Raw genomic sequence first — 42,327 nt, 5'->3', positions numbered from 1 at the left:
GTGTGAGGCTGCGGGATCCACCTCGGACCCGGAATAGGGAAGAACTCAGACGGCGCGACCGGTTAGCGCGTTGACCCCCGGCCGATCCGGTCTAGCTTACCCGTCATAGGGCGCGGCGTTGTCCGCATCCGGGGAGTGACGATGAACATGCGGGTCGGGTCTTCGGTCGCCGTGGTCGGCGCAGGGTTGGGCGGCCTCGCGGCGGCCTGCGTGAGCGCCGCGCGCGGCCACACAGTCACCCTCTACGACAAGAACGACTGGCTCGGCGGCAAGGCCGCGGTGCTGCATGAGGGCGGATTCCGCTTCGACATGGGCCCGACCATCCTCACCGTGCCGAAGGTGCTGGAGCGCATCTTCCAGGAGGCCGGCCGCAATATCCACGACTATCTCGATCTCCGCCGCCTCGACCCGCAATGGCGCTGCTTCTTCGACGACGACACCCATCTCGACCTGATGGCCGACGTGCCCACCATGGCCGCCGACATGGAGCGTTTCGCGCCCAATACCGGCGCCGGCGAGGGCTACAAGAAGTTCCTCGAGATCTCCGAGCACCTGCACGACGTCTCGAACAAGTTCTTCTTCTGGAAGCCGGTGGAAGACCTGTTCGACACGATCAACATCCGCGCCAACATGAATCCCGGCACCCTGCGCGACGTGCTGTCCCTGCGCATGGGGTCGTCGGTGGCCGGCACCATCCGCTCGAAGGTCAAGGACGCGCGGCTCGCGCAGATGCTCGACCATTTCGTGCAATATGTCGGCTCGTCCCCCTACGGCGCGCCGGCCGTGCTCTGCGCCATCGCCCACATGCAGACGGCGGAAGGCGTCTGGTACCCGATGGGCGGCACCCGCGCGGTGGCCGAGGCGCTGACGAAGCTCGCCTCCGAACTCGGCGCCACCCTGCGGCCGGGCGACGAGGTCACCGGTCTCGCCATCGAGAAGGGCACGGTGAAGGGCGTGAAGACCGCCGCCGGCATCACCCCGTTCGACGCGGTGATCTCCAACATGGATTCGGTGCGCACCTACCGCGAACTCGTCGGCGGCGACGTCGGCAAGGCCTACGAGAAGAAGAGCTTCGAGCCGGCCTGTTCGGGCGTGGTGCTCTATCTCGGGCTGAACAAGCGCTACGAGCACCTGAACCACCACGATTTCGTCTTCTCCCGCGATCCCGAGGAGGAGTTCGACTACATCTACCGCAAGGGCGAGCCCGCCCCGGACCCGACCGCCTATCTCGCCGCGCCCTCTTCAACCGACCCGTCGGTGGCGCCCGAGGGCGGCGAAGCGCTCTATGTCCTCGTCCACACGCCCTACCTTCGGCCGCATCATGACTGGAAGAAAATGTTTCCGGCCTACCGGCAGGTGATCCTCGACAAGCTCAAGCGCACCGGCCACATGCCGGATCTGGAAGAGCGCATCGTCGTTGAGCGCCACCTCACCCCGCAGGACATCCACGAGCGCTACAAGGTGCTCAACGGGGCGATCTACGGCCTCGCCTCGCACGGCAAGTTCATGGGGGCGTTCAAGCCCGGCAACCGCTCGCGGCAGGTGCGCGGCCTCTACCTTGCGGGCGGCGCGGCCCATCCCGGGCCCGGCATGCCGATGGTGATGATGTCGGGCTGGATCGCCGCCGACGCGCTCGATTCCGATGCGCAGGGCGGAGACACCCGCGGCGAGGTGCGGCAGAGCGCGTGAGCCCGCCGGCTCCCCCCCCGCCGCGCCATTCGCCACCGATCTGGCGGTTCATGGTCTGGTACTTCGACCGGTTCCTGCGCCGCCACATGAACGCGCTCCGACTCGCCCGCTGGGGCGTCCCGGGGATCGCCAGTCATTCCGGTCCCATCGTCGTCTATCTGAACCACCCCGCCTGGTGGGATGCGGCCGTGGTGATCCTCCTCGCCGGCCGCCTGTTCCCGGACCGGACCAGCCACGCCCCGTTCGACGCGGCGGCGCTGGAGAAATACGCCGTCTTCTCCCGCATCGGCGCATTTCCGGTGGATCTGAACTCGGCCCGCGGCGCGGCGCAGTTCCTGAAACAGTCCCGCGCTATCCTGGGGGCACCGGGGCAGATGCTCTGGGTGACAGCGCAGGGACGCTTCGCCGACATCCGCACCCGGCCGCTGGACCTGCGCGGCGGCGTGGCGCGCCTGCCCGAACTCGCCCCCGACGCCCTGTTCGTGCCCCTGGCGCTGGAATACGCCTTCTGGGAAGAGCGCGGCGCGGAAGCCTTCGCCGCCTTCGGCACGCCGGTGCAGGGCGCCGATCTCCTCGCACTGCCCCGCCCGGAGCGGCTGGCGCGGATGGAGGCCGACCTGACCGCCACCCTCGACCGGCTCTCCGCCGACATCGTCGCCCGCGATCCCGACCGCTTCACGATCCTGACCTCCGGCGGCAAGGGCATCGGCGGCATCTATGACGGCTGGCGCCGGATGCGGTCCGTCCTCACCGGTCGCCGCTTCGACCCGGCCCACCGCTCCGAGGGAGACAGAGCCCCGTGACCTTCGTCCTGGCGCTCGTCGCCCTTGCCTTCGCCCTCCTCCCCGCCATCCTCGCCTGCGCGAACCTCATCGCCCTGCGCACGCCGGAGCCCGAGGCGGCGCAGGACGGGCTGGTCTCGATCCTGATCCCCGCCCGCGACGAGGAAGGCACCATCGTCGAGACGGTCAGGGCCGCGCTGGCGAGCACCGGCATCGCCGTGGAGGTGCTGGTGGGAGACGACCATTCCACCGACGCCACGGCCGGCCTCGTCCGCGCCCTGGCGGAGACCGACCCACGGCTCCGGCTCGTCCCGGTTCCTACCCTGCCCGAGGGCTGGACGGGGAAGAACCACGCCTGCGCCGCCCTCGCCGCCGAGGCGAGGGGCGGACACCTCCTCTTCATCGACGCGGACGTCACCCTCGCACCGAGTGCCGCGGCGGGGCTCGTCGCCCATGCCCGCGCCACGGGGGCCGCCCTGGTGAGCGCGGTGCCGCGCCAGATCATGCGCAGCCTCGGCGAACGGCTCACCGTGCCGATGATCAACTTCCTCCTCGTCGGCTACCTACCCGTGCCGATGATGCGCGCCTCGCTCCGCCCGGCGCTGGGCGCCGCCTGCGGCCAGCTCGTCCTCGTCGATCGCGTCGCCTATGGCGAGACCGGCGGCCACGGCGCCATCCGCGGGCGCTTGCATGACGGCGTGTTCCTGCCCCGGATCCTGCGCCATGCCGGCCATGGCACCGACCTCGTGGCCGGGCACGCGCTCGCCACCTGCCGAATGTACCGCAACCTCGCCGAATCCTGGGCCGGGTTCTCGAAGAATGCTCATGAGGGGATGGCGACGCCCCGCGCTCTCCCGGTCTGGACGCTGCTGCTCCTCGCGGGCCATGTCCTGCCGCTGCTGCTCGTGCTCGCCGCCGCCTTCGGCCTCGCGACACCCACGGCCGGGATCGTCGCGCTCGCCGCCCTCGTCGTGTCGCTCGCCACCCGCGCGGCGATCACCCTCATCACCCACGAGCCCGCCGCGACCATCCTCCTCCACCCGCTCGGGGTGGTGGTGGCGCTGGCGATCCAGTGGAACGTCCTGATGGCCCCCAAGCGCGCCGGAGCGGCGGTGTGGAAGGGGCGGAGCTATCCGGTGAAGGGGGCGTAGGCGAGGGCGGGTTTCGAAGCAGCGCCGTCGTCTCCCGTCCACCTTCCCGGGTAAGCGGCTGCGCGCACGATTCCCCTCCCCGCCATGCAAGGGTCGGCCCGGCATCACCACGACGAAGCGTCGACCGAACCGGAGACCGCTGGAGCGTGGAACGAAGTATACCAAGTGTTTGTTTTTTTTGACGTAAATGTCAAAAACTCTTAGTTTTATAATTTATGCAGATCGAATACTCGGGTCTACGCAGCGCGACATTGTCTACCCCGATAGGGATCCGATCATAGCCTGCCCGCGCCAGTCAAACAGCTCGGAATGCGATGGCTTCGATGGTCCCGCTTCTCGTCACCACCGGGACAGGCCCGTCCCGATTAATTTCCCCGGCTGTGGCGGATGAAACATCCTGCTCATTCGTGGGGCGCTATAGGGCAAGATTTCGCGAGATTCCAACAAATCTCCGCCTCTGCATGCATTATGGTGCTTGCCAGCACATCTGATATGCCAAATACTGAATACCAGCCGACGACTTCTGATCCCGACGATCACTTGCCGCGGCCGAGGGAGCCGATCCGCTGGGGTGCCTCGATCTCCAAGCCCTCAAGTATCCATGTCCATGATCAGGGAGAAAGCTCATGGCGACGTCCGTGACCGCGCCTATAACGGCGCAACCTTCAAAGCGATGGCTCCAACTCGTCCTCGGCGTGGCCTGTATGGTCGCGGCGGCGAACATTCAGTACGCCTGGACGCTGTTCGTCCCGGAAATTCAGAAGACCTTTGGCTGGGACCGCGCCGCGATCCAGGTGGCCTTCACGATCTTCGTCGTGGTGCAGACATGGCTGACCCCGATTGAAGGCTACTTCATCGACAAGTACGGCCCGAGCCGGGTCGTGATGTTCGGCGGTCTGATGACCGGCCTCGCCTGGGTCATCAACTCCTACGCCACCTCGCTCACGGGCTTCTATCTCGGCTCCGTGGCCGGCGGCATCGGCGTGGGTTGCGTCTACGCCACCTGCATCAACAACGCCCTGAAATGGTTCCCGGACAAGCGCGGCCTCGCGGTCGGCCTGACGGCAGGCGGCTACGGCGCCGGCTCGGCCCTCACGATCCTGCCGATCGCCAGCATGATCTCGCACGGCAGCTACGCCCAGGCCTTCTTCATCTTCGGCCTGATCCAGGGCGCGGTCATCATGCTGGCCGCCATCGGCCTGCGCTCCCCGGCCAAGGACCAGGTGATCTTCTCGACCAAGGTCCTGCAGAGCCGGCGCGACTACACCCTCGGGGAAGCCCTGCGCACGCCGGTCTTCTACGTCATGCTGCTCATGTTCACCTGCACGGTCACCGGCGGCCTGATGGCCGTGGCCCAGCTCGGCGTCATCGCGCAGGATCTCGGCGTGAAGGAGTTCCAGGTCAACCTGTACTTCTTCGCCATGGCGGCCCTGCCCTTCGCGCTGATGCTCGACCGGATCATGAACGGCATCTCGCGGCCGCTCTTCGGCTACATCTCCGACCGGATCGGGCGTGAGAAGACGATGTTCATCGCCTTCACCATGGAGGGCATCGGCATCGTCGCTCTCGGTTACTTCGGCTCGAACCCCTGGGCCTTCGTGATCCTGTCCGGCATCGTGTTCCTAGCCTGGGGCGAGGTCTACTCGCTGTTCAGCGCCACGGCCGCCGACACGTTCGGCTCCAAGCACATCGGCAAGATCTACGGCGTTCTCTACTGCGCCAAGGGTTTCGCCGCCCTGTTCGTCCCGCTCGGCAACATCCTGATGCAGGCCACGGGCACCTGGGCGACGGTGCTGTATACGGTGGCGATCATGGATCTCTTCGCCGCGTTCCTGGCCGTGGCCGTCCTCCGCCCGATGCTCAAGCGCCACCACGTCGCCAACGGCTCGGTCACTCCGGCCGGCGCCCTGGCCCACGCCTGATCGACCGCTCGCCCCGCCCGACCGGCGGGGCGAGCCCGGTTCGGCTGAAGGACCGGCCAATCGGCCCTTCAGCGACCGACCCCGGAGCGGGCCGCCTCTCCACGGACATGGCATCCCGCCCCGCCTGCGTGCCGGCCAGCGATGACCGCCGGGTCTACGCCACTTCTTTTTATCGCGCGCCCCGTTCGAGGAGCGCCATCTCCGCCCGTCCCGTGTTGCCACGCGCCGTCATGTCCGACCCTGCTCGGCGACCGCCGGAGTGCCCGAGATGAACATCGCCGCCATCCTCGCCCTCCAGAGCATCCCCTTCGCGGCCCTCGTGCTCGCCACGGCGGGCGCCAACCGCGACCTCTTCGCGGTGCTGTATGTCGCGGCCCTGGGCCTGACCCTATCCATCATCATCTTCGGCGACGGGCATCACACATTGCCGCTGATGCCCGGCATGTCCGGCGGAAACCATCGCTGAAGCCCCCCTCACGGCGGTGGGCAAGGCGGGGTGCCGGCGATGTACGCGTCTCCCGCCGGGACGACCCAGCAGCTCCGCGCCGAAAACATAGCCGTCATACGAAATGTAATATACCAAGCCTTATGGTGCAGTGCGATACAGGCTTCATTGCAGCTGCAAGAGAGGCTTGTTCCATGATCGCTCTGTTCATCCTCGGCCTCGCCGCCGTCGCCGTCGGCCCTGCTTTGGCCCTGCTCACGGACCACGCCGAATCCGCCCCGCTGGTCACCGGCACCACCTCCGCCGGCATGTTCGTCGCCATCAACGACAACGCCCAGGCATCCTACCGTCTGGCCGCCTGAGCCGAGACCGGTCGATCGGCCCCTCCCCCACGGATTCTCCCCGCCAGGCCCCGCCGCGGCGGGGTTTTCACGGTCCGGCGGGATGGCGATCGGACGCGCCTCAGCCGCCGGTCTCGGCCAGAATCCACGAGGCAGTGTCGGCATCGGCCCCGCTCGTGGCCAAGCGCAGGATGATCGGCGTCTCGTAGGGATGGCGCTGCTTGAGCGCGACGGCGAGGGAATCGGCGAGCCCCTCCCGCGTCTTGAGGATGGCAACGACCTCCTCGCCCCGCTCCACCGCCCCCTTCCAGGCATAGACCGACCGCATTCCCGGCAGGACGTTGACGCAGGCGGCGAGCCGCGCGCGCACCAGCTCCTCGCCGATGGCGAGGGCCGTCTCGGCATCGGGAAAGGTGGTGTAGACGAGAAGCGGACGCTCCATGCTATGGGTCTCCGGGTCAGCGGCCTGTTCCGAGGGGAATGAGGCGCGCGGCGAAGCCCGGCGTCAACACGAGCGGACGATCATCCATGGCGCGGCGCTTCCAGAGGATCGCCTTCATCGCGAGCCCCACCGCCGATGCGAGGAGCGCGGCGGACACGCTGATGCGGCGCTACGACAGCGTCGCCCCCGAGGAGGCCGACGTGATCGTGGCGCTCGGCGGCGACGGGCTGATGCTGCAGGCGCTCCACCGCTTCATGCTGGCCGGCACGCCGATCTACGGCATGAATCGCGGCACCGTCGGCTTCCTGATGAACGAGTACCGCGAGGACAACCTCCTCGAACGGCTGGAGAGCACCAAGCGCAGCACCATCCACCCGCTCATGATGGAGGCGGTGGATGTGGAGGGGCGCCGGCACACGGCGCGCGCCATCAACGAAGTCTACATGCTGCGCCAGACGCACCAGACCGCCAAGCTGAAGATCTCGGTGGACGGGCATGTGCGCCTGCCCGAGCTCATCGCCGACGGCGTGCTCTGCGCGACGCCCGCCGGCTCCACCGCCTACAACCTCTCGGTGGGCGGCCCGATCCTGCCCCTGAATTCGCGGCTCTTGGCGCTGACCCCGATCTCGGCCTTCCGCCCCCGGCGCTGGCACGGCGCCCTGCTGCCCGATCACGCCCGCATCCAGGTGGAGGTGCTCGACGCGGCGCATCGCCCGGTGGCGGCGGTGGCCGACCACACCGAATTCCGCCGGGTCTGCACCGTGGAGACCTGGCTCGATCTCAAGACCGACCTGACCCTCCTCCACGATCCCGGCCACAGCCTCGACGAGCGGATTCTGCGCGAACAGTTCGGCTGATTTGACGCTGCGCGACGTCTCGCGCCGGGCCCCGGATCGGGTTCCGCCGGCGCTCCACCCGTCCGGGGAAGGGGCTCAGCTTTTTCGGACCCCGTCAGTGCCGGCACCTTTTCCGGGCGCCTGGAGCGTCGGCGCAAGACGTGTCGCGTCAGCGGCGCAGATCCTCATCGACTGCAAGAACGGACACCTGCAACAGACTGTAGGGGCTATATTTTCCTCGCTCATCCAGCTTGACGCAGATCCACTCGTTTCGCCCGATACGCACCGACCGTGCTGCCCACCGAGGCCGCCATGATGCAGGCGATGGCAGCGCCCTGCAGGGGGGTCAGGCGTTCCCCGAGGATGAGGAAGCCGGCGAGCGCGCCGCAGACCGGCTCGAGGCTCAGCAGGATGCCGAAGGTCTGGCGCGGCAGACCCCGCAGGGCCACCATCTCCAGGGAATAGGGGATCGCGCTCGACAGGATCGCCACGGCGAGGCCGGCCATGACGAGGGAGGGCGAGAGCAGCGCCATGCCCGCCTGCGCGATGCCGAAGGGCAGGATCACCAGGGCCGCCACGCTCATGCCGAGGGCCACCGCCTGCCCGCCGGGCAGGTGCCCCGCTCTCTGGCCGACGAGGATGTAGAGCGCCCAGCATAGGGCGGCGCCGAGCGCACAGGCGACGCCGACGGGATCGAGGCCGGCGCTCGCCCGATCCAGGGGCAGCAGCAGGCACAGCCCCAGCAGGGCGAGCGCCACCCAGACGAGGTCGACGGCGCGCCGCGACGAGGCTACCGCCACGGTGAGCGGCCCGACGAACTCGATGGCGATGGCGAGCCCCAGCGGGATCGTGCGCAGGGAGAGATAGAACAGCAGGTTCATGCCGCCGAGCACGAGCCCGTAGAGCACCACCACGCCGGCATCCCGCCGGCCGAGGGTCCGGCGCCAGGGGCGCCACACGGCGAGCAGCAGCAGCGCCGCCAGGGTGACGCGGTAGGCCGAGGTGCCCTCCGCGCCGATGACCGGGAACAGCTGCTTGGCGAAGGAGGTGCCGATGACGAGGGAGAGGATCGACCCCACCAGGGCGGCCACGGGAGCGAGACCGGTAAGAACGGTTCTGGTGTCGGTGCCTGTCATGCCGCCCTCATAGCCGGATGAGGGTGAAGGGGCGACGGCCGGCGGAGACCGGTCGCACCCCGTCGGGTCAGGCTGCGAGGCGCATGCGGTCGCGATCGGCGCGGTAGCTGGCGATGAGGGCGCCGGGGATCGCGTCCAGGATCGCATCGGCCTCGTGGGTCGGCGACACGCCGGCATCGATCCGCACCGGGTCGGGCACGGCGCCGAATTCCGGCTGGGATACGACGATGGGCTGCACGTCGATCGTCACGAGGTCGTGGCCGGTCAGGTCGATGGGCGCGGCGGCGAGCGGGCGGACCTGCGCCCTCGCCTCGCGAACACTCGCCCTGAGCCCGTCGGACAGGGAATCGAGCACGGATTCGACCGATTCCCCTCCCTTGGCGGCGGCGGGCTGAATCGGGACGAACTCGATGGCGGGTACCGCCGGCCGGTCCGGCCGCTGGGAGACGAGCTGCTGCGCCAGGCGCCATTCCGCGTCGAGGATCTGCATCCGCGTCCGGGTCTCCCGCCTCGCCTTCTCCTCCATGGCCTTGGCGGCGATTCGAGCCTCCTCGCGAGCGGCCTCGGCCTCGTAGCGGGCGAGGAGGGCCATGACGCTCTGCGCCTCGGCGAGCGGCATGGTCTCGCAAGCGGTGAGCGCACGCTCGATCATCCGGCGCGACAGGGTGGCGTTACTGGGATCGGCCTGGAGACCGGCCTCGCGCCAGGCCGAGAGCGCGGCCGCGAAGGCGGGCAGCAGGACGGCTGGCAATCCGGCACGGCGATGAAGGGCAGCGAAGCCCGAGGCGGAGGGGTCAAGCATCAGCCCGGCCACGCGCTCTGCCTTCAGGCCGGTGAGATCGGACAGAGCCGCCTCCGCGAAGGCCATGCGACCCGACAGGATCGCCCGCAGGATCAGGCCGGCATTGAGCTGGCCCCGGATGCGGAGATGGCTCACGAGACGGGCGAGGTCCGCCCCGGCCGCATTGGCGCTCACCTCCAGGGTGCCGCGCTCCAGGGCCTCGCGGCTCGCCCGCTCGCCGCGCGCCGGGGTGAGCCAGCCCGAGGCGATGGCGAAGGCCGAGAGGGATGCCGCCACACGGGCGGTGACGGCCTGCCGCACCTCGAGGGGCAGGTCGGCCCGTGTCGTCAGCGCATCCCGCAGGCCGGCATCGTCGCCGTGCCGCTCCACCATGCGCAGCAGGCTGCCGGTGGTGATGCGGGCGCCCCGGTTGCGCACCAGGGCGGTGAGAGAGGGGACACCGCCGATCTCGGCCATGGCCCCGGACACTGCATGGGAGAGGCCGAGCCGGCCGGCGATGGCGGTGCGGGTGGTCTCGCATCCGACGGCGATGCCGTCGACGAGATCCGCATCGGTGAGGACGGACGAGCGCCGCAGGACCAGGGCGGCGATGTCGGGCTGGTCACCGGCCAGGGCCACGACCAGCGGCCGGGGCGCGGTGGCGCAACCGGCGCAGGCCTGCGCCAGGGCACGGCGCACGGCGGGGGCCGGGTCGTCGAGGAGCGCCAGGATCGCCGAGCGCGCCTCGCGCGCCGCCCCGGCATCGAGACCGCCATAGAGATAGGCCCGGGTCAGCGCCGCCGCGGCCTCCGCGCGGCGGTCGATGGAGGCGTCACGGGTCCAGGACAGGAATTGGCGGATGATCATTGACCGCTCCGGGTCGTGAAGAGTGAGAGATCGAGAGGTTTGGACGCGAAGGAGCCGGCCTGCCGCGTAGCGGCGGCGGTGAGTTCGGCGGGCCGGCGCGGCGGCAGCGGCGCGCCGACGAGGGCGGTGACCATGGCGGCGACGGGCGGTGCCGTCGCGGCGACCTTCGCAGGCTCCGTGAGGATGGCGGCGGTGACCGACGCCGTCTCGCCCGTCCCGTCCGAGCGCGGGAAATAGGTGGGCGCGCTGCGGATCGGCTGCGGCGAGGAGGCCGGCGGCGACGTGGCCCTGCCCTGCCACAGGCGGGCGACGCCCTCGGACATCGCCCCCTGGCGCTTGTCGGTCTGGAACAGCGCCCGCAGGCCGCCGCCGTCGATGGCCGCATAGGCGGAGACGGGATCGGTCGTGGAGGCCGGCTCGACGGCGGCGCCCGTCAGGGCCGTGGGGGCGGGCCGCGAGGCGGATTGGCTGGCAGACAGGAGTGCGTAGAGTTCGGCGGCGCCGCGGGGTCGTCCAGTCTTGTCGTAGAACAGGCTCCGGTTGGCGGCGGCCGCCTCCGGCATGTCGAGGGCGGCGGCGCGCGCCGGGCTCGCCTGGGCGGTGCCGATCAGGGTCGCCGCCCCCCGCGCCCCAAGGACATGGGCGGCGTAGAGGTCGCCGCCGGTGGGCTCGCGCCCGAGGGCGGCGGTGAGCGCCTCGCCGTTGCGCTGGGTCAGGGCGCCGGCCATGGTGGCGGCCACCGCCGGGTCACGGCGGAGATCGAGGATGGTCTGGCGGGTGGAGGCGTCCTGCACCGTGTAGGTGCCGTCGGGTCTGGCGGTGATGGCGTCGGCATAGGCCGAGAGGCCGAGCTTGGGCCCCGCATTCTTCATCGTCCCGAGCCAGGTCTGCTCGATGAACTGGAACAGGCCGGTGGCCGAGGACGTGGCGGCCTTGGCCGAGGGGTCGAGGGAGGATTCGCGCTTGGCCGTAGCGAGAAGGTAGTCGAACTCGGTGCCGGTGCTGCGCGCGCCGCTGCGGATCGCGTCGACCACGCCCGCCGAAGCCGATCCGGCGGACGTCCCCGTGGTCGCCCCACCCCGCGTGCCCGCGTCCCGGCCGAGGCCGGTCTCGCGCGTGCTGGCGGGGGGCGTGGTGAAGAGGAACATGGCCGTCCGGCTGGAGGCGGACCTGACGCTGTCGGCCTGAGCCTCAATCTGTTCCGATCATGGTAAATAAAGATTGAAGGATGCGCCGCCGACGCCGTCCCGAACCTGCATGATTCCAAGTCTCAGTGAGACTGACATGATCAGGCTCCCTGAGACCCGGCGGGCGGGCCTCGATGGGTCGAACTCATCGAGGCCCGGTAGAAGTTCAGGACGCTACAGGGTCCGCCACCCCGCGCCGCCCCCGGCGCAAGGCCACCAACATCGCGAGGCCGGCGCCGGCCATGGCAGCCCCGGCGAGGGGGACGGCCGGATAGCCGAGGCCCGCATCGATCACCCCCCCGCCGACGGCGGCACCGATGGCGTTGCCGAAGTTGAACGCACCGATGTTCATGGCCGAGGCCAGGTTGGGCGCCCCTTGCGCCTGCTCCATCACCCGCATCTGCAGGGGCGGCACCAGGGCGAAGCTGGCGACGCCCCAGAGGAAGATCAGGATGGCGGCCGGAACCTCCCAGCGCACGCCCCAGGCGAACAGGGCCAGCACAGCGACGAGCCCACCGAGGGAGGCGAAGAGCGTACCGTCCACCGAGCGGTCGGCGAAGCGCCCGCCGGCCCAGTTGCCCACGGTGAGTCCGATTCCGTAGAGAACCAGCATCGCCGTCACGAACGGCGTCGCAGCCCCGGTCTCGATCCGCAGGATCGGTACGATGTAGGTGAACACCGTGAACATCGCGCTCGACCCGAGCACGGTGAGGGCGAGGGCGGCGAGCACCGGCCCGCGCATGAGGACGCGAAGTTCGGCCCGCATGTCGCCGCCGGCCTCGGCCTCGAGGGGCGGCAGGGCCAGGCGCAGCGACAGCATGGCCACGGCGCCTATTGCCGCGATGCCCCAGAAGGCCGCACGCCAGCCGAGCATCTCCCCGATCCAGGCCGCCAGCGGCACGCCGCCGATGGTGGCGATGGTGAGCCCCGAGAACATCGCGGCCACGGCGGCGGCGCGACGCTCGGGCGGCACGATTCCCGCCGCCACCACCGCGCCGACCCCGAAGAACGCGCCATGGTTCAGGGACGTGACGAGACGGGTGACGACCAGCATCGCGTAGCTGTTGGCCATCGCCGAGAGGAGGTTGCCGAGGGTGAAGATGCCCATCAGCCCCACCAGCAGGCGGCGGCGCTGCATCCGGGCGAAGGCTAGCGTCATCAGCGGCGCGCCGATGAGCACGCCCATCGCATAGGCGCTGACGACGAGGCCCGCTGCCGGGATCGAGACCTGCAGGTCGTTGGCGATCAAGGGCAGCATGCCCATCGGCGTGAACTCGGTGACGCCGATGCCGAAGGCACCGGCCGACAGCGCCAGCAGGGGAAGGTTGAGTCTCATGATGAGTGCTTTCCGTCTGTTCCAGACCAGCACATGGCGGAGGCCGCATCTCCCTGGTAGTACCCTGACGGGACCAACATCCGTGCGTCGGAGGCATCAATGCTGCGCGACAGGGTCGACCGGGCCGGTGACATGGCCGTCTTCCTCGCCGTCGCCCAGGAGGGCAGCCTGTCGGCCGCCGCGCGCCGGTTCGGCCTGACGCCCTCGGCGGTGAGCCGGGTTGTGGCGCGGATCGAAGCCCGGCTCGGCGTCCGCCTCCTCGTGCGCACCACGCGCTCCCTGCGCCTCACCGCCGAGGGCGAGACCTACGGACGGGCGGCGCGGCGCATCCTGGCCGATCTCGACGAGACCGAAGCGCAGATCGCCGATCAGGGCAGCCCGCGCGGCCGGGTCCGCGTCAGCGCCTCGATGGCCCATGGCCGGCGGGTGGTGGTTCCCCTCATCGGCGATTTCGTCGCCCGCCATCCGGGGATCGTGGTGGAGATCGACCTCAGCGACGAGGTCGCGGACGTGATCGGCGGGCGGGCCGATCTCGCGATCCGGTTCGGGCCGCTGGCCGACAGCCCCCTCACCGCCCGGCGCCTTGGCGAGACCGGGCGGATGGTCGTGGCCTCGCCCGCCTATCTCGCCCGCGCCGGCACGCCTCGGGTTCCGGCGGATCTGGCCGGCCACAACTGCCTCGACTTCAACTTCCGCCGGATCGAGCCGGGCTGGCCGTTCCGTGAGGAGGGGCGCGACCACCTCCTCGCGGTGCGAGGCAACGTCGCGACAAACAACGGCGAGACCCTGGTGCAACTCGCCCTGCAGGGTATCGGCCTCACCCGCGTCGGCACCTTCCATATCTCGGAGGATCTCGCAGCGGGCCGCCTCGTGCCGCTTCTGGAGGCGTACAATCCCCAGGACCGCGAGGCGATCCATGCGGTGTTCGTCGGCGGCCCTGCCATGCCCGCCCGCATCCGTGTCCTGGTGGATTTCCTCGCCGAGAGAATGGGCCGGGACCGGGGTGAGGTGACATGAGAGGCTGCGGAGTTCCGTCCTGCCGCATCGGACGACCGAAGGGGTCGGCATGCGCGCATTCCTGACCGTTTCCGGAGATGCGCAGGCCATCGCGGCGGCGATGACGAGCGGCGCGCATGCGCTCATCGTGGATGTGGCGGGCCTCGCATCGCCAGTTCTCCCCTCCGAGCGAAGGGAAGGCGCCCCCCTGCTCTACCTCCGCTCGCACGATCCGGAACGTGATCTCCCGGCGATGATGGCGGCCGCGCCGCACGGCATCGTCCTGCCCCGATGCGAGGGTGCACGCGACGTCATGGAGCTTGCCGCACGGCTCGCTGTCGAGGAGGCGATGCAGGATCTTCGCGATGGGGCAACGCGCATCCTGGCCCTCGTCGCGATGGCGCGGGGGGCACTCGCTCTGCAGACCCTCGCGGGATCGAGCGACCGCCTCGACGGCATCGCCTGGGATGCCCGTGCCTTGAGGACCGATATCGGGGCATCCACCTTCCGGGCCCGGGACGGCGCACTGATTCCGCCCCTCGCCGAGACGCGCGCACTGGTCCGCCTCGCCGCCGCGGCGGCAGGCGTGGATGCCATCGATGCCGCCTGCGAACCGGGCGGCGACCTCGCTGGAGAGATCGAGGAGGCATGCCGCGATGGATTCGCGGGAAAGCTCGTCCTCGACCCGGATCAGGCCCTCATCGTCACGATGGCCAGCGCCGCTGGTCCGAGCGGTTGAGACGGGCTGCACGGCGCTGCGCGACAACCGCCCAGAGCGCCATGGGCCGAAGACGCTGTGTCCTCTCGCGCAGGCTCCGGTTTCTGTCCGTCGCGCGCGGCCACGGAAGCGCACGGGGGAGACGATTCTCGGCCGTGCGGGGCCGGCCTACTCGGCGTCGTCGCCATCCTGGTCGGCCGGCAGGGCCGGTGCCCCCATGGAGGCGGGCGACCACTGCGTCACCGGCGCGGCGAGGTCGTGGCTGACGGCGGTGGCGGCGGCCGGGCGCGGGGACCGATCGGCCAGCATCATCGAGGCACTCACCGAGATCAGGCCGGCGAGCGAACGGAGATCGTCCGGCTGGCGCGCATCGCGCGAGACCAGGGCTGCCTCGCGCTGGAGGCGCAGGTTGCAGGCCTTGGTCGGTAGACCGCCATCCGGCGTGCAGGCATCGTGCCGGGCGCAGGCCGCGTCGAGGGCGTCGATGGGCGGAAGTGGGGCGTTGTTGCCGGGCCCGCAGTAATTGCCATGGATCAGCATGGTCGGCGGGCGGTTCGTCGATTGTGCAAGAGCGGGAGTCGCAAGACCGGCGACGATGAGGAGCGGTGCAGTGAACTTAACGATCATGATACTCAGACCTTTGCGATCGCCCCCTCTGGCGGTTCGCAGAAAGGAGCCGTCAAACGACGGTTCGGGCCATTAAGCTGTGGAGCCTCGTCTTGGTTCCCTTTTTGGCACGGCGCACTCCCCGGCCGCCCTGCTTCATACCTGAGCTTGCGTCGATCGCTGGACGATGCCGAGACGAGGCTACTGACCCGCCCCGGGAGGGCGCTTCAACTCGAAACGTGCCTCGTCGGTGACGCTGAAATAGTCGAAATAGCCACCGCGCAGGAGCGGGTGCATCGCGCCGGTATCGACCCGGCCATCCTTGACGAAGGCATCGTCGACATAGATCGACACGACTTGGCCGATCACCAAGAAGTGACTGGCCTCACTGCCGTCGAGAGGCGTCAGCGGCACGGTCTGGAGCCACCGGCATTCCAGGGCCGCGGGGGATTCGGCCACCCGCGGCGGGCGCACCTTGCGCGACGGCACCGGCGTCAGACCGGCCGCAACGAACTCGCTGTCGCCCCGGGCGAGGGGAGCCGAGGTGGCATTCATGGCCTCGCGCAGCCCGTAGGTGGCGAAGTTGCAGACGAACTCCCCGCCCTCCTCCGCGAAGGTCATCGCGTCCTTGCGGCCTGAGGACGAGAACATCACCATGTCGGGGCCAGTGGCGACGGCGTTGAAGTAGGAATAGGGGGAGAGGTTGATCTGGCCCTGCTTGTTCATCGCGCTGATCCAGCCGATGGGCCGGGGCGCGACGAGGGCCTTCAGCGGGTTGTGCGGGAGGGTGCGGTTCTCGGAATCGTAATGCATGGCGCCGCTCAGACTCGTGTGACGATGTCGGACAGGACGGGTCTCGGGCGGTCGCTCGGGACATCGCGGGCACGACCGACATGAATGAAGCCGGCCAGTTTCTCGCGCGGGTCGAGACCGAGCGCGTCGAGGATGCGGCGGTCGTAGGCGAACCACTCGGTCAGCCAGGCGGTGGCGAAGCCCGCGGCATTGGCCGCGACGACGAGGTTCATGCAGACGGCGCCCGCCGACAGCACCTGCTCCCATTCCGGGATCTTGACGTGGGGGGCAGCACTGGAGACCACGGCGACCACCAGCGGGGCGTGGGCGAGGCGGTGGCGCTCCAGGTCGAGGCGCTTGGCATCGGCCTCGGGATGATCGGCGGCATAGGCCTCCCCGATGGTGTCGCCCACGCGCAGGCGGGCGTCGCCCTCGATCACCAGGAAGCGCCAGGGGTTGAGCTTGCCGTGGTCGGGCACGCGCGAGGCGATGGTGAGGATCGCATCGAGCTCCCCGGCGCTCGGACCCGGCCCGTCGAGATTGACCGGCGGAACGGAGCGGCGGACGCGCAGGAGATCGATTGTGTCGTTCCGCGACATGTCGGGTGTGGTGTCCATGGAACCTGTTCGGCGCGAGTGAGGGACGTGGAGGGCACCGCCGGGCGGCCGCTCCGAGGCGAAACGCTTCAACTATCGATGAGGGAGCTTCGGCCTTGGAGCCGCCACGGTCCGGATCCAAAGCGGGATGTCGCATTCGGCACGGGGATGGCCGACACGCGAAAACATGCCGTGCGGCCCGCAGCTTGGCAATCGCCGACATGCATGGCGGACCCGTGCAGGGTGGACCCAGGAAGGAGACAGCGGATGGGACCGGTAATGCGCGCGCTCGCGGTGACGGGAGCCATGGCGATGGCGGCGCTGCCGGCGCAGGCGCAGGAGCGCGGCCCGTTCGGCGGCCGCAACGGCCAGGCCCTGCCCTCCCCCTCGATCACGGGGCCGCAATTGCCGAGCCCCCCCGTCGAGGGCGAGGCGTCGCTCTCTCTCACCGCCCTGTTCGCGGGCAGCAACCAGCCGGTGCGCTCCGGCCTCGCCTGGCGCATCTACGAAGACCGGTCCGACGGGGTGCGGCCGAACATCGTCGCGCGCTCAGAGGCGGCGGATCCGAGCTTCACCCTGGCGCCCGGCGCCTATGTCGCCACCGTCACCTACGGCTTCGCCAGCGCCTCGAAGCGCATCACCATGGCGGGCGCGGCACTCAGCGACCGCCTGACGATCACCGCGGGTGCGCTCAAGCTCTCGGGTGCCATCGGCGACATGAAGATCACCCCCGCCGACCTCACCTTCTCGGTCTTCGTGCCCATCGGCACCAATTCGGAAGGGCGCCTCGTGCGCAGCGGCGTCAAGGCGGGCGAGCTGATCCGCCTACCGGAGGGGACCTACCATGTGGTCTCGAATTACGGGGAATCGAACGCGATCCAGCGCGCCGACCTCAAGGTGGAGAACGGCAAGGTCACCGACGCCACCCTCAACCACCGGGCCGCCACCGTCACCCTCAAGCTCGTGGCCGCCCCCGGCGCCGAGGCCTTCGCCGGCACCGCCTTCAGCGTGCTGACGCCGGGCGGCGACACGATCCGCGAGGCCATCGGTGCCTTTCCACAGGTGACCCTGGCCGAGGGCGACTACGTCCTCATCGCGCGCCACGACGGCCAGGTCTTCACGCGGGAGTTCAAGGTGGAGAGCGGGATGGACCGGGACATCGAAGTGGTGGCGAAGGCCTCGTGATGCGCGCCGTCTGCCTCTCCGTCGCCCTTCTCGCCGCCGCACCCGCCACGGCGCAGACCGTCATCGACGGGTCCGACGCCATGATCGGGGCGGAGATATCGGTGTCCGTGATGACGCTGGTGGGCAGGGGAGTCAGGAGCCCGGCCGAGGCGCGCTACGGCCGGCTGCGCCGGGGCAAGGCGGACGCCATCTGCGGCGAGGTCGACGTCACCAACCGGATGGGCGCCCATGTCGGTCCACGCCCCTTCGTCGCCGATCCGGAAGCGGGCTTCGCCGGCATCATGCCCGACGCCGCCGAGATCCGGCACCCGTCCAGCATGGCGCAGTACCAGGGTTTCCAACGCACGCTCGCGCTGCTGTCGGCGAATTGCGACGGATGATTTTTTCGTGGTTTTGTCCCGCGACCTCATCCTGAGAGTGTTGGACGGGAGGAACGGGGCGTCAGCCCCCCACCACCGTCAAGCCTGCCCCCGCGACGACCGTGAGCGCGACCACGATCCAGGGCGGGGCCGCCCCGATCGTCAGGAGCAGGAACGCGCCGGCCGCCACGGCGAAGTCGCGCGGGCCGAGGACGGCACCGGTCCAGAGGGGATCGTAGAGCGCGGCAGCGAGAATCCCCACCACCGCCGCATTGGCGCCGCGCATGGCCGCCTGCGCCAGGGGTCTTTCGCGGACGGCATCCCAAAAGGGCAATGCCCCATAGACCAGGAGCAGGCCCGGCAGGAACACCGCCACTAGGGCGATGGCGGCCCCGACCAGACCGTTCGGCTGCGGTCCGAGCGCCGCGCCGAGATAGGCCGCGAAGGTGAAGAGCGGCCCCGGCACCGCCTGCGCCGCGCCGTAACCGGCGAGGAACGCGTCCGGACCGATCCAGCCGGTCTCCACCAGGGCCGTGCGCAGGAGCGGCAGCATCACGTGGCCGCCGCCGAAGACGAGGGCGCCGGAGCGGTAGAACGCGTCGAACAGGGCGAACCCCTGCGAGGACAGGGATTTCGCGAGGATAGGCGGGACCGCGAGGAACAGGCCGAACAGGAAGAGGGCCACCGCGCCGGCCCGGCGCGAGACCGGGATGCCGAGATGCCCGCCCGCCGCCGCGGATGATCGGCGGCAGACCACCAACCCGGCCACGGCTCCGAGACCGATGCCGGCGACCTGACCGGTCGATCCGGTCAGTACCGTGGTCAAGGCGAGGGCGGCAAAGGCGATGGCCGCGCGGGTGGCATCGGGCGCGAGGGTGCGGCCCATGCCCCAGACCGCCTGCGCCACCACCGCCACGGCGACGAGCTTCAGCCCATGGACGATGCCCGATCCGACCGGGCCGCCGAGAGCGTCCGCCCCATAGGCGAAGGCCAGGAGGAGGAGCGCCGAGGGCAGGGTGAAGGCGGCCCAGGCGGCGAGCCCGCCGGCGAGCCCCCTGCCCCGCATCACCCCGAGGGAGAACCCGACCTGGCTTGAGGCCGGCCCCGGCAGGAACTGGCACAGGGCCACGAGGTCGGCATAGGCCGCCTCGTCGAGCCAGCGGCGGCGATGCACGAACTCGGCGCGAAAGTAGCCGAGATGGGCGATCGGGCCGCCGAAAGCGGTGAGGCCGAGCTTGAGGAAGGCGAGAAAGACTTCCCGCACGGCCCCCTCGCGGGAAGGCAGTGGTGTCGTCACGTCGGGGAACCTCGAAGGGGCGGATGGGTGGGATGGCTCCCGGCTCCTACCCCAGCCCGCCGGCCTCGACGATGAAGCGGGCGACCGTGTCGGCGCCGTGGCCCTCGCGCAAGGACGAGAACACGTAGGGCCGCGTGCCCCGCATGCGCCGGGTGTCGGCCTCCATCACCCCGAGATCGGCGCCGACCATCGGGGCGAGGTCGGTCTTGTTGACGATGAGGAGGTCGGAGCGGGTGATGCCGGGGCCGCCCTTGCGCGGGATCTTCTCGCCGCCAGCGACGTCGATGACGTAGAGGGTAAGGTCGGCGAGCTCCGGCGAGAAGGTCGCGGCGAGGTTGTCGCCGCCGGATTCGATCAGGATCAGGTCGAGCTTCGGGAAGCGGCGGCGCATCTCGGCCACCGCCGCGAGGTTGATCGAGGCATCCTCGCGGATGGCCGTATGCGGGCAGCCGCCGGTCTCGACACCCATGATCCGCTCCTCGGGCAGGGCGCCCGCCACGGTGAGGATGCGGGCATCCTCCTTGGTGTAGATGTCGTTGGTGATGGCGCAGATCTCGAAGCGATCGCGGAAGCGTTTGCAGAGCTGTTCCATCAGGGCGGTCTTGCCGGAACCGACGGGGCCGCCGATGCCGACGCGCAAGGGGCCGTTCAGTGAGGTCATGACGGGGTCTTTCACGAGCGGAAAATCCGAGAATACTGGGTCTCGTGCCGGGCCGAGCCGAGATCGAGGCGCAGGGTCGCGGTGCCGATCTCCTCGAGGCTCAGGAGCGGGATGGTCGCGGCCAGGGCCGCCACCCGGGGGGTGAGGGACGCGATCACCCGCGTGCCGGCGCTCTGGCCGATGGGCGCGCAGCGCAGCGCCGCCGAGACGAGGTTCTGCAGGAAGGCGAGGCCGAACCCGGCGAGCACCAGGGCGAGCGCCATGCGGTGGGCGCCGGCCGAAAGCCCCACCGCCACCGGATAGGCCACCTCGCCGGGCAACGCCTCGCTCAATCGGTCGAGATCAGGCAGGCCCCAGGCGGCGCGGGTGGCATCCATGAAGCTGCGGCCCTGCTGCGTCGTCTCGAGATGGAGTTCGCGCGTGGGCGCCAGGGCGACGGCGAGGTCGTTGACCACCACCAGTGCCGGGACGTCCCCCGCTGCCGCGGCGGCATGGGCATGGGCCAGAAGGATCAGGTCGGTGCGCACCGCACCCCGTTCGAGCACGTCGCCGAGCCACGCCAGCAGCGAGGCCTCGCCGCCGACATCGCCACATTCCACCGCCCATTCGAGCCCGTGCGAATAGGCATAGGCCCCAACGGGATAGCCCGGCGAGAGCCAGGCCATGAGCCGGACGGTGTCGATCATCGAGGGTTCGTCCCTCATCGCCCCAGGTCCCCTTCCCCGGACGCCCGCAGCGTCAGCGGAAGGTGATCCGGGGAAGGGAGCGGTGGAGAGAAGATCAGGCTCAACCGGACACCGCGTCGTGGCCGTGCGGATGATGGTGGTCGTGATCGTGGGCATGGCCATGCCCGTGATGGTGACCGGCGGCCTCGCCAGCATAGGCGCCGCCCTCGGGCCGGAACGGACGCTCCACCGGCTCGGCCGTCCCCCCTAAGCCCCGCACCATCTCGGCGAGCACATGGTCGTAGGCGATATGGACCGCGTCCGCGCCGATCTCGGCCGGGATGTGGCGGTTGCCGATGTGCCAGATCAGACGCTTGAGGGCGAGGTCGTCGGCGGCCCGGATCTCGAGCAGGCGCTCGGGCGCAGCCTCGACCCAGACGAGGCGCCCGTCCTGCAGCACCAGGGCATCGCCGTCGTCGAGGACCACCGGCTCGGGCAGGTCGAGCAGGAAGGACAGGCCGCCGACCCCGCGCATGACCATGCGCCGGCGGTGGCGGTCGCCATGGTCGAGGACGATACGGTCGACGATCTCGCCGGAGAGTGAGTCGCGGCGCAGGACGCGGGTGGCGCGGATCATGGGGCCGGGATCGCTTCTTTGGGCCGCTCGGTCATACCGGTCCTCGGCATCAAAGAGCCTCCGGCTCTACCGGACCCGGATAGAAGCCATCATCCATGATCTGCTGCAGCGAGTAAGGACAGGTTTCAGGGAAGCCACGCTCGCTCAAGCCCGTCTCCGCTGCCGCCCGGACGCATGCTAGGCGATAGGCCTTGGCGAGCACCACCTCGGGCCATGCCTTGAGGCTGGGACTGACATCGAGAAGGCCATCGATCTGGAGCCGTTGCTCGACGATGGAGGCGCGCCAGCCATATTTGCGCTTCTGCGGCTGAAACTCCCACTTCAGCAGATGCTGAATCAGGATGGCGAGCCGGTTGCGGATCTCGGATTTCTGCGACCCACCCAAGCTCTCGATCTCCTCGGCGAGGTGATTCAGGTCGACATCCTGCCAGCGACCCGCGCGCAGAAGGGCCGCTTGCGCCTGTGTCCAAAGATACAGATCGGTCTCGTGGAGATCCCGCCCCATGGGCGGCCTCACAGCAGCCTTTGCCATGGCATGTCCCCTGTCAGCGTCGCCATCCTACCTCAAAACAGGAAATACCGCTGCGCCATCGGCAGCACCTCGGCCGGCTCGCAGACCAGCAACTCACCATCGGCGCGCACGTCGTAGGTCTCCGCGTCGATCTCGATGGTCGGCGTGGCGTCGTTGAGGATCATGCTCTTCTTCGAGATGCCGCCGCGTACGTTCTCCACGGCGACGAACTGCTTCTGCGCGCCGAGCCGGTCGCGAAGGCCGTCCTCGATGGCGGCCTTCGAGACGAAGGTGAGCGCGGTGGCGAAGGGCGACCGCCCGATCGCCCCGAACATCGGGCGGTAATGCACCGGCTGGGGCGTGGGGATCGAGGCGTTGGGGTCGCCCATCGGCGCCGTGGCGATCATGCCGCCCTTGATGACGAGGTCAGGCTTCACCCCGAAGAAGGCCGGCGTCCACAGCACGAGATCGGCGAGCTTGCCCGCCTCCACCGAGCCGACATGGGCCGAGACGCCATGCGCGATGGCCGGGTTGATCGTGTATTTCGCGATGTAGCGGCGGGCGCGCAGGTTGTCGTTGCCGGAGGTATCGCCCGGCAGGCTCCCGCGCTGGCGCTTCATCTTGTCCGCCGTCTGCCAGGTGCGGATGACGACCTCGCCGACCCGGCCCATGGCCTGGCTGTCCGAGGACATCATCGAGAGCGCGCCGATATCGTGCAGGATGTCCTCGGCGGCGATGGTCTCCTTGCGGATACGGCTCTCGGCGAAGGCCAGATCCTCGGGGATCGCCGGGTCGAGGTGGTGGCAGACCATGAGCATGTCGAGATGCTCGTCGATGGTGTTCTTCGTGTACGGCCGTGTCGGGTTGGTGGAGGACGGGAGCACGTTCATCAGCCCCGCCACCTTCATGATGTCGGGGGCGTGCCCACCCCCCGCCCCTTCCGTGTGGAAGGCGTGGATGGTCCGCCCCGCGAAGGCGCGGATCGTGTCCTCGACGAAACCGGATTCGTTGAGCGTATCGGAATGGATCATCACCTGAACGTCGTGCAGGTCGGCCACCGTGAGGCAGGTGTCGATGGCCTGGGGCGTGGTGCCCCAATCCTCGTGGAGCTTCAGCGCGCAGGCCCCGGCGCGGACCATCTCGACGAGGCTCTCGGGCCGCGAGGCGTTGCCCTTGCCGGCGAAGGCGAGGTTCATCGGGAAGGAATCCGCCGCCTCGATCATCCGGGCGAGGTGCCAGGGGCCAGGAGTACAGGTGGTGGCGAAGGTGCCGTGCGCCGGGCCGGTGCCGCCGCCGAGCATCGTGGTGACGCCCGAGCACAGGGCCTCCTCGATCTGCTGCGGGCAGATGTAGTGGATGTGGCTGTCGAACCCGCCGGCCGTGAGGATCTTGCCTTCGCCGGCGATGACTTCGGTGCCGGGGCCGACGATGATGTCGACGCCCGGCTGGATGTCTGGGTTGCCGGCCTTGCCGAGCTTGAAGATGCGGCCCTTCACGATGCCGACATCGCATTTCACCACGCCCCAATGATCGAGAACCACGGCATTGGTGATGACGGTGTCCACCGCGCCATCGGCATTCGTCACCTGCGACTGCCCCATCCCGTCGCGGATGACCTTGCCGCCGCCGAACTTCACCTCCTCGCCATAGGTGGTGTGGTCGCGCTCCACCTCGATGACGAGGGAGGTGTCGGCGAGACGGATGCGGTCGCCTGTGGTGGGGCCGAACATGTCGGCATAGGCCGAGCGGGGGAGGCTCGCGGGGCGTGGGGTGTTGGACATGGACGTCGGTCGCCTCCGCTCAGGCAGTCAGTCGCGAGAAACCCGGCTCCATCGCCGCGTCTCCGTCGAAGGTCATCGTCGTAGTCGCGCCGGCCTGCCGGTTGAGGTGGCAGATCAGATAGTCGGGAAAGTCGGCCTTGCCGCGCCGCCACCCCTCGATGGCGGCGATGACGGCCCGCTCGTCGGTGAAGGCGATCCGCCGTGATCGCACCAAGACATCGAGCAGATCCAAGATGTCGGGTTTTCCGAAACTCTCGCGCCGCATCAGCGTCCAGACGAGTTCGACGAGCAACACCGGGTTGACCAGGGCGGGCTCGGTCACCCGGCTGTCGTGCATCAGGAACGCCGTCGCGATCGGCGATTGCGTAACATCGTCTTCGAGGATGTGACGGAGCAGAACGTTGGTGTCGATGCCGATCATCGCGGCGATTTCGTCCGCTCGTCTTCGGCGACGAGGTAATCCCCGATCGGATCGCCATCCGCATCCCGCGTGGCGCCGGCCGCGCGTGCCCGCCGGGCGATGACCTGTAGGGACGACAGGTCGTCGATGTCCTTCGCCAGGGTCGCGCGTCCATCCTCTCCGACGAGAAGAGACAGGCGATCGCCGGGGACCGCACCGATCGCCCGTCGGAACTCCGCCGGCAGGGTCACTTGTCCCTTAGATGTCATGGTCATCGCGAACCGCCGCATCCTGACCTCCTTACAATCCTCGAAACGCCTTTCCTGCATATCATAAGTAAGGAGCTACAGCGTCCCCATCACGTCGCCGCGGAACCCGTAGACCGTCCGCGCGCCGAGCAGCGGCACCAGGGAGACCTCCCGCGTGGCGCCCGGCTCGAACCGCACCGCCGTGCCGGGCGCGATGTCGAGGCGCTGGCCCCTCGCCTTCTCGCGCTCGAAGGTCAGGCCCGGATTCACCTCGTAGAAATGGTAGTGCGAGCCGACCTGGATCGGCCGGTCGCCCACATTGGCCACGGTGAGCAGGGTGCGCGGAGCGCCGTCGTTGAACACGATCTCGCCCGGAAGCGTCGTCACCGTGCCGGGCACGTCCAACGAGGGTGCGCCGCGAATCGGATGGTGGACGGTGACGAGCTTGGTGCCGTCGGGAAAGGTCGCCTCCACCTGGATGTCGTGGATCATCTCGGCGATGCCCTCCATCACTTGGTCGGCGGTGAGGACATGGGCGCCCGCCTGCATCAGTTCGGAGACCGAGCGGCCGTCCCGCGCGCCCTCCACCACGGCGTCGGTGATGAGGGCGATCGCTTCGGGATAGTTCAGCTTGACGCCGCGGGCGAGCCGGTTGCGGGCGACCTGGGCGGCCATGGCGACGAGGAGCTTGTCCTTTTCGCGCGGGGTCAGGAGCACGGGAAACCTCGGGTGTTGGTCGCAGGCGGCGGGACGCAGGCAAGGACCATGCGCGGGCCGGAGCGCATCGATACATCGAGAGTGTCGAGGTGCAAGCGGCGGCACCGTCATATCCTGGAAGACGCTCTCGATGAGACCCGTGGACTCGCCTCCCCCCGCGGCCGGACGTAGCGACCTCCTGTTGGAAAAGCTCTATCAGCCAAGCAGCACCATCCTCCGATTCAGCACCGCTGCCCCCCATGTCTCCAGGCTTGATTGTCTCCAGGCGGGATTGCCCGGGGCTTGCGCAAAGGGTGGGCTCCGGGTTCGAATGCGGCGAGCGGCTCTTCGCGCTCCAGACCATTCCCGAACCTTATCGGCAGGCCCCGTGACCTATCCCCGCGACCTCGTCGGCTACGGCCGCAACCCGCCCCATCCGCGCTGGCCGAACGGCGCGCGGATCGCGGTGCAGATCGTGCTCAACTACGAGGAGGGCGGCGAGAACTGCATCCTGCATGGGGATCCGGCCTCGGAGGCGTTCCTGTCGGAGATCGTCGGCGCCCAGGCGTGGCCGGGCCAGCGGCACATGAACATGGAATCGATGTTCGAATACGGCGCGCGCGCCGGGTTCTGGCGGATCTGGCGGCTGTTCCAGGCGCGGAACATCCCCGTCACCGTGTTCGGCGTCGCCACGGCGCTGGCCCGCCACCCCGACATCGCCGCGGCCATGAAGGAGGCCGATTGGGAGATCGCCTGCCACGGCCTGAAATGGATCGACTACCGCGATTTCACCCGCGAGGAGGAGAAGGCGCATATGGACGAAGCGATCCGCATCCACACGGAGATTACCGGCGAGCCGCCGCTGGGCTGGTACACCGGCCGCTCCTCGGTCCACACCCTCGATCTCGGGGTGGAGGCTGGCTTCACCTGGCTCGCCGATTCCTACGCCGACGACCTGCCCTACTGGATCGAGGAGCCGAGCGGACGGGGCCTCGTGGTGCCCTACACGCTGGACGCCAACGACATGCGCTGCGTCGCCCTGCAGGGGTTCAACACCGGCGACCACTTCTTCACCTACCTGCGCGACACGTTCGATGCCCTCTACGCGGAGGGCGAGACGGCGCCGAAGATGATGTCGGTGGGGCTGCATTGCCGCCTCGTCGGACGGCCGGGCCGGATCGGGGCGCTGGCCCGCTTCCTCGACCATATCGCCGCCCATGAGGACGTCTGGGTGGCACGACGGATCGACATCGCCCGGCACTGGATCGACCATCACCCGCCGAGGACATAGAACCCGACATCGACGAGGAGGGCTCAGTTGATCCCGACCGATGATCCTCCTCGGCGCGTTCGGCGGACGCCCGACGCCGCGCGGTCGTCCAGGATCAGGTAGCGGGAGGGAAAGATCGACGTGAGAACGAGCCTCGCAGACAAGCCCCCCGCCCGCCGCCGCCGCAAGGACGGCGAGGCGCGGCGCGAGGCGATCCTCGATGCGGGGCTGGAGATCTTCTCGGGGCTCGGCCTGCACGGGGCGAGCCTGGACCGGCTCGCCGAGCGGGCCGGGCTGTCGAAGGCCAACCTGCTCTATTACTTCCCCTCGAAGGAGGAGCTGTATCTGGCGGTGCTCCGCCGCGTCCTCGACGTCTGGCTCGACCCGCTGCAGGAACTCGACGCCGACAGCGATCCGGCCGAGGCGATCCAGGCCTATATCCGCGCCAAGCTCACCCTGTCGCGGGACGCGCCCCAGGCCTCGCGGCTGTTCTGCCTGGAGATCGTCCAGGGCGCACCGCTCCTGCGGGCCGAGCTCGAAGGCCCCTTGCGCGGGCTGGTGGAGAGCAAGGCGGCGATCCTGCGCGGCTGGATCGACCAGGGCCGCATCGGGGCCCACGACCCGCACCACCTGATCTTCTCGATCTGGGCGATCACCCAGCACTACGCCGATTTCGCGGTCCAGGTGGATGCGGTCACCGGTCGGAGCCTCGACGAATCCGACTTCTTCGAGAGCACCGTGGCGAGCACGCAGGCCCTGATCCTCACAGGATTGGGCCTGCGATAGGCACTGGGAAACGAGCCCCACCGGCGGGAATCCCGCCCGTCGGCCAGGCCCGGGAAAAGACCTACTTCTTCGAGGCGAGATACGCGATCACGTCATCGATCTTCTTGTCGTCGGGATAACCGGCGAACACCATCTTCGTCCCCGGCACCTTGGCCTTCGGGTTCTTCAGCCACTCGTGCAAGTTCGCCTCGTCCCAGGTGATGCCCGACGCCTTGAGCGGGGCCGAGTAGGAATACCCGTCGAGGGAGGCCGCCTTGCGCCCGACGACCCCCGTCAGGTCCGGGCCGACGCCGTTCTTGCCGAAGGCATGGCAGGCCTTGCAGGGCGCGAAGGCTTTCTCGCCAGCGGCGGCATCGCCTTCGGCATGGGCCGTCATCGGAAGCAGCATCGCGACGAGAGCACCGAGCATCGGGTACCGCATGGGGTTTCCTCTCCGTGGTTGTTTTGAATACCTCCAGATTACTTACCGCGTCGTCCCCGAAGGCAATGTCCGAGAGTGAGACCTCACGAGAACGTGTCACGGCGCGGGGAAGACCCGAGCGGGTTCGCGTATCCGCCGCGCGTTTCAGCAGAAGCCGCCTCCCGGCCGGGCAGATCGAAGAGAGTTTGAGCAAACGGCCGAAAAGGTCGATTTCGAGTTTGACCATATGGTCCAAACAGCTACCGTTCACCATCGGACGGGACGAGCAGGACACTCTCCGTTCGCAACCTTGACCGGGATTGGATCCCATCGTCCAATCTCCGCCAGAATAGCGAGGCGGTCATGAATGTCGGCGTCTTCATTCCCATCGGCAATAACGGCTGGCTCCTGTCGGAGAACGCGCCGCAATACAGGCCGAGCTTCGAGCTCAACAAGCAGGTGGTGCTGAAGGCCGAGGGCTACGGGTTCGATTTCGCCCTGTCGATGATCAAGCTGCGGGGCTTCGGCGGCAAGACCGAGTTCTGGGACCACAACCTCGAATCCTTCACGCTGATGGCGGGCCTCGCCGCCGTGACGAGCCGGATCAAGCTCTTCGCCACCGCCGCCACCCTGTGCATGCCCCCCGCCATCACCGCGCGGATGGCCTCCACCATCGATTCCATCTCCGGCGGCCGCTTCGGCCTCAACCTCGTCACCGGATGGCAGCGGCCGGAATACTCGCAGATGGGCCTGTGGCCCGGCGACGAGTACTTTTCGCGGCGCTACGAGTACCTCTCCGAATACGCCCAGGTGCTGCGCGACCTGTGGGAGACGGGCTCCTGCGACCTCAAGGGCGAGTTCTTCCAGATGGACGATTGCCGGCTCTCGCCCCGGCCGCAGGCGGACATGAAGATCATCTGCGCCGGCCAGTCGGCCGCCGGCATGGAATTCACGGCCAAATACGCCGATTACAATTTCTGCTTCGGCAAGGGCGTGAACACGCCCACCGCCTTCGCCCCCACGGTGGAGCGGCTGGAACTCGCCAAGGCCGCGACGGGCCGGGACGTCTCGTCCTACGTGCTGTTCATGATCATCGCCGCCGAGACCGACGAGGAGGCCCGCGCCACTTGGGAGCATTACAAGGCGGGGGCCGATGCCGAGGCCATCGCCTGGCTCGGAGTCCAGGGGGCGGCCGACACCAAATCCGGCTCGGACACCAACGTGCGCCAGATGGCCGACCCGACCTCGGCGGTGAACATCAACATGGGCACCCTGGTCGGCTCCTACGCGGAGGTGGCGCGGATGCTCGACGAGGTCGCCACGGTGCCGGGCACCGAAGGCGTGCTCTTGGTGTTCGACGATTTCCTCAAGGGGCTCGACGCCTACGGCACCCGCATCCAGCCGCTGATGCGATCGCGGGCGCATGTCACGGCCGATGCCGTGCCGATGGCGAAGGTGGCGTGATGGTCGCCGGCTATCACGACCCGGCCGGCCGCCATGGCGGCATCACCCTCCCCGCCCGGCCCGAGCCCATCGCCTTCGACGCGAAGGCCACCGCCCTCATCGTCGTCGACATGCAGAACGCCTACGCCACCAGGGGCGGCTATCTCGATCTCGCCGGGTTCGACGTCTCGGCGACCGGGCCGGTGATCGAGAAGATCGCGACGGCCGTCGCCGCCGCGCGAAAACACGGACTCAAGGTCATCTGGTTCCAGAACGGCTGGGACCCGGACTATGTCGAGGCCGGCGGGCCGGGCTCGCCGAACTGGCACAAGTCGAACGCCCTCAAGACCATGCGCAGCCGCCCCGACATGAACGAGCGGCTGCTCGCCAAGGGATCCTGGGACTACGCCCTGGTGGATGCGCTGAAGCCCGAGCCCGGTGACATCGTGCTTCCAAAACCGCGCTACAGCGGCTTCTACAACACCCAGCTCGACAGCCTGCTGCGCTCGGCCGGCATCCGCACCCTGGTCTTCACCGGCATCGCCACCAATGTCTGCGTGGAATCGACCCTGCGCGACGGATTCTTCCTCGAATATTTCGGCATCGTCCTCGCCGACGCGACGCATCAGGCGGGGCCGGACAGCCTCCAGGCGGGAGCGCTCGCCAATATCGAGACCTTCTTCGGCTGGGTCTCGGACGTGGCGAGTTTCGAGGCGGCGCTGGCCGAGCGGGACGCCGTGGTGGCGGAGTGACATCCTCCCTCCGCCCTCGACCTCATCCTGAAGTGCCCGCGTCAGCGTGCCTCGAAGGAGGCCTCCAGGCCCCTGGAAGCGAGCTGAAAGCCGCTTTCGAGGCCTCCGCTACGCTGCGGCACCTCAGGATGAGGTCACGGGCGGGCAAGACGACACAGACGACGAAGACGGCCATTTCGACGATCGAACGGGAGTACTGCGAACCATGCCCAAGACCGTGATCATTCCCCCCGGCACCGGCAAGCCGCTCGCCCCCTACGTGCCGGGCACCCTCGCCGACGGCGTGCTCTACGTCTCCGGCACCCTGCCGCTGGATGCCGACGCCAACGTCGTCCATGTGGGCGATGCGGGTGCGCAGACGAGACACGTGCTGGAGACGATCAAGGGCGTCGTCACGGCGGCCGGCGGCACCATGGACGACGTCACCTTCAACCACATCTTTCTGAAGGACTGGGCCGATTACGCCGCGATCAACGCGGTCTATGCCACCTACTTCCCCGGCGAGAAGCCGGCGCGCTACTGCATCCAGTGCGGCCTGGTGAAGCCCGACGCCCTCGTCGAGATCGCCTCCATCGCGCATCTGGGCAAGCCGTGAGCGCAGCCATCCACCACGAGGTCCACGGGGCCGGAGCGCGCACCGTCCTGCTCTCGCCCGGTCTCGGCGGCTCCTGCGGCTATTTCGCGCCGCAGATCCCGGCTCTGGCCGAGCGCTTCCGAGTGGTCGGCTACGACCATCGCGGCACCGGGCGTTCGCCCGATGCCCTGGATGAGGGCCACGACATCGCGGCGATGGCCCGCGACGCGCTTCGCGTGCTGGATGAGCTCGGCATCGCCACCGCCGACATCGTCGGCCATGCGCTGGGCGGCCTGATCGGTCTCGAGCTCGCGCGCACCCATCCCGACCGGGTCGGACGCCTCGTGGTCGTCAACGGCTGGGACAGGGCCGATCCGGCGACGAAGCGCTGCTTTGCCGCCCGCAAGGCGCTGCTGACCCATGCCGGACCGGACGCCTACGTGGCGGCGCAGGCCATCTTCCTCTACCCCGCCCCCTGGCTGTCCCTCAACGCCGGGCGGGTGGTGGCGGACGAGGCCCATGCCCTGGCGCATTTCCCCGGGCCTGAGAACACGTTCCGGCGGATTGCGGCGCTCGAAGCCTTCGATCTCAGCGATCGTCTCGCCGACATCCCGCACGAAACCCTGGTGATGGCGGCGGAAGACGACGTGCTGGTGCCCTATCTGTGTTCGGAACGGCTCGCGGCAGGCCTGCCCAACGCCAGGCTGGATCTGGCCAAGAGCGGCGGCCACGCCCATAGCGTGACGCAGGCGGAGGCGTTCAACCGCGCCCTCCTCGCCTTTCTCGACCGACCCTGAGCAGGTTCGCATTGGCAAGCCAACGCGTCACCTCGCTCAGGCCTTTGAAGTGTCGCAGGTTTTAAGGCGCAAAACCGGTGACCACTTTCGCTAAACCTGTTTCGAGGAAAGCCCCGGCCATGACCGAGACGACGATGCCCACGGTCGAAGCCGGCGCCTTCCGCGAGGCGATGTCGCATCTGGCCAGCTCGGTCCATCTCGTCACCAGCGACGGGCCGGGGGGACGGGCAGGCTTCACCGCCTCCTCCGTCTGCAGCGTCAGCGATGCACCGCCAACCCTCCTCGTCTGCATCAACCGCACCTCCTCGGCCTACGCGGCGGTGAGCGCCAACGCAGTCCTGTGCGTGAACACCCTGTCGGGCGAGCAGGCCGGCATCGCCGGGGCGTTCGGAGGCCGTACCCCCATGGACGAGCGCTTCGCGGCCGCGGCTTGGGGTGAACTCGCCACCGGGGCGCCGGTGCTGGAGGGGGCGCTCGCCGCCTTCGATTGCCGCATCGTCGCACGCCATGCCGTCGGCAGCCACGATGTGCTGTTCTGCGAGGTGGTGGATCTCTCGGAACCGGGTAGCGGACAGGGCCTCGTCTATGCCGGCCGGCGCTACCACACCTTGCCGGTATCATCCGCGTCCTTCCTGGTCGGGAGCTCATAGGCGGACGTTCCTGGCCGGGAGGATATTGATTTATCGACCGGGGTTGCTTACCGCATAGCCATTAAGCGGCGGCGGACTTGTCGTGCTCCACGGTATCGAATCGGATGACCGGACGATGCCTGGTGCGCCGAGCTTTCCAATTGCATCGTGCATTCGAAATACATGTTCAGCCCCTGGGGTCGATGCATCGGTGCGGGGCGAGACCGTAGACTCGGTGGTGTCGTTCCAGCGTTCTTCACCAATGGTGCCGTAGGGTCGAGCGTGCGATTTCGTGGGGAACCTGCTTGGCCCGGCACCATACGTTCCTCGAACGCCTGTTCGACCTGAAGCCCTATGCGTCGGCCTTCAGCACTGCCCTACTGGGCTGGCATCCCGCCCTGCGGCGGAGCACGGGTTACTTCCCGGATTTTGCCTGGCCGGCCGACCGCGCGCGGGTGATCAGCGACGAGACCCGGAGGCATCGCCTCTGCGCGCCCGGCTACGACGCGGCACGGGCCATCGTCCTGCGCCACAACGCCGATGTGATGAACGGGCTGGAGACGGCCTGCACGGGGGACACCACCCGTACGATGATCGCCGAGATCGGCGACGTCCTGATTCCCGGCCATACCGTGATCCCCGCCGATTACGACACGGGCCGCCAGATCTCCCTCGGCCAGCGGGGCCAGGCACGCTGGGCCTTCTGCCACCCCGCGCCGATCGGTCTCAGGAAGATCGTCCTGACGGAGCGCTGCCTCGCGATCCCACCCGTCTTCCATTTCGGCCATCTCCTCACCGACGTGCTGATGCCGATCTGCGAGGCGGTGCGCGTCGGCGCCATCGACAAGCGGGAGGAGACGGTGTTCGTCTCCGCCTCGCACCCGCCCCTGGTGACCGCCTTCCTCGATGGGCTGAAGGCGCTCGGCTATCCGATCCGGCAGCTCGTACTCAAGGCGACGGACCACGTGGTCGCGGAGCGCTATGTCTATGCCCGGAGCCATTGCCCCAATATCGAACGGATCTTCGGCGTTCCCCAGGCACTGGATACGGCACGGGCCATCTTCCGCGCGGCCTACCAGGGGCATCCGGTCACGCCGCCGGCCTCGAAGCTCTATCTCCGACGCCGCAACCAGCGCCTGCGCGTCGTGGAGGGCGAGGACGCGCTGGTCGAGCGGCTGGAACGCGCGGGCTTCCGCATCTTCGAGCCGGGATGGGGCAACCATGCCGAGCAGATGGCGGCGATATCGGGGGCCGACGTCGTGGCCGCCGTGCATGGCGCCGCCCTGGCCAACACGATCTTCTGCAAACCCGGCGCCACCGTCGTCGAGCTGATGGCCTCGACCTCCCGCAAGAGCACCGTGCTTCACTGGGCGAGCGAGGGCGGGGCCGGTTACGTGCCGATCCTGGGCGGCCCGGAGGGCACCCGGCAATCCTTCGCGATCGATCCCGCGGCAACGGCGGAGGCCATCCTCCGCGCCGTGGAGCCCGCACCGAGACTCCATGCCGGGGCCTGACGCATGACGATCCCGGCCACCTCGGCACGCGGCCTCGCGGGGCGGAACGCCCTCTGCGTGGCCGGCTACCTCCTGCTGCTGGTCTCCACCTATTTCATCGCCAAGAACCTCTCGGCCAAGCTGATGATCGCGGGGCTCGCCGCCATCGCCGTGAGCGATCCGACGCTTCTGCGCGAACGCCTGCCGCGCGCCCTGGAATGGGGGCTCGCCGCGCTCGCGGGTTTTGCCGCTTGGACGGTGCTCGGCCTTTTCGTCAACCGCGTCCCCCTGGGACCGGCGAGCGATGCGGTGGCGAATTTCGCGCTCCTGGCCGTCGCCCTTCTGGCGGGACGGCGCCTGATCGCCTGCTGCGGCCTCCGTTTCATCCTGGGCGCGCTCTTTACCGTGGCCAGCCTCAGCGCCCTCCTGACGCTCGTCCTGCATTTCGGCGGGGGCCTCTCCTTTGCGGACAGGCTCGTGCCGCTGGGCCGACCATCCAATTCCATCCCGGGAGCCGGGGGCCTCTGCATCGCCCTGATCGGTTTCGTCGCCCTTCTCGGCGACCGGTCACGTCCTGCCACACCCGCGACGATCGCCCTCGTCGCCCTGGCCTCACTGCCGATCGTCGTGGCCGTGGCCATGACCCAGAGCCGCGGCCCCATCCTCGCGACGGTCGTCGCCCTGGCGGCGACGCGGCTGCCGGGGCGTCCGGGTCGTTGGCGCCTCGCCGGCTGGCGCCTCTTCGCGGTGGCCCTCCTGGCCTGGAGCCTCACCACGGCGCTGATCGTGATCGAGCCCTGGCTGAGAGCGATGCTCTGCGTCGACCAGTCGAATTTCTGCCGCCCCTCCAGCCGCCAGCAGATCTGGACCTGGGTGTTCGAGCATATCTCGCAGCGGCCCCTGCTCGGTTTCACGCCCGTCTTCCGCTTTGCCGATTCGCTCTTCAACCACGCCCATAACGGCCTGTTCGGCACGGCGATGTATTTCGGCGTTCCGGCCTTGGTGGCCGCTCTGGCGATGGCCTTCGTCTATTGCCGTCACCTCGCGACCGTCGACGGAGGGCGCTCGACGTTCTGCGCCGCCGCGCTGATCTTCAGCTTCGGCTATATGGGATCGGACCTTCCCAACCCGTTCTCGTTCGTGAACATGCATTTCTTCTTCCTCTGGCTGCCCATCGCCTTCGCCTTGGCGGAGCGGTCGGAGGAGGCCGCGACCGGGTCGAGCTAAGCAGGTCTTTTATCGCAGAACCGGGGGGCACTTCTGCGAAACCCGCTCAGGACATCGTCCCGAAGCCTCGCGCCGCTCCATGGGATGCGGCTGCCACGCTCCTTGCATCACGCGATCTGCATCACGCGACCCCACCCGTCCGGAGACGACGCGATCATGGCAGCCGAACCCTATTTCCCCGTCTGGCGCGCCAGGGATGCGACGTCCGAGGCCACGGACGTCATGCCCGACGAGCGGCTGCCGGCGGGCCAGACCGTGCTCCTCGGCTTCCAGCACGTGGTGGCGATGTTCGGTGCCACCGCCCTGATGCCGATCCTGATGGGGTTCGACCCCAATCTGGCGATTTTCTTCTCCGGCATCGGCACGCTGATCTTCTTCCTCGCCACGGGAGGCCGGGTGCCGAGTTATCTCGGCTCGTCGGCGGCCTTCGTCGGGGTGGTGATCGCGGCCACGGGCTATGCCGGGGCGGGGCCGAACCCCAACATCGCCGTGGCGCTCGGCGGCATCGTCGCGGCAGGCCTGCTCTACGGCCTCGTCGGCGCCGTCATCGGCCTCGTCGGCTATGCCTGGGTGGAGCGGGTGATGCCCCCGGTGGTGACCGGCGCGGTGGTGGCCGCCATCGGCCTCAACCTCGCGCCGATCGCGACGCGGATCATCTCGGCCTCCGCCTTCGACACCTGGTTCGGCCTTCTGACGGTGGTCATCGTCAGCGTCATCACCATCTACGCGCCCGGCCTCGCCCGGCGCCTGCCGATCCTGATCGGCGCGGCCCTCGCCTACCTGCTCTATCTCCTCCTCGCCAACGGGTTCGGTCTCGCCAAGCCCATCGATTTCTCCGCCGTCATGGCCGCCCCCTGGATCGGCGTGCCGGGCTTCGTGGCGCCTGTCTTCGACCCCAAGGCGATCGCTCTCATCGCCCCGGTCTTCGTGGTGCTGATCGCCGAGAATCTCGGCCATATCAAAGCCATCGGCGCGATGACGAGCCGCAACCTCGACCCCTACATCGCCCGCGCCTTCCTCGGGGACGGCCTCGCCACCATGCTGTCGGGCGGGCTCGGCGGCACGGGGGTGACGACCTATGCGGAGAATATGGGGGTCATGGCCATGACCCAGATCTACTCGACCCTGGTCTTCGTGGTGGCCGGCTTCACCGCGATCCTGTTCGGCCTGTGCCCGAAATTCGGGGCGCTGATCCTGACCCTGCCGGTGCCGGTGATCGGCGGCCTGTCGGTGGTGGTGTTCGGGCTGATCGCGGCCACCGCCGGGCGGATCTGGGTGGAGAACCGGGTGGACTTCGCCAATGCCCGCAACCTCCTCACCGTGGGCGTCGCCGTGGTGCTGGGAGCGGGCGACCTCACCCTGAAGTTCGGCTCCTTCGCCTTCGGCGGCATCGGCACCGCCACCTTCGGCGCCATCCTGATTTATCACCTCCTCGGCATGACGAGGATCGGACGCGCGCGGGTGTGACGACGGCGCGCCCCTTCACAGGAGGGGCGCGGCCTATTCGGCCGCGAACAGGCCCGGCATCTCCGGCTCGACGCTTCCCGGCAGGATCGCCTTGGGGTCGCCCGGCCCGGTCTCGCAGCCGAGGACGGGCAGGGCGATGACGCGGTTGCCGCGAAAATCCGTGCGGCAGACGATGGTGCCCCGCGTCTCCACATAGGCGAGGAGCCGCCGGGCCCGACCTGGCGAGCGGCTGCCGATGGCCCGCGCCAGGGCCTCGTCGCCGGGGCAGGGCTCTCCGGCCAGGGCCGCGCGGGCGAGCAGCAGGAACAGGCCCTGGACCTCGTCGGGCAGGTTGGCGGCGGCGGCCTGCGCCTCGTCCCAGCGCCCGTCGCCATCGGCCGGGGAGGCCTGCCCGTCGAACCCGGCCCGCGCCACGCCGAGGCGGCGGCGGAAGGCGGCGAGGGTGAGGGATTCGCCGTCGAGCCCGCGCATGCGGCAGCGGACGAGAAAGTCCTGGTAGATCACGGCCACGGGCTGACGCCCGGCATCGGGATCGGCGGCGATGCCGCGCAGCACTTCGTCGAGTCCGGCGCGCAGATCCTCCTCGCTCAGGGGGGCGGGGGCCTCGACGGGCTCGGGCCGGTAGGCGCTGAGTTCGCGCAGGAGGTCGGCCGGGCTCGCGCGCGGCGTCGGCGGGGTGCGCGGTGCCGGGGCCCAGGAGGCCGGGCCATCCTCGGCCGAGCGGGTGAGAATGAGGGCGCGCAGATCCGCGTCGGCGGGGGCGGGAAGCGGCACGAGCTTGGGCGAGCCCGAGCGCGCCGAGGTGGAGACCGGACCGATGCGCAGGGCCAGCGGCCGGCGGCTCAACGCGGGGCCGAGGGCCACGAACTCGCCGCGGGAGAGATCGCGGAACCGCTCGGCGCCGCGGCGGTCGAGGCCGAGGAGATCGGCGGCGCGCGCCATGTCGATGTCGAGGAAGGTGCGGCCCATGAGGAAATTGGTGGCCTCGGCCGCCACGTTCTTGGCGAGCTTGGCGAGGCGCTGGGTGGCGATGATGCCGGCGAGCCCGCGCTTGCGGCCACGGCACATCAGGTTGGTCATGGCCCCGAGGGAGGCCTTGCGCGCCTCGTCGGAGACGTCGCCGGCGGCGGCGGGCGCGAAGATCTGCGCCTCGTCGACGACCACGAGGACCGGGTGCCAATGGCTGCGCTCGGCCTCGAACAGGCCGCCGAGGAAGGCGGCAGCGGCGCGCATCTGCGCCTCCATGTCGAGGCTCTCCAGGGTGAGGACCACGGAGACCCGATGGGCGCGCACCCGCGCCGCGATGGCCTGCAGATCGCCCTCGCCATGGGCGCCGTCCACGACCACATGGCCGTAGGCTTCGGCCAGGGTGACGAAATCGCCCTCGGGATCGATAATTACCTGCTGGACCGAGCCCGCGCTCTGCTCGAGCAGGCGGCGCAGGAGATGCGACTTGCCGGAGCCGGAATTGCCCTGGACCAGGAGCCGGGTAGCCAGCAGCTCCTCGAGATCGAGCCGGGCGGGCTCTTCGCCCGGGCCCATGCTCAGACCCATCTCGATCCCCACCGTCATTCCCGCTCCGCTGTCCCGCATCGCGCCCGCGACGAGACCGATCTTAGCACGGATGGACTCGAGGGTGCGGAGCGTGAGGCGATACGTCCACAGGCACGAGCCGGACAATCATGGGCAGGAAGACCTAGGGTATACTTCCTAAGCTAATAAGCTCAGGATAATTGTCTTATTACAGGGCATACCCCTGGCTTCGGGATGTGTCCAGAACCGCTTCGTCGAACATGACCATGGGGCATTGCATTTTCCTGCAAGCCGCCCTTGCCGCCCTGCCCCGCGCATCTAGATTCCGGTCTCATGAACCCAGTTCTCATCGTTGCCCTGGTCTGCGCCTCGACGGTCCAGGCCCCCGACTGCTCCCGCGAGACGGCCCTCGACGTCATCACGGGGCCTGCCCACACGCTTCAGGAATGCATGATGCAGGGGCCGATCCTGGCGGCCAATGCCGGCCACGGCAACAATACGGACACCTACGTGAAGACCCGCTGCGAGCCGCGGCGCTGATCCGTCCGGGAGCGAATCCCCCAGGAACGAATCCTCCATGAGCGACGACGTCAGCCCGGACCGAGCAGTGATGATCCGCCTGCGCGCCCGCCTCGCCGTGGTGGAGCGCGCGGCTTGGTTCGGCTTTGCCGAGGCCATGCGCCGGCAGCCGGAGGAGACGGAAGCCTATATCGCGGCCGAACGGGCCAAATGCGCCGCCGGGTTCGCCGGCCCGACATGGGCACGCGACCTCAGCGATGCCGAGCGAGCCCTCCTCGGGGCCGAGGTGGATGCGGGGCTGGCTCAGTTGGTCGAGGACGCCAAAGGGGAGTGAGCCTCCCGGGTTCCCCTCCCCACGCGGGTCGGGACGGCGGCGGATGCCGCGGCCCCCGCGCGTCTCCGGGCGCTGCTCATCGCAACCAGACTAGGTCGTCGGCCGATCTGCGACAAAACCGCAACATCTCGCCGATTTTGGGAGTGTTGCGGAATGGAATCTCGACTTCCCCCTGAAAAATCAGGATTGGTCCCCTGATCGACTGGGGAATCTCCATGGCCACCGTTCAGGTTGAAGACAACTACTTCGATATTGAAGCAATCCATGGTGCATGGTCCGCGGGTTTTCTCAGAAAGACGTCCTCCACCAAATATACGCTCTCGCGCAACGATGGTACCTCCTATGGAATGGAACTGGTCGGATCCGGCTTCCAATACACGAAAAGCGGAGACATCAAGGCCGGGACGATCAAGTCGATTAGTTTGATCCACGTCGACGGATCGACGCAATGGACGATGTCGGGACTTTCGCTCAGCGCGAATGCCTTTCGCATTGCACTGACCGATTCGAGTTTCGATGATAAGGGGCCGCTCCTCAAGCTGTTCGCCCCCATCGCACTGACCGTCTACGGTGCGTCTTTGGACGATAGGTTCTTCGGCGGCCAGAAGGCCGATACCTTTCTCGGCGGATTCGGCTCGGATACATTCGTGGGTGGCTCCGGCAAGGATGCGATCGACGGAGGGATCGGGGATTACGACGTCGTGGACTACGGTCGCGAGTCCGGCGGCAGGGCCATCAAGGTCGATCTCGAGAAGGGCACGGCGACCGATACCTACGGATTCGTGGATTCGATCAAGAACGTCGAGTTGATCATCGGTACGGACAAGGCCGATTCCTTCATGGGATCGAAGACGGCGTCCTACGAAGCGTTCAGCGGCGGTGCCGGCGCGGACATCATCAACGGCGGCGGCGGAACCCACAACACGGTCCGGTACGACATCGCGAAGTCGACGGGCGTGATCGTCGAACTGGCGGGCAATCCGGATGGGAGCGGCTTTGGACGCTTCCTCTCCCCGTCTGAGGACGACAGGCTGATCGGCATTCAAGACGTCGTGGGAACGACAAGCGACGATACGATCATCGGCTCCGATGACGACAACATCCTCTCCGGCCTCGCGGGCGCCGATCATCTCGACGGCGGACGAGGGATCGATACGGTGGATTACTCTCTCGAAACCGGATGGGGCAACGGCATCAGGGTGAACCTGGAGCAATCGTCCGGCTACGACTTGATGGGAAAAAAGGATGATCTGATTTCCATCGAAAACGTCACCGGATCGGAGTTGATAGATTTCATCACGGGCTCCCAGGTCAAGAATACGCTCCTCGGGCTCGACGGCAACGATACGCTTCGAGGTCTTGCGGGAAACGACCGCCTGTCGGGTGGCGATGGAGCCGACATTCTCTTCGGCGGTCTCGGCAAGGACATCCTGACGGGCGGTCTCGGCCACGACACCTTCGTCTTCGATAGCACGCCGAATGCCGTGTCGAACGTCGACCGGATCGTCGACTTTTCCGTGTCCGACGACAGGATCAGGCTCGATCACCCTGTCTTTGCCGCCCTCGCGGAGGGCCCTCTCACCTCCGACGCCTTCGTCATCGGCGCCAAGGCCACCGATGGCGGTGATCGGATCCTCTACAATTCCAAGACCGGCGCCGTGTCGTACGATGCCGACGGCAACGGTGGTGCGAGTGCGGTGCAGTTCGCCACGCTCAACGCGAACCTCAAGCTGACGGCGGACGATTTCTACATCCTGTAGGAGCACCAGGGGACACCTCCGGAGGCCTCACCCGCCCCACAGGTCGCGCCAGGCGGGCGGCATCGCCAAGCCCGGCAGGCCGGTCGCCGCGTGGACCCCGATGGCCACCGCGCGGGCGAGGGTGTCGGCCGCCGCCGCGCCGAGGCGGGCGAGGTCGGTGACGGGATCGGTGAGGGGAACCCGCCCGTTGGAGATTGCGAAGACCACGTCGCCGTCGAGCGGCGTGTGGACGGGGTGGATCGCCCGCGACAGGCCGTCCTGCGCCATCACCGCGAGGCGGCGGCACTGAGCTTTGGTGAGGATCGCGTCGGTGGCGACGACGGCAAGCGTCGTGCTGGTGCCGGGCGGGGCCTCGCGCGGCCAGGTGAAGGCGTCCGCCGGCATCGGATCGGGGAAGCCGAGGCCGCCGAACTCCCCCTCCCGCTCGAACGGCGCCGCCCAGAACCGGCGCCCCTCCCCCACCGTGACCCGGCCGAAGGCGTTGACAGCCACGAGCGCGCCGACCCGCGCGGGCGTGCCGCTCACCGAGGAGGAGGCCGAGCCGAGGCCGCCCTTGAGGTTGGCCGTGCGCGCGCCGTAGCCTGCCCCCACGGTGCCGAGGGGGAAATCCTGCGCCGCCGCGGCGGCGGCCTCGTAGCCGAGGTCGCGATAGGGCGAGAAGCGGCCCCAGTTCTTGTCGCCGCCGTTGAGGAGATCGAACAGGATCGCGCCGGGGACGATGGGGACGCGGATGTCGGCGATGGGAAACCCCCTCCCCGTCTCGGCGAGCCAAGCGACGACGCCGGCTCCCGCGTCGAGACCGAAGGTCGAGCCACCGGACAGGACCAGGGCGTCGATGCGCTCCACCGTGCGCTCGGGATCGAGGAGGTCGGTCTCCCGGGTCCCCGGCCCGCCGCCGCGCACGTCGACACCCGCCACCACGGCTGTGTCGAACAGGATCGCGGTGGTGCCGCTCGCCACGCGCGCATCCTGGGCGTGGCCCACGGTGATACCGGCGATATCGGTGATCAGGTTGCGCATCCCGGCCCTCCGAACCTCGCTCAGAACGATCGCATGCCGGGGCGGTCGGGGCCAGTGGCGGCGGGCTGCGGCGGCCCCTTCGCGTTGCGCGCCGCGCGGAAGGAATCGGCGGCATAGAGCGCCAGCGCCAGCCAGATCAGCACGAACAGGACCAGTCGATGCGGCTCCAGACGCTCGCCATAGACGAGGACGCTGAGGCCCAACAGGCAGGAGGGGGCGAGGTATTGCATCAGCCCGAGGGTGGAGAGGGTGAGGCGCTGGGCGGCGGCGGCGAACCAGATCAGCGGCAGAGCGGTGGTGGCGCCGGTGAGGAGCAGGAGGCCGAGGCGGACGGGATCGCCGCTCACCACGGAGGGGGCGGCGAGGCCGAGATAGAGTCCGGCGGCGGGCAGGAGCAGGAAGGTCTCGGCGGCAAAGCCCACCATGGCGTCGACGCCCACCACCTTGCGCACCAGCCCGTAGAGCGAAAAACTCGCGGCGAGAGTCAGGGACAGCCAGGGCAGGTGCCCGGCCAGGACCACCGCCAGGATCACGCCGGCGGCGGCGAGCCCCACCGCCACGGCCTGGACCGGCCGCAGCCGCTCGCCGAGGACGAGGGCGCCGAGCGCCACGCTCATCAGCGGATTGATGAAATAGCCCAGACTCGCATCCAGCATGTGCCCGGACTGGACCGCCACGAGGTAGAGCAGCCAGTTGACGGCGATGAGCCCGGCCGAGGCGACCAGGAGCGCATGGCGCCGTCTCAGGGGAAACGGGTTGCGCACCCGCCGGCGCAGGACCGCCAGCAGGCCGACCACGAGCACGCTCGACCAGACGATGCGGTGGGCCAGAATGCTGCCGGCCGGCACCGAATCGAGCAGCCGGAAATGCACCGGCACGACGATGCCCCAGCTCAGGTAGGCTCCGAGCGCGTAGATCAGCCCCACGACGTTCCTCCCGTCCCGCCTCGGGGATGGGACGGGGTTTACACCAAGATCCGAAGCGGGGCTCGGGCGCGAGATGGGGGGAAGCAATGCGTCGAGGGGCGGCGCAATTCGCTCCAGCCGTCAGGGGAAGGGTGGGTCTCGATCACCGCCGCGGCGGGGTGATCGGGTCGCCGCGCAGGAGCGCGTTCAGGCGCTCGGTGTCGAACCCGTCCGTGGCCTTCGGCTTGGCCGGCGCGGGCTTGAGGGAGGCCGTCTTCGTCACCGCCGGCTTGGCGGCGGAGGATGGGGAAGGCTTCGATCCGGTGGGCCTGGCTCCCGTCGGGCGGGGTGCGGC

General features: G+C 68.9%; 45 protein-coding genes and 1 pseudogene. 24 read left to right on the top strand and 22 right to left on the bottom strand.

Going from position 1 to position 42,327, the window contains the following annotated elements:
* The first annotated feature begins 147 nt into the window (after positions 1-147).
* The 6 genes from FPV16_RS21590 to FPV16_RS21565 all read left to right on the top strand — a co-directional run bounded on the left by FPV16_RS21590 (position 148) and on the right by FPV16_RS21565 (position 6,351).
* Positions 148-1,689: a phytoene desaturase family protein gene (locus FPV16_RS21590; protein ID WP_227440503.1), complete on the top strand. Its 1,542-nt coding sequence runs from the start codon at positions 148-150 to the stop codon at positions 1,687-1,689.
* 50 nt (positions 1,690-1,739) lie between these two features.
* The gene (locus tag FPV16_RS21585; protein ID WP_227440502.1) at positions 1,740-2,492 is read left to right on the top strand and encodes a lysophospholipid acyltransferase family protein; all 753 of its coding nucleotides are present in this window, start codon (positions 1,740-1,742) and stop codon (positions 2,490-2,492) included.
* Entirely contained in the window at positions 2,489-3,622 is a 1,134-nt protein-coding gene (locus tag FPV16_RS21580; RefSeq protein WP_227440499.1) for a glycosyltransferase, read from the top strand. The genes FPV16_RS21585 and FPV16_RS21580 overlap by 4 nt, the downstream gene beginning before the upstream one ends.
* A 626-nt stretch (positions 3,623-4,248) precedes the next feature.
* Positions 4,249-5,544 (top strand): oxalate/formate MFS antiporter, encoded by a 1,296-nt coding sequence (oxlT, locus tag FPV16_RS21575; protein ID WP_056149589.1) that lies wholly within the window; start codon positions 4,249-4,251, stop codon positions 5,542-5,544.
* Positions 5,545-5,812: 268 nt separating this feature from the next.
* Positions 5,813-6,010: a hypothetical protein gene (locus FPV16_RS21570; RefSeq protein ID WP_027173505.1), complete on the top strand. Its 198-nt coding sequence runs from the start codon at positions 5,813-5,815 to the stop codon at positions 6,008-6,010.
* 173 nt (positions 6,011-6,183) lie between these two features.
* Positions 6,184-6,351, top strand: a complete 168-nt coding sequence (locus tag FPV16_RS21565) for a hypothetical protein (RefSeq protein WP_227440497.1) — start codon at positions 6,184-6,186, stop codon at positions 6,349-6,351.
* A gap of 100 nt (positions 6,352-6,451) precedes the next feature.
* Here FPV16_RS21565 and cutA read toward each other — a convergent pair whose 3' ends face one another.
* A complete protein-coding gene (cutA, locus tag FPV16_RS21560) occupies positions 6,452-6,772 on the bottom strand; it encodes a divalent-cation tolerance protein CutA (RefSeq protein ID WP_227440495.1) in 321 nt (106 codons plus the stop codon).
* A gap of 86 nt (positions 6,773-6,858) precedes the next feature.
* Between cutA and FPV16_RS21555 the strand changes: the two genes are divergently transcribed.
* Positions 6,859-7,629, top strand: coding sequence for an NAD kinase (locus tag FPV16_RS21555; protein ID WP_056164421.1), 771 nt, complete (start codon positions 6,859-6,861; stop codon positions 7,627-7,629).
* A gap of 221 nt (positions 7,630-7,850) precedes the next feature.
* On the opposite strand, the gene FPV16_RS21550 is transcribed toward FPV16_RS21555, so the two are convergent.
* The 4 genes from FPV16_RS21550 to FPV16_RS21535 all read right to left on the bottom strand — a co-directional run bounded on the left by FPV16_RS21550 (position 7,851) and on the right by FPV16_RS21535 (position 12,915).
* Positions 7,851-8,744 (bottom strand): EamA family transporter, encoded by an 894-nt coding sequence (locus tag FPV16_RS21550; protein WP_227440493.1) that lies wholly within the window; start codon positions 8,742-8,744, stop codon positions 7,851-7,853.
* A 67-nt stretch (positions 8,745-8,811) separates the two neighbouring features.
* Positions 8,812-10,392 carry a DUF2336 domain-containing protein gene (locus FPV16_RS21545; protein WP_227440491.1) on the bottom strand — a complete coding sequence of 527 codons (1,581 nt, stop codon included), beginning with the start codon at positions 10,390-10,392 and terminating at the stop codon, positions 8,812-8,814.
* Positions 10,389-11,540, bottom strand: a complete 1,152-nt coding sequence (locus tag FPV16_RS21540; RefSeq protein WP_227440489.1) for a lytic transglycosylase domain-containing protein — start codon at positions 11,538-11,540, stop codon at positions 10,389-10,391. The genes FPV16_RS21545 and FPV16_RS21540 overlap by 4 nt, the downstream gene beginning before the upstream one ends.
* 205 nt (positions 11,541-11,745) lie before the next feature.
* A complete protein-coding gene (locus tag FPV16_RS21535; RefSeq protein ID WP_227440485.1) occupies positions 11,746-12,915 on the bottom strand; it encodes an MFS transporter in 1,170 nt (389 codons plus the stop codon).
* Positions 12,916-13,014: 99 nt separating this feature from the next.
* On the opposite strand from FPV16_RS21535, the gene FPV16_RS21530 reads away from it, so the two are divergent.
* Together FPV16_RS21530 and FPV16_RS21525 are read left to right on the top strand one after the other, a co-directional pair.
* Positions 13,015-13,932 (top strand): LysR family transcriptional regulator, encoded by a 918-nt coding sequence (locus tag FPV16_RS21530; RefSeq protein WP_227440484.1) that lies wholly within the window; start codon positions 13,015-13,017, stop codon positions 13,930-13,932.
* Positions 13,933-13,981: 49 nt separating this feature from the next.
* The gene (locus tag FPV16_RS21525) at positions 13,982-14,650 is read left to right on the top strand and encodes an aldolase/citrate lyase family protein (RefSeq protein ID WP_227440482.1); all 669 of its coding nucleotides are present in this window, start codon (positions 13,982-13,984) and stop codon (positions 14,648-14,650) included.
* A gap of 147 nt (positions 14,651-14,797) precedes the next feature.
* On the opposite strand, the gene FPV16_RS21520 is transcribed toward FPV16_RS21525, so the two are convergent.
* The 3 genes from FPV16_RS21520 to FPV16_RS21510 all read right to left on the bottom strand — a co-directional run bounded on the left by FPV16_RS21520 (position 14,798) and on the right by FPV16_RS21510 (position 16,644).
* Complete coding sequence (locus FPV16_RS21520) at positions 14,798-15,256, bottom strand: hypothetical protein (RefSeq protein ID WP_227440480.1); 459 nt, start codon at positions 15,254-15,256, stop codon at positions 14,798-14,800.
* A gap of 180 nt (positions 15,257-15,436) precedes the next feature.
* Positions 15,437-16,048 (bottom strand): flavin reductase family protein, encoded by a 612-nt coding sequence (locus FPV16_RS21515; RefSeq protein ID WP_227440478.1) that lies wholly within the window; start codon positions 16,046-16,048, stop codon positions 15,437-15,439.
* Between the two features lie 8 nt (positions 16,049-16,056).
* Positions 16,057-16,644, bottom strand: coding sequence for a nitroreductase (locus FPV16_RS21510; RefSeq protein ID WP_227440476.1), 588 nt, complete (start codon positions 16,642-16,644; stop codon positions 16,057-16,059).
* A 246-nt stretch (positions 16,645-16,890) separates the two neighbouring features.
* Here FPV16_RS21510 and FPV16_RS21505 point away from each other — a divergent pair, with 246 nt between their 5' ends.
* Complete coding sequence (locus FPV16_RS21505; protein WP_227440474.1) at positions 16,891-17,808, top strand: hypothetical protein; 918 nt, start codon at positions 16,891-16,893, stop codon at positions 17,806-17,808.
* On the top strand, positions 17,808-18,188 hold the full coding sequence (locus FPV16_RS21500; RefSeq protein ID WP_227440473.1) for a hypothetical protein: 381 nt from the start codon (positions 17,808-17,810) through the stop codon (positions 18,186-18,188). The genes FPV16_RS21505 and FPV16_RS21500 overlap by 1 nt, the downstream gene beginning before the upstream one ends.
* A 61-nt stretch (positions 18,189-18,249) precedes the next feature.
* Here FPV16_RS21500 and chrA read toward each other — a convergent pair whose 3' ends face one another.
* From chrA to FPV16_RS21455, 9 genes are all read right to left on the bottom strand, one after another.
* Positions 18,250-19,464, bottom strand: a complete 1,215-nt coding sequence (chrA, locus tag FPV16_RS21495) for a chromate efflux transporter (protein WP_227440471.1) — start codon at positions 19,462-19,464, stop codon at positions 18,250-18,252.
* A gap of 46 nt (positions 19,465-19,510) precedes the next feature.
* Positions 19,511-20,125 carry an urease accessory protein UreG gene (gene ureG, locus FPV16_RS21490; RefSeq protein WP_227440469.1) on the bottom strand — a complete coding sequence of 205 codons (615 nt, stop codon included), beginning with the start codon at positions 20,123-20,125 and terminating at the stop codon, positions 19,511-19,513.
* Positions 20,126-20,136: 11 nt separating this feature from the next.
* Positions 20,137-20,811: an urease accessory protein UreF gene (locus tag FPV16_RS21485; RefSeq protein ID WP_227440467.1), complete on the bottom strand. Its 675-nt coding sequence runs from the start codon at positions 20,809-20,811 to the stop codon at positions 20,137-20,139.
* Between the two features lie 100 nt (positions 20,812-20,911).
* Positions 20,912-21,427: an urease accessory protein UreE gene (locus FPV16_RS21480; RefSeq protein WP_227440466.1), complete on the bottom strand. Its 516-nt coding sequence runs from the start codon at positions 21,425-21,427 to the stop codon at positions 20,912-20,914.
* Positions 21,428-21,476: 49 nt separating this feature from the next.
* The gene (locus FPV16_RS21475) at positions 21,477-21,959 is read right to left on the bottom strand and encodes a DUF29 domain-containing protein (protein WP_227440465.1); all 483 of its coding nucleotides are present in this window, start codon (positions 21,957-21,959) and stop codon (positions 21,477-21,479) included.
* Between the two features lie 32 nt (positions 21,960-21,991).
* Positions 21,992-23,719: an urease subunit alpha gene (ureC, locus tag FPV16_RS21470; RefSeq protein WP_227440464.1), complete on the bottom strand. Its 1,728-nt coding sequence runs from the start codon at positions 23,717-23,719 to the stop codon at positions 21,992-21,994.
* 19 nt (positions 23,720-23,738) lie between these two features.
* The gene (locus FPV16_RS21465) at positions 23,739-24,140 is read right to left on the bottom strand and encodes a PIN domain-containing protein (protein ID WP_227440463.1); all 402 of its coding nucleotides are present in this window, start codon (positions 24,138-24,140) and stop codon (positions 23,739-23,741) included.
* Positions 24,137-24,394, bottom strand: coding sequence for an AbrB/MazE/SpoVT family DNA-binding domain-containing protein (locus tag FPV16_RS21460; RefSeq protein ID WP_227440462.1), 258 nt, complete (start codon positions 24,392-24,394; stop codon positions 24,137-24,139). Before FPV16_RS21460 ends, FPV16_RS21465 begins: the two co-directional genes overlap by 4 nt.
* 69 nt (positions 24,395-24,463) lie before the next feature.
* Positions 24,464-25,084 carry an urease subunit gamma gene (locus tag FPV16_RS21455; protein WP_227440461.1) on the bottom strand — a complete coding sequence of 207 codons (621 nt, stop codon included), beginning with the start codon at positions 25,082-25,084 and terminating at the stop codon, positions 24,464-24,466.
* Between the two features lie 310 nt (positions 25,085-25,394).
* Here FPV16_RS21455 and puuE point away from each other — a divergent pair.
* Together puuE and rutR are read left to right on the top strand one after the other, a co-directional pair.
* A pseudogene (gene puuE / locus FPV16_RS21450) lies at positions 25,395-26,345 on the top strand (allantoinase PuuE); the annotation flags it as partial.
* 129 nt (positions 26,346-26,474) lie between these two features.
* Entirely contained in the window at positions 26,475-27,119 is a 645-nt protein-coding gene (rutR, locus tag FPV16_RS21445) for an HTH-type transcriptional regulator RutR (RefSeq protein ID WP_227440457.1), read from the top strand.
* A gap of 61 nt (positions 27,120-27,180) precedes the next feature.
* On the opposite strand, the gene FPV16_RS21440 is transcribed toward rutR, so the two are convergent.
* Positions 27,181-27,540: a c-type cytochrome gene (locus FPV16_RS21440; protein ID WP_227440456.1), complete on the bottom strand. Its 360-nt coding sequence runs from the start codon at positions 27,538-27,540 to the stop codon at positions 27,181-27,183.
* Positions 27,541-27,882: 342 nt separating this feature from the next.
* On the opposite strand from FPV16_RS21440, the gene rutA reads away from it, so the two are divergent.
* From rutA to FPV16_RS21400, 8 genes are all read left to right on the top strand, one after another.
* Positions 27,883-28,983, top strand: a complete 1,101-nt coding sequence (rutA, locus tag FPV16_RS21435; RefSeq protein ID WP_227440452.1) for a pyrimidine utilization protein A — start codon at positions 27,883-27,885, stop codon at positions 28,981-28,983.
* Positions 28,983-29,714, top strand: a complete 732-nt coding sequence (gene rutB, locus FPV16_RS21430) for a pyrimidine utilization protein B (RefSeq protein ID WP_227440435.1) — start codon at positions 28,983-28,985, stop codon at positions 29,712-29,714. The genes rutA and rutB overlap by 1 nt, the downstream gene beginning before the upstream one ends.
* A 205-nt stretch (positions 29,715-29,919) precedes the next feature.
* Entirely contained in the window at positions 29,920-30,309 is a 390-nt protein-coding gene (gene rutC, locus FPV16_RS21425) for a pyrimidine utilization protein C (protein WP_227440434.1), read from the top strand.
* Positions 30,306-31,085: a pyrimidine utilization protein D gene (gene rutD / locus FPV16_RS21420; protein ID WP_227440433.1), complete on the top strand. Its 780-nt coding sequence runs from the start codon at positions 30,306-30,308 to the stop codon at positions 31,083-31,085. The genes rutC and rutD overlap by 4 nt, the downstream gene beginning before the upstream one ends.
* A 119-nt stretch (positions 31,086-31,204) precedes the next feature.
* On the top strand, positions 31,205-31,735 hold the full coding sequence (locus FPV16_RS21415) for a flavin reductase (protein ID WP_227440432.1): 531 nt from the start codon (positions 31,205-31,207) through the stop codon (positions 31,733-31,735).
* Between the two features lie 284 nt (positions 31,736-32,019).
* Positions 32,020-33,228 (top strand): glycosyltransferase family 61 protein, encoded by a 1,209-nt coding sequence (locus FPV16_RS21410; RefSeq protein WP_227440430.1) that lies wholly within the window; start codon positions 32,020-32,022, stop codon positions 33,226-33,228.
* 3 nt (positions 33,229-33,231) lie between these two features.
* A complete protein-coding gene (locus FPV16_RS21405; RefSeq protein ID WP_227440428.1) occupies positions 33,232-34,434 on the top strand; it encodes an O-antigen ligase family protein in 1,203 nt (400 codons plus the stop codon).
* 156 nt (positions 34,435-34,590) lie between these two features.
* Positions 34,591-35,901, top strand: a complete 1,311-nt coding sequence (locus FPV16_RS21400; RefSeq protein WP_227440426.1) for a solute carrier family 23 protein — start codon at positions 34,591-34,593, stop codon at positions 35,899-35,901.
* 33 nt (positions 35,902-35,934) lie between these two features.
* On the opposite strand, the gene FPV16_RS21395 is transcribed toward FPV16_RS21400, so the two are convergent.
* On the bottom strand, positions 35,935-37,473 hold the full coding sequence (locus FPV16_RS21395; RefSeq protein WP_227440424.1) for an ATP-binding protein: 1,539 nt from the start codon (positions 37,471-37,473) through the stop codon (positions 35,935-35,937).
* A 294-nt stretch (positions 37,474-37,767) separates the two neighbouring features.
* On the opposite strand from FPV16_RS21395, the gene FPV16_RS21390 reads away from it, so the two are divergent.
* From FPV16_RS21390 to FPV16_RS21380, 3 genes are all read left to right on the top strand, one after another.
* Positions 37,768-37,974, top strand: coding sequence for a hypothetical protein (locus tag FPV16_RS21390; protein ID WP_227440422.1), 207 nt, complete (start codon positions 37,768-37,770; stop codon positions 37,972-37,974).
* Between the two features lie 37 nt (positions 37,975-38,011).
* Entirely contained in the window at positions 38,012-38,287 is a 276-nt protein-coding gene (locus FPV16_RS21385; protein WP_227440420.1) for a hypothetical protein, read from the top strand.
* Positions 38,288-38,634: 347 nt separating this feature from the next.
* A complete protein-coding gene (locus FPV16_RS21380) occupies positions 38,635-40,047 on the top strand; it encodes a calcium-binding protein (RefSeq protein WP_227440419.1) in 1,413 nt (470 codons plus the stop codon).
* Between the two features lie 27 nt (positions 40,048-40,074).
* On the opposite strand, the gene FPV16_RS21375 is transcribed toward FPV16_RS21380, so the two are convergent.
* The 3 genes from FPV16_RS21375 to FPV16_RS21365 all read right to left on the bottom strand — a co-directional run.
* Positions 40,075-41,067 carry a P1 family peptidase gene (locus FPV16_RS21375; protein WP_227440417.1) on the bottom strand — a complete coding sequence of 331 codons (993 nt, stop codon included), beginning with the start codon at positions 41,065-41,067 and terminating at the stop codon, positions 40,075-40,077.
* Positions 41,068-41,087: 20 nt separating this feature from the next.
* Positions 41,088-41,993 (bottom strand): EamA family transporter RarD, encoded by a 906-nt coding sequence (gene rarD / locus FPV16_RS21370; RefSeq protein WP_227440415.1) that lies wholly within the window; start codon positions 41,991-41,993, stop codon positions 41,088-41,090.
* 142 nt (positions 41,994-42,135) lie between these two features.
* The coding region (locus FPV16_RS21365; RefSeq protein WP_227440413.1) for a hypothetical protein at positions 42,136-42,327 on the bottom strand (192 nt) is incomplete at its 5' end.

The organism is Methylobacterium sp. W2 (assembly GCF_020662345.1).
Lineage (GTDB): Bacteria > Pseudomonadota > Alphaproteobacteria > Rhizobiales > Beijerinckiaceae > Methylobacterium.
Note: the sequence above shows the minus strand (reverse complement) of the source record. Positions and strands in the feature narration are given on the sequence as shown.

Excerpts from the sequence above, each read along its gene's own strand:
- FPV16_RS21520 (WP_227440480.1), bottom strand. The coding sequence starts at position 15,256 with ATGATCGTTAAGTTCACTGCACCGCTCCTCATCGTCGCCGGTCTTGCG.
- FPV16_RS21590 (WP_227440503.1), top strand. The coding sequence starts at position 148 with ATGCGGGTCGGGTCTTCGGTCGCCGTGGTCGGCGCAGGGTTGGGCGGC.
- FPV16_RS21570 (WP_027173505.1), top strand. The coding sequence starts at position 5,813 with ATGAACATCGCCGCCATCCTCGCCCTCCAGAGCATCCCCTTCGCGGCC.
- FPV16_RS21510 (WP_227440476.1), bottom strand. The coding sequence starts at position 16,644 with ATGGACACCACACCCGACATGTCGCGGAACGACACAATCGATCTCCTG.
- FPV16_RS21550 (WP_227440493.1), bottom strand. The coding sequence starts at position 8,744 with ATGACAGGCACCGACACCAGAACCGTTCTTACCGGTCTCGCTCCCGTG.
- FPV16_RS21380 (WP_227440419.1), top strand. The coding sequence starts at position 38,635 with ATGGAACTGGTCGGATCCGGCTTCCAATACACGAAAAGCGGAGACATC.
- FPV16_RS21540 (WP_227440489.1), bottom strand. The coding sequence starts at position 11,540 with ATGTTCCTCTTCACCACGCCCCCCGCCAGCACGCGCGAGACCGGCCTC.
- cutA (WP_227440495.1), bottom strand. The coding sequence starts at position 6,772 with ATGGAGCGTCCGCTTCTCGTCTACACCACCTTTCCCGATGCCGAGACG.
- FPV16_RS21485 (WP_227440467.1), bottom strand. The coding sequence starts at position 20,811 with ATGATCGACACCGTCCGGCTCATGGCCTGGCTCTCGCCGGGCTATCCC.
- ureC (WP_227440464.1), bottom strand. The coding sequence starts at position 23,719 with ATGTCCAACACCCCACGCCCCGCGAGCCTCCCCCGCTCGGCCTATGCC.
- FPV16_RS21565 (WP_227440497.1), top strand. The coding sequence starts at position 6,184 with ATGATCGCTCTGTTCATCCTCGGCCTCGCCGCCGTCGCCGTCGGCCCT.
- FPV16_RS21505 (WP_227440474.1), top strand. The coding sequence starts at position 16,891 with ATGGGACCGGTAATGCGCGCGCTCGCGGTGACGGGAGCCATGGCGATG.
- FPV16_RS21390 (WP_227440422.1), top strand. The coding sequence starts at position 37,768 with ATGAACCCAGTTCTCATCGTTGCCCTGGTCTGCGCCTCGACGGTCCAG.
- FPV16_RS21440 (WP_227440456.1), bottom strand. The coding sequence starts at position 27,540 with ATGCGGTACCCGATGCTCGGTGCTCTCGTCGCGATGCTGCTTCCGATG.
- FPV16_RS21535 (WP_227440485.1), bottom strand. The coding sequence starts at position 12,915 with ATGAGACTCAACCTTCCCCTGCTGGCGCTGTCGGCCGGTGCCTTCGGC.
- rutA (WP_227440452.1), top strand. The coding sequence starts at position 27,883 with ATGAATGTCGGCGTCTTCATTCCCATCGGCAATAACGGCTGGCTCCTG.
- FPV16_RS21555 (WP_056164421.1), top strand. The coding sequence starts at position 6,859 with ATGGCGCGGCGCTTCCAGAGGATCGCCTTCATCGCGAGCCCCACCGCC.
- FPV16_RS21515 (WP_227440478.1), bottom strand. The coding sequence starts at position 16,048 with ATGCATTACGATTCCGAGAACCGCACCCTCCCGCACAACCCGCTGAAG.
- FPV16_RS21465 (WP_227440463.1), bottom strand. The coding sequence starts at position 24,140 with ATGATCGGCATCGACACCAACGTTCTGCTCCGTCACATCCTCGAAGAC.
- FPV16_RS21375 (WP_227440417.1), bottom strand. The coding sequence starts at position 41,067 with ATGCGCAACCTGATCACCGATATCGCCGGTATCACCGTGGGCCACGCC.
- FPV16_RS21525 (WP_227440482.1), top strand. The coding sequence starts at position 13,982 with ATGCGCGCATTCCTGACCGTTTCCGGAGATGCGCAGGCCATCGCGGCG.
- FPV16_RS21385 (WP_227440420.1), top strand. The coding sequence starts at position 38,012 with ATGAGCGACGACGTCAGCCCGGACCGAGCAGTGATGATCCGCCTGCGC.
- FPV16_RS21415 (WP_227440432.1), top strand. The coding sequence starts at position 31,205 with ATGACCGAGACGACGATGCCCACGGTCGAAGCCGGCGCCTTCCGCGAG.
- ureG (WP_227440469.1), bottom strand. The coding sequence starts at position 20,125 with ATGACCTCACTGAACGGCCCCTTGCGCGTCGGCATCGGCGGCCCCGTC.
- FPV16_RS21475 (WP_227440465.1), bottom strand. The coding sequence starts at position 21,959 with ATGGCAAAGGCTGCTGTGAGGCCGCCCATGGGGCGGGATCTCCACGAG.
- FPV16_RS21460 (WP_227440462.1), bottom strand. The coding sequence starts at position 24,394 with ATGACCATGACATCTAAGGGACAAGTGACCCTGCCGGCGGAGTTCCGA.
- FPV16_RS21400 (WP_227440426.1), top strand. The coding sequence starts at position 34,591 with ATGGCAGCCGAACCCTATTTCCCCGTCTGGCGCGCCAGGGATGCGACG.
- FPV16_RS21545 (WP_227440491.1), bottom strand. The coding sequence starts at position 10,392 with ATGATCATCCGCCAATTCCTGTCCTGGACCCGTGACGCCTCCATCGAC.
- rutB (WP_227440435.1), top strand. The coding sequence starts at position 28,983 with ATGGTCGCCGGCTATCACGACCCGGCCGGCCGCCATGGCGGCATCACC.
- FPV16_RS21530 (WP_227440484.1), top strand. The coding sequence starts at position 13,015 with ATGCTGCGCGACAGGGTCGACCGGGCCGGTGACATGGCCGTCTTCCTC.
- rutC (WP_227440434.1), top strand. The coding sequence starts at position 29,920 with ATGCCCAAGACCGTGATCATTCCCCCCGGCACCGGCAAGCCGCTCGCC.
- oxlT (WP_056149589.1), top strand. The coding sequence starts at position 4,249 with ATGGCGACGTCCGTGACCGCGCCTATAACGGCGCAACCTTCAAAGCGA.
- FPV16_RS21480 (WP_227440466.1), bottom strand. The coding sequence starts at position 21,427 with ATGATCCGCGCCACCCGCGTCCTGCGCCGCGACTCACTCTCCGGCGAG.
- FPV16_RS21500 (WP_227440473.1), top strand. The coding sequence starts at position 17,808 with ATGCGCGCCGTCTGCCTCTCCGTCGCCCTTCTCGCCGCCGCACCCGCC.
- FPV16_RS21395 (WP_227440424.1), bottom strand. The coding sequence starts at position 37,473 with ATGACGGTGGGGATCGAGATGGGTCTGAGCATGGGCCCGGGCGAAGAG.
- FPV16_RS21585 (WP_227440502.1), top strand. The coding sequence starts at position 1,740 with ATGGTCTGGTACTTCGACCGGTTCCTGCGCCGCCACATGAACGCGCTC.
- FPV16_RS21405 (WP_227440428.1), top strand. The coding sequence starts at position 33,232 with ATGACGATCCCGGCCACCTCGGCACGCGGCCTCGCGGGGCGGAACGCC.